The organism is Plantibacter sp. ME-Dv--P-095 (genome assembly GCF_030209365.1).
Lineage (GTDB): Bacteria > Actinomycetota > Actinomycetes > Actinomycetales > Microbacteriaceae > Plantibacter.
Genome location: NZ_JARVSB010000011.1, coordinates 1 through 55,454, shown reverse-complemented (window position 1 = coordinate 55,454; position 55,454 = coordinate 1). Strand labels below are relative to the sequence as shown.

The window sequence follows — 55,454 nt, the reverse complement described above, 5'->3', positions numbered from 1 at the left end:
ACGTGAACGCCGACATCGTCTCGATCTACAGCACCTTCGACCCGCACGTCCCGTCGAGCAGCGTGCTGCCCGGGGCGACGAACGTGCTCCTGCCCGTCCCCGGCCACTTCGTCATCCTGAGCACGAAGGAGCTCCGGGAGGCGGTGGAGCTGGCGGTCGACGGGTTCGCCGAACGGCGACGCCCACGCGCCGACTCGGACGGCGAGGTGACCCGATGAGCGACCTGACCGGCGGCGGGCGAGGACCGCTCGCCGACATCCTCGTGTCCGCCGTCGCGATCGTCCGGGACCGACGGGTGCTCATGGTCACGGCCCGGGGGCGCGACGTCCTCTACATGCCGGGCGGGAAGATCGACGCGGGCGAGACGCCGGCCGAGGCCGCCGTGCGCGAAGCCCGCGAGGAGATCGCGATCGACCTCGACCCGGCAGGCGTGACGCCGCTGTTCACCGTCCTCACGCAAGCCCACGGTGAGCCGGACGGCCGACTCGTCCGGATGCACGTCTTCGCGGCGGAGACGGATGCGGTCCCACAGCCCTCGGCCGAGGTGAGCGCGGTGCACTGGGTGGGGACGGAGTCGCTCGACCGCTGCCCGCCCGCCGGACGTGAGGTGCTCGAGCGCCTGGCAACCTTGGGGCGCATCGACTGAGGCCCTTCGACAGGCTCAGGGACCGGGTGGGTTCAGGGACCGGGTGGGCTCAGGGACCCGGCGGGCTCAGTGCACGTATTCGAGGAGGTCCTGGCCGAGGGTGCGGACGGCGTCGACGACGCCGAGTCGCGTTCCGAGCTCGGTGTCGTCGTAGCTCGTGCACACCGCGTAGCTCACGGCGCCGTTCGGGCCGCGCAGGATGCCCGCCTCGGCGCGCACTCCCACGCCGGAACCGGTCTTGTTGAAGAGCTGGATGCCGTGGTCGGGTTCGCGGTGGGCCAGCGGGTCGAGGCCGAACCCTGAGGCGACGAGGGAGAGGTCGGTGTTGAGTGACAACCACGCGAGCACGCGCCGGCTCGTGGTCGCGTCGACGATCTCGCCCGTCGCGAGGGCCTGGAACAGCCAGGCGAGCTCGCGGGCGGACCCGACGGAGAGCTGGGGTGCGTGGTCGGGACCCCGGTGGTCGCGCACGATGTCGAGCAGCGCCGTCCGCTTGAGTCCGATCTCCTCGGCGCGGTGCCGGACGGCCTCGAGGCCGATGTGACGCAGGAGGACGTTCGTGGCGAGGTTGTCGCTCGTGGCACCCACGAGCGCCGCCAGGTCTGCGACGGGCAGGGACGGCGCCTGCAGGTGCTGCCAGATTCCGGAGTCGGCGACCGCGTCGAGCGGTTCGCGGTCAAGGATGGTGAGCCCGCTGAAGTCGGCGTCACCGAGTCGTGCTGCGACCTCGATGAGGAGCAGGACCTTGCCGATCGAGGCGGTGGGGACGACCACGTGGTCGTCGGCCGACATGAGCATCTCGCCGGTCGTGATGTCGTTGATCCGGAGGCTGACCTGCGCACCCGAGGCGGCGAGCTCGCCGAGGGCGCTGAACCCTCTGGTGAACGGTTCGATCGGTGCTGCGGCCCGGTGGCGCCCTCGACGCGCATCGCGCGATCGGCGACGCTCGGACACTTGCACTCGTGAAGCCACGGCTGACCGAACTCCTCTGCTCCAGATGGTGATCCCGACGATGATGCAGGGTGTGGACCTGCCCCGGTCAGCCCACTCGACTGCCGTCCGACGACCCGCTCAGCGGGCCTCCGGATGTGCCGTCCACGGTATCGTAAGCGTCCTTCGGGCTGGCTGCGAATCCTCGCGCAGGAACCGTTCCCCGGGCGCGTCGACCCGACGACTGTCGCTTTCGGCGCGGCGGAATCGGCCGTGCCGATCGACCGGCGATGACCACCGGATCCGTGTGGATCAGCCGCGGGCGCGAGCCGGGAACTGGGTCGCGAACTTCCCGCCGCTGACGTCGATCAACGCTCCGGTGACGTAGCCGGCCTGGTCGCTCGCGAGGAAGCGGACGACGTTCGCCACGTCCTCCGGCTCCTCCCACCGGCGCAGCGACAGGGTGTCGAGCAAGGCGTCCTGCCGATCGGCGGGCAAGTCGGCGAAGCCGTTCATCGCGGTCGGCACCATGCCTGGCGCATAGGCGTTCACCGTGATCCCCCACGGGCCCAGTTCGCTGGCGAGGACCTTCGTCAGCTGCACCACCGCCGACTTCGACGCCGCGTACGCCGCGCTGCCGACACTCGGGATGATCGCCGCGAAGCTGGCCGCGTTGATGATCCGGCCCGACCCCTGTTCCTTCAGATAGGGGATGACGGCCTTCGACATCCGGAAGACCCCACCGACGTTCACGTCGAAGCACGCCGTCCAGGCGTCGTCACTCGTCTCCTCGAGCAACGCCTCGACGTTGACGCCGGCGTTGTTGACGAGGACGTCGATCCCACCGAGGCGAGCAGCGGCCTCCGTGACCGCCTCCGTCACCGAGGTCTCGGACCGCACGTTGCACGGGATGGCGGCGAGCGCGTCGCCCCATGCGCCGATGAGATCGTCGAGCGGGGTGACGTCGAGGTCGAGGACCGCGACATGCGCCCCCTCGGCGAGGAACGTCTCCGCGAGCGCCCGACCGATCCCGCGTGCTCCCCCGGTCACGATGACCCGGCGGTCCGTCAGATCCAGCAACATCGTCGTCTCCGTTCCTCTGCGGCATGGACCACGGCAGCGCCGTCCACGTCAGGCGATTAAAACATACGAATGGTCGACCGTGCCTACACTGGAGCCATGACGGATCGAGTGCTGTGGGTGACCGGTGGCGGAAGCGGGATGGGACGGGCCGTCGCGCTGGCCGCGGCCCGCTCCGGGCGCCGGGTGGCGGTGACCGGCCGCCGGGCGGAGGCGCTCGACGAGACGGTGGCGGAGATCGCCGCAGCGGGCGGAACGGCCCTCGCAGCAGCAGCCGACGCGACCGACCCCGCGGCACTCGCACGCGCCCACGAGCGCATCGTCGCCGAGTTCGGAACGGTCGACGACCTCGTCACGGCCGCGGGATCGAACGCACCGCGTCGGCGTTGGGACGACCAGTCGATGGCCGAGTTCGCGACGATCGTCGACACGAACCTCACCTCCGTGGCGCGCGCGATCGACCTCGCACTGCCCGGCATCCGTGCGGCACAGGGCCGCGTCGTCGTCATCTCCTCCTTCGCCGGTTGGCGCTTCTCCACGAAGGGCGGCGTCGCCTACAGCGCGAGCAAGACCGCACTGTCGTCCCTCTGCGCCACGCTGAACGAGGAGGAGGGGATCAACGGTGTCGGCGCGACGCACCTCTGCCCCGGCGACGTCGACACCCCCTTCCTCTCGATGCGACCACAGGTGCCGGACGCCGCAGCGCGGGAGACGATGTTGACCCCGGAGGACATCGCGCGCGCGGTCACCTTCGTCCTCGACGGCCCGGCCCACGTCCGGATCGACGAGTTGGTCATCTCCCCCACCCGCCCGGCCGTCGCCCGGTGACCGCCACCGACCGACCGGGTACCTCGGCGTTCGAACGCACGCTCGACCGCATCGGCTCCGACATCGTCGAGGGACGACTGGCGTCCGGCGCCGTGTGCACGGTCGAAGGACTGACCGCTCGGACCGGGCACTCGCGGTCCGTCGTCCGCGAGGCGACCCGCGTCCTCGGCGGGCTCGGCCTCCTCGAGGGGAAGGCCCACGTCGGACACACGGTCCTGCCGTCGGAGCGGTGGGACTGGCTGCAGCCACGCGTGCTCCGCTGGTCGCTCGCGAGCGGACGACGCGACGCGACGCTGCTGGCGATCCGTGAGCTCCGGACCGCCACCGAACCCGAGTGCGCCCGGCTGGCGGCGGAGCGACGCAGTGGTGCGGCCGGGCTCGAGCTGCGGGCGATCGGCGACGCGCTCCTCGATGCCGCGGCAGCCCAGGACGTCGCAGCCTTCCTCGACGCCGACCTCCGGTTGCACCGACTCCTGCGGCAGGCTGCCGCGAACCCGCTCCTCGACCGCGTCGGAGACGCCATCGACGCAGCCCTCCGGGATCGGGTCGACCGCCTTCCGGCCGGTGCGATCGATCTCGACGACGCGGCGTTGCACCGGGACCTGGCGAGCGCCGTCGAGCGACGCGATGGCGACGCGGCCGCGGCGGCGATGCGCGCGATCATCGTCCGCACCGCCTGAGCGCCTCGCTGGGAGGCCGCTCGCGCGGCCCCGCACACCCCTGTCCGCTCACGGTTCTCGCAGCTTCGTGAAACACGTCCGTCACGCAGGTAACGACCGTGTTGCAGTGCTGGAAAATATTTGCAAGCTCCCTGTACTTATTGAATACTGTTTCCACACCCACTGAAAACAGCAGGGATCGACCCCACGGTCATCACGGATCCCGGGCCAACGACGGCTCGGACTCCCGATCCCAGAATCGAGGAGCAGCACCATGCGCAAGCGCACCCTTCCGCTGGCCGTCCTCGCCACCGCGGCACTCGGCCTCACCGCCTGTGCCGGTGGCGGATCCGGCTCAGGCGACGTCTCGGCCGACGGCCAGACGCTCACCGTCTGGATCATGCAGGGCACCAACCCCGACTCCGAGGCCTTCTTCAAGGAGGTCGGCTCGGCCTTCAAGAAGGAGACCGGCGCCACCCTGAAGGTCGAATACGTGCAGTGGGCCGATGCCCACGACCGCTTCGTCACCTCCATCGCCGGCAACACCACGCCGGACGTCGCCGAGACCGGCACCACCTGGACGGCCGAGTTCGCCGACGCCGGCGCGCTCGCCCCGATCGGCGACTACGTCGACAAGGCCGGCCTGAAGGACGACCTCGTCAAGGGTCTCGCCGACTCCGGCACCTACGACGGCGAGCTCTACGGCATGCCCTGGTACGCCGGCGTCCGTTCGATCGTCTACCGCACCGACGTCTTCGAGGAGCTCGGCCTCAAGGCGCCGACCACCTGGCAGGAGATCATCGACGCCGGAACCGCGATCAAGGCCGCGAAGCCCGACATGATCCCGTTCCCCGTCCCCGGTGACGCCGAGTTCACGGCCTACCCGTGGGTCTGGGGCGCCGGCGGCGAGGTCTCCGAGCTCGACGGCGACACCTGGAAGTCCCAGCTCGCGAGCGACGACTCGCGCAAGGGCATCCAGTTCTGGACCGACCTGGCCACGAAGTACGACCTCTCCTCCTCGGGTGCGACCACCTGGAAGGAGACCGACGTCCTCGACAACTTCGTGCAGGACAAGGTCGCCATGGCGATCATGGGCTCCTGGACCCCGGCCACCATCGTGCAGAAGAACCCGGAGCTCGAGGGCAAGTTCGCCGCCATCCCGATCCCGGGTGAGGACGGCGGCATGTCGCCCTCCGTGCTCGGCGGCTCGCACCTCAGCATGTTCAACACCTCGAAGAACAAGGACCTCGCGTTCCAGTTCATCGAGATGATGACGACCGGCAAGTACGCCTCCGAGTGGGCCGAGCAGACCGGGTACTTCCCCGGCCAGACCTCGCTGCTCAGCGACGCGACCGAGAGCGACGACCCGCTGGTGAAGCCCTTCGCCGAGCAGTTCGTCGACGGCGGCGCTTCCCTCCCCGTGACCCCGAAGTTCGGTGCGGTGCAGGCGAAGAAGACCACCAACGCGATGATCCAGGCCATCCTCTCCGGGAGCAAGTCGGTCGACCAGGCGACGACCGACGCCGCCACCGAGATGGACGACATCATGAACGGCAAGTAGCCGATCGTGTCGACCCTCACCCCGCCCACGGTCACCCGCGAAGCCCCCGCTTCGCGGGTGGCCGGGGGCCCCTCCCCCAAGCGGCTGCGGCTCCTCATGCGCACCCGCCCCTGGCTGCTGCTCACGCCGGCGCTCCTCATCCTCGCCGTCCTCCTGCTCTGGCCGCTCATCCGGGTCGTGCTGTTCTCCCTGCAGGACTACGGCCTCCGCGAGATCGTCTCCGGCGACACCAACTTCAACGGCGGGGCGAACTACGCCGAGGTCTTCGCAGACCCGACCCTCTGGACCGTCGTCCTCCCGAACACCGTCTTCTTCGCGGCGGCCGCCGTCATCGGCACGGTCGTCCTCGGCACCCTCGTCGCCCTCCTCATGGCGAACCTCGGCTCCTTCTGGCGCACCATCGTCGGCAGCGCCATCATGGTCGCCTGGGCGATGCCCGCCGTCACCGGCACCTACGTGTGGGTCTGGATCTTCGACGCCGACCGCGGCATCGTCAACCAGACGCTCATGGGCGCCGGGCTCATGGACGAGCCCTTCAACTGGTTCACCAACCAGTTCACGTTCTACGGCATCGCGCTGCTGAACGTCATCCACCACGGGTTCCCGTTCGTGGCCATCACCGTGCTGGCCGGCCTGCTCGGCGTCTCCAAGGAGATGCTGGAAGCCGCTGAGATGGACGGGGCCGGCGCGTTCCGCCGCTTCTTCCAGATCACCTTCCCGTCGCTGCGCCAGGTGTTCTCCGTCGTCATCATCCTGTCGACGATCTGGGACTTCAAGGTGTTCGCGCAGATCTACCTCATGCCGGGTGGTTCCGGCTCGAACCGTGAGGTGCTGAACCTCGGCGTGTGGTCCTACGTGGAGTCCTTCGGGCAGAACCGGTACGGCTTCGGCTCGGCCATCGCGGTGCTGCTGACCCTCGTGCTGCTCGGCATCACGATCGTCTACATCCGCGCCCTCATGAAGGAGGACGAACTGTGACAACCCACGCCCCCGCCCCCACCACCGCCCGTCGACAGGCTCAGGGACCGGGAACCGACGGATCCGCCAAGCCGCAGGTCCCCATGCACCGGAAGGCGAGCGGTCGGAAGATCCGCTCCAACACGGTCAAGGCGGTCCTCGTCGCCCTGCTCCTCGTGTTCACGCTGTTCCCGGCGTACTGGATGCTGTCGAGCGCGTTCGACGCGCAGGCGTCGAGCGGCGGCCAGTCCTTCTTCCCGAAGGAGCTGTCGCTGACGAACTTCGAGTCGGTCCTGACCGACGGCGGATTCGCCGTCTTCCTGCGCAACTCCGCGATCGTCGCCGGTGCGACGGTGCTGATCTCCGCCGCCGTCGCGCTCCTCGCCTCGGTCGCGGTCGCCCGCTTCCGGTTCAAGTTCCGCACCGCGGTGCTGCTCATGATCCTCGTCGTGCAGATGGTGCCGCTCGAGGCGCTCGTGATCCCGCTGTTCGTGCAGATCCGCGACCTGCAGCTGCTCAACACGCTGCTCGGGCTCATCATCGTCTACGTGGCCCTCGCCCTGCCGTTCGGCATCTGGATGCTCCGCGGCTTCGTCGCGGCGGTCCCGGTGGAGCTCGAAGAGGCGGCGTTCCTCGACGGCGCCAGCTGGTGGCGCATGTTCCGCTCGATCATGCTCCCGCTCGTGGCCCCCGGCCTCGTCGCGACGAGCGTGTTCAGCTTCATCACCGCGTGGAACGAGTTCATCTTCGCGATGACCCTGCTCGGCGGCTCGACGGAGAACTACACGGTCGCCATCGGCCTCAAGCAGTTCTTCGGGCTGAACTCCAACGACTGGGGCTCGGTCATGGCGGCGTCGACGATCATCACGATCCCGGTCATGATCTTCTTCATCCTCGTGCAGCGACGCCTCTCCGGCGGCCTCGTCTCCGGAGCGGTGAAAGGATGACCGACCCCGACGTCGCCCGGCTGGTCCGTGGCGTCCTCTGGCCGGGGTTCCTCGGCCGGACCGCCCCGGACTGGCTGCTGCGCGAACTCGACGGCGGCCTCGCCGGTGTCGTCTACTTCGGCCAGAACCTCTCGGCCGATCCGGCGCAGGTCGAGGCCCTCTCTGCGACGCTCCGCGCGCACCGGCCGGAGATCCTCATCGGCGTCGACGAGGAGGGCGGCAACGTCTCCCGGCTCGAGGCCCTCACCGGATCGACGTTGCCGGGGCACGCCCAGCTCGGTGCGCTCGACGAGGTCGAGACCACCCGGGCCGTCGGCTCCGAGCTCGCGCGCCGACTCCGCTCGGCCGGGGCGAACGTCGACCTCGGCCCCGTCGCCGATGTGAACACCAACCCGGCGAACCCCGTCATCGGCGTGCGCTCGTTCGGCACCACCGCGGCGCTCGTCTCTCGCCACGTCGCCGCCATGGTCGAGGGTCTGCAGTCGGGCGGGGTCGCCGCGTGCGTGAAGCACTATCCCGGCCACGGCGACACCGCGAGCGACTCCCACCTCGACCTCCCCCGCATCGAGCTGGAGCTGGAGGAGCTCGAGGCCGAGCACCTGCCACCGTTCGAGGCTGCCATCGGGGCCGGGGTCGCAAGCGTCATGACCGCCCACATCGTCGTCCCCGCCTTCGGTGACGCACCGGCGACCCTCAACCCGATCCCGCTCCGCCGACTTCGCGAGAGCGGCTTCGACGGCGTCATCATCTCCGACGCGCTCGACATGGCCGCGATCCGTTCCACCACCGGTTCCGGACGCGGGGCGGTCCTCGCGCTCGAGGCCGGCGTGGACCTGCTCTGCATCGGCAACCCCTCGAACCTCGGACCGAAGCAGGGCGCCACCACCGACGAGGACGACTACCTCGAGGTGTTCGAGGCGGTCTGCGCCGCGATCACCGACGGTGGTCTCGACCGCGCGATCGTCGAGCGTGCGGCCGCCCGCGTCGCGCGGCTCGCTGCGACGGTCGCCCCTTCGACAGGCTCAGGGACCGGCGACCCGGTCCCTGAGGCATCCCCGGTCCCTGAGCCTGTCGAAGGGCGCTTCGCCGACGCCATCCGCCGCGTCGTGCGGGTCCGCGGCGACGTCGCCGTCGACGCCTCGGCGATCACGCTCGTCGACCTCCGCGACCGGCCGACCTTCGCCGTCGCTTCAGCGCACGACCCGTTCGCCGAGTCCCTCGCCGAACGCTTCGAGGTGACGCGGCTCGATGCCGGCCCGAGTCTCCGCACTCCGGATCCCCATGCGGAGGCGTCCCCCTCGGACGAGCTGTCCCTCCTGCTCGAGACGATCCCCGCCGAACACGGCGTCGCCCTCCTGGCGGACCGCCTCGACGACGGCAGCCCGCAGCGGCTCGCCGTGGAGCGCATCGCGGCCATCCGGACCGACGCGGTCGTCGTGAGCGTCGGTCTGCCGCTCGCCGACGACCTCCGGCTCCCACTCCCCGTCATCGACTGCCTCGCAGCCTCACGCGCCTCGGCCGACCGGGTCACGGAGCTGCTCGCCTCGGGGACGACCGCCGCACCATCGCACCACCAGCACCACCGGAACGGATCATGACCCACCTCGCACCACCCGTCCTCGCCATCGATCTCGGGAAGACGTCCTGCCGCGCCCGCATCACGGGCGGTTCCGCCGAGGAGCCGACCGTCCTCGCCGAAGCCCACGGCCACGGCGCGCCCGGCCTCGCCGACCACGAGGGTGCCGAGCTCTCGGCTCGGGCGGTCATGGACACGGTCTCGCAGCTCCCGGCGGCTCTGTTGGCGGAAGTCCGGCACGTCGGGATCGGCGCCGCAGGGGTCGAAGCCGCCCCGCACCAGGTCGCCGCGTTCACCGCGGAGCTCCGCCTGGCGCTTGGTGCCACGATCGCCGTCGTCAACGACGCCCTCGCAGCCCACGCCGGCGCCTTCGCGGGTGGCCCGGGCACCGTGCTCATCGCCGGGACCGGTGCCGTCGTGTTCGACGTCGACGCTGCGGGTGCCGTCAGGCAGATCGACGGCTGGGGGCCCTGGCTCGGCGACGAGGGCAGCGGTCGGTGGATCGGGCAGGAGGGCCTCGAGGCGTGCATGCGCGCGTTCGACGGTCGCGGCCCGGCGACCGCGCTCCTCGCGGACGCCGAGGCACTCGCCGGCACGATCCCGGCGCTTCCGCTCTGGGTCTCCAGCACCGGAGCACCGGCCCGCCAACTCGGCACCTTCGCCCCGACGGTCATCGCCCGGGCAGAGCAGGGCGACCAGGTCGCCGCGGGCATCGTCGACGGCGCCTGTGCACACCTCGCGGCGAGCGCCGCCGCGGCCGGTAGCGGTGCCGTGTGCGTCGTCGGCGGCATCGCCTCCCAGCCCTACTTCGCCGCCCACCTCGCGACGGCCATGCGCGAGGTCGGCGTCGACCTCGTCGGGCCTCGGGGCGACGCCTTGGACGGTGCCAGGCTCGTGGCCCTCGACACGGCGATCTCCTACGCCGGAAGGGTCGTGCGCGACGATGTCCACGCTGTCTGAGGGTTCCTCCGTCAGGGACTCCCTCCGCGCCGAGCTCGCGACGATGTCCACCGAGCAGGTGGGCGAACGCGTCCCCGACCTCGACGCCCTCACCACGCGTGAGCTCGTGGAGGCAATGAACGAGGAGGACCGGTCCGTCCCGAAGGCCGTCGCCGCGGTGGCCCCCGAGATCGCGGCGGCCGTCGATGCGATCGTCGACCGACTCCGGCGCGGTGGTCGGCTCATCTACCTGGGAGCCGGCACGGCGGGCCGTATGGGCATCCTCGATGCGAGCGAGGCCCCACCGACCTTCGGCACCGATCCCGGGCTCATCGTCGGGCTCATCGCGGGTGGCCCCGGCGCCATCCAGCAGGCGGTGGAGAACGCGGAGGACCGTGACGACCTCGGGCGCGCGGATCTGGCGTCGCTGTCGATCACTGCGGACGACGCCGTCGTGGGGGTCTCCGCGTCGGGCCGCACGCCCTACGTCCTGGGCGCCCTCGAGGACGCGCGCTCGGTCGGCGCGATCACGATCGGCCTGTCGTGCAACGCGGGCTCCCCGCTCGGACGGGACGCCGACATCGGCATCGAGGCGGTCGTCGGTCCGGAGCTCCTCACCGGTTCGACGCGGCTGAAGGCGGGGACGGCGCAGAAGCTCGTGCTCAACATGCTGTCGACGATCTCGATGGTGCGACTCGGGAAGACGTACCGGAACCTCATGGTCGACCTGCGTGCGACGAACGAGAAGCTGCGGGCGCGCGCGGAACGGACGGTCATGCTGGCCACCGACGTCGACGCCGCCACGGCCGCTGCGACACTCGCATCCGTCGACGGCTGGGTGAAGGCCGCTATCCTCGTCCTCGTGACCGGCATCGCCGCAGATGAAGCAGTCGCCCGCCTCCGCAGCGGCGACGGCTCCCTCAGCGCGGCCATCGCGGCCCATACGGCCACCCAGTCGACGGGGGCCGCCTCGGATGTCCACTGACGCGCTGCTCGTGCTCCGCCAGGCGATCCCACGCCTGAGCGCCGCCGAGACGCGCGTCGCCGAGACGATCATCGGCACCCCGTCGCTCGTCGTCGAGTTGACCATCACGGAGCTCGCGAAGGCGTGCGGCACCTCGCAGGCGACCGTGGCCCGGTTCTGCCAGACGATCGGGTACACGGGGTACCGGGAGTTCCGGGTGGCCGTCGCGACGTCGACGAGCCGCGAGCAGGCGGAGCGGGACCGGTTCGAGGTCGACGACGCCGACATCGACCCGGACGACTCGGTGGAGACGGTCGTCGCGAAGGTCGCGTACCAGGAGGTGCAGGCGATCGAGCTGACCGCCCGTTCGCTCGACCGCGACGCCCTGGACGCGGTCGTAGACGCGCTGCTCCTCGCGCCGCGGATCGACATCATCGGCTTCGGCTCCTCGAACCTCACCGCGCAGGACCTCCACCAGAAGCTCTACCGGATCGGCATGCCGGCCAACACCTTCGTCGACGCCCACCTGGCGTTGCCGTCGGCCGCCCTCCTCGGGCCGGGCGGGGTCGCCATCGGCATCTCGCACTCGGGTCTCACGGTCGAGACCGAGCAGGCGATGCAACTCGCCCGTGCCGCGGGGGCGACGACGGTGTGCATCACGAACTTCCCCGACTCCCCCATCGCGAGCCGCTGCGACCTCGTCCTCGTGACGCAGGCGAGGGAGAGCCGCTACCGTTCCGGGGCGATGTCCTCGCGCATCGCGCAACTCGCGCTCGTCGACCTGTTGTTCATCCGTGTCGCCCAGCGTCGCTACGACGTCGCAGCGGAGTCGCTCCGCGTCACCTACGAATCCATCCAGGACCACCGCATCGACACCTGAGCGTGGCTGTCGGAGACGTCAGCCACTGAGCCCGATCATGGTCCGACGTGGGACGATCGACCATGGCTTCCATGGATGACGCACCACGGATCGGGGACCTCGAGGTCGATGGCGGTGCACTCACCGGCGACGGCACGACACTCCCGGCGCTGGCGGACGAACTGGCTTGCGGCATCGATGAGACCACCGCCGTTGAGGCACCGTCGGATGGTTGGCGGGTGCTCCGCCGGATGGAGAGCAGTGCGGTGTACCTCGGTTCGCCGGTCGACGCGGACCACCGGACCTGGCGCGTGGCGCAGGTGCATCCGAGCGAGCAGCTTCCGCTGGTGCGCGTCCACCCGAACACCATGGACCTTCGACCGAGCCGAGCCGAGCGGCGACAGGGCTTGGAGCTGCGGTGGCCGTCGTTCGTCGCGGAGATCGCCGATCCGAGCGACCTCGTCATCGACATCGTGAACGCGGGTACCACCAGATGGACGCCGGAGAGCGAGGGGTTCCGAGCGGTCGGGGCCCTCACCGCGCCCGGCGAGACCGGATTCTCCTTCGGATGGATGGGTTCCGCGGCGGACCGCGCCGTCCCGCTCGACCCCGGCGAGGTCACCCGTGTCCCGGTGCAGCTCCAGCCGCAGTCGGGCGGCAACTCGCTGGAGCCCCGCCCCTACGACCTCCACGTCGTGGTCGTCGAACTCGGGCTACGCCTCGCCGAACCGCTCCGCGTCGAGCTGACGGCCGAGATGGTCGGTCGTCAGCTCGCCAAGCAGAATCACCACCGGGCCGACCCCGCGACCGAGCGCCGAGCCTACGACCGACAGATCGAGGCGGAGCGGCTGCGAGCCGCCGCTCGTCAGTCCTGGCCCGCGATCGCCGAGGTGATCGGGAGCGCGGTGTCGGACGACGAGGCGCTCGCCCGCATCGCAGCCGTTCTGGACTGCGAGCCGGAGCAAGCCAGGTCCGTCTACGACACCTCGCTTCGTGGGCTGGTCAGGGCGGACGCCGACCGTCGTGACGAGCAACTCCAGGAACTCATCCGCCGCCGTGACGCCCTGGGCTGACGCTTCGCCCGCGGGACCGAGCCGCCTAGACTCCCGCGCATGGGCTATGTCGGAAGCGATCTCTGGGAGCTGCGGCAGCTCGTCGGGCATCGGCTCCTCGCGCTCCCGGGTGCGCAGGTGCTCGTCCTCGACGACGACGGGAACGCCCTCTTCCAGCGCAGGGTGGACACCGGGCTGTGGGAGATCCCGGCTGGCAGCTGCGAACCGGGGAATGGGTTCGCGGCGACTGCGGTCACGGAGCTCGCCGAGGAGACCGGCCTGATCGCGGACGAGCGCGACCTCGAGCCGTTCGCCTGTCTCTCAGCCGCCAAGGACCACGTCCTCGATTACCCGAACGGAGACCGGGTCCACGCGTTCGCGATGTGCTTCGTCGCGCGCAGCTGGACCGGTTCACTGCGCGCTGAGGTGGGCGAGGTCCTCGAGTTCCGGTGGGCTCCGCTCACCGAGCCGCCGGCTCCGCTGCACGGTCCCACGGTGGAGGTCCTACGACTGTTCGCCGCGTACACGGCGTCGGGCAGGTTCCAGGCGGGCTGACCTCGGACTCGCCCTCGGCGCGGACGGCAGCCAACCCGGCCGAGACGGAGGACGACTGAGACCTCCGCGGCGAGCACGGTGACAGAAGAGGCCCCGACTCACCCCGTGCGCGGCGATGAGCCGCGCCGGTGCAGTCGGGGCAGGAACAGCGCGAGACCGAGGAAGACGACGCCGAGCACCGGAGCGACGGCACGGATCGCAGGGACCACCGGACCATCGACGTACCAGGGCAGCGGGAACCCGAGATTGGTGTTCCCCGCGGCATGCAGGGCGGCGAAGTCGAAGAGGACCACCCACTGCTGCGGGCTCGTCGACCCGTCCCGGTAGGACGGTGCGATCGCGAGGATCGAGCGGTCGTCGGTGGTGACCGATCCGCCGTCCGCACCCACCTCACCCCGGTTGATCTGCTGGTCGGTGTACTCCGGCAGGCCGTCCTCGACCGGGACGTACATGCGCCATTCGTCCCGGAGCCGGACCTCGCCGGCGGAGGGGTCCTCCTCCCCGTGAGGCGCACTCACCCTGGCGACGAATCGAACCGGCAGCTCATCGGAGCCGATGATGTCGGCCGGTTCGACGATCGGCACGCGGTCGACGACGCGTGAACGGGTGTCGACGTCCAGCAGCGTGAAGGTCCGGCCGTTGCGCGCATACGAGCCGAAGCGGGTCGTCGCCCCCTGGAACCGCTCGAGCTCGACCTCGGTTCCGTCGGCCGCCGTCACCGTGATCCGATCGGGCGCGCTGAACGCCGGCCCGTCAGCGGGGACCACCGGCATGGTGAGCCCCGCGGCGGTCGTGAACGCGAGGACCGCGATGACCCCGGAGAGCACCTGCAGCACGGAGCGCTGGTGCCGCCGCTGGCTCGTCCGTTCCGCCGACTCGCCCGCCCCGGTCTCGCTCCGCACCCGCTGATCGTCCATGCCTGTTCCCCGTTCCCCGCCGGCCACCCTAGCGGGAACACCGGTCGATCACCGGTCGAGGCGCAGCGCTACGCCTTGCTGCCCGTCAACGCGATCGTGCCACCGAGGCCGATCATCATCACGCCACCGCCCGCGGTCAGCTTCGAGAGACGCTTCGGGCTCCGCGCAAACCAGGCCCGCGCCGTCCCCGCCGAGAGCGCCCAGACGCTGTCGCTCACGAGCGCTATCGCGAAGAAGACGAGTCCGAGGATGGCCATCTGCACCGGGATCCCCCCGGAGTCGTACGCGACGAACTGCGGGAGGACGGCGACGAAGAACACGATCGTCTTCGGGTTCGTCACGCCAACGAGGAAGCCCTCGCCCAGGAGCCGTCGCGAGGACGGGCGGGCTTTCGTCGTCTCCGCGGTGCCGGTGTGGGCGTTGCGATGACGGATCGCCTGCACACCGAGGAACACGAGGTACGCGGCTCCGACGAGCTTGATGACGGTGAACACGACGACCGATTCGGCGACGATCGACCCGACGCCGAGGGAGACGAGCGCCACCGCCGGCAGCATGCCGAGGGCGTTGCCGACCACGCTGAGGACACCCGCCTTCCGCCCCAGCGCGAGCGAGCGGCCGATGACGAAGAGGATGCTCGGCCCCGGGATGACGATCAGCGCGAGCGACGCCAGGGCGAACGCCCACAGGTTGGTCGGGGGAAGCATGCGGACTCCGATGATCGGCTCGGGTGGTGAGTCGAATGTAGACGACCGACGACCGCTCGCGCGCGCTCAGCTCGGCCGGATACGCTGGCGGACGGGGCGAGTCGACCGCTCGACCGACGAGGGGGATGCCGGATGCTGACTGATGCGCTCACCATCGTGCTGGCGATCGTCTCCGCGCTCCTCCTCGGATTCGCCGCCCGTCGCGTGCTCGATGCCCCGGTCGGCTGGCCGCGCAGCATCGTCGTCGGCCTGGTGGTGTTCGTCACCGGTCCCCCGTTCGCGAGCTGGCTCGTCCAGCAGACCGGCCTCCTCCAGGACGGCCAGGCCGACGACGCCCGAGCCGCGTTCGCCGCGATCGCCGTCGCCCTCCTCGCGATCGGCTGGATCTTCGCCCTGGGTCTCGGTGTCCTCGTCGCCATCGAGGTGATCATCCCCACCCGCCCGTTGATGAACCCCATCGACGTGGTTCGCTCGGCGATCCGTCGGCGCCGCCGCACCCGCCGCTACCTGCAGATCCTCACGATCGCCTCGCGACACGGCGCCGGCTGGCTCGTGCACGGCCGATCCCGCGTGCAGCTGGAACTCACCACGAGCGAGCAGCGCGCCAACGCGATCATCGCGACGATCAACGACTCCGGCGTCACCTTCGTGAAGCTCGGGCAGGTGCTGTCCACACGCCGTGACCTCGTGCCGGAGCCGTACCTCAGCGCCCTCGCCTCCCTGCAGTCGGAGGCGACGACGCTGCCGTGGCACGAGGTCGAGGTCGTCATCGAGACCGAACTCGGCGCCCCGATCGACACGGTGTTCGCGTCCATCGACTCCGAACCGCTCGCCGCCGCCTCGGTCGCGCAGGTGCACACCGCTGAACTCCTCGACGGCACGCCCGTGGTCGTGAAGGTCCAACGTCCCGCCGCTCGGGTGCAGGTGGAAGCCGACGCCGACATCGTCGTCCGTCTGGCCGAGCGCGCCGAGACCCACACGAAGTTCGGGCAGGACCTCCGCCTCGCCTCCGTCGCCCGAGCGTTCACCTCGACCCTGCTCGAGGAGCTCGACTACCGGATCGAAGCCCGCAACGTGGAGATGATCCGCAGCACCCTGAAGCGGCGCGACGAGCACGACGACGGCGTCCGGATCACCGTCCCGCGCGTCTACCCGGCGGCGTCCGGCGCCCGCCTGCTCACCATGGACCTCGTCGACGGGCTCCCCCTCAGCCGCGCTCGCGAGCGCATCGCGACCATCCCGTTGGAGGAACGGCAGGCACTCGCGACGGGCCTCATGGAGGTCGTGCTCGAACAGATCCTCGTGCACGGTGTCTTCCACGCCGACCTGCACCCGGGGAACGTCATCCTCCGCGAGGACGGCTCGCTCGGCCTCATCGACTTCGGCGCCGTCGGTGTCATCGAGCGCAGCCAACGTCAGCGGCTCACCGCGGTGATGCTCGCGACCGTCAGCGAGGACGATATCGCCGCGACCGACGCGCTCCTCCTCATCGTGGACCTGCCGGAGGACGCCGACCTCGACGCCCTCCGCCACGACGTGGGCATCGTCATCACCACCGAACGACACCGCCCGGGCGGCGACGGTTCGATCTTCAGCCGTCTCCTGGACGTCATCCGCCAGCACCACATCGCCCTGCCCGGCGACCTCGCGGCCGCGTTCCGCAGCTTCGCGACCCTGGAGGGCTGCCTCAAGGCGCTGGACCCGGACTTCGACATGTTCGAGCAGGCGCTGCCCATGGTGCCGCGACTGCTCCGGCGTGCCCGATCGATCCGCCAGACGGCCGTGACGTTGCAGGCCCAGGCCGCGGTGTCGGCCGCGTTGGCCCGCAACTTGCCGCGCCGACTCGACGCGCTGCTCTCCGGGCTCGAGCAGGGCACGGTGGGGGTGACCTTGAAGGGCCTCGCCGACGAACCCGCGAAGGGACTCGTCCAGGGGGTGACGGCGGAGATCGTCGGCACGTTGATCTCGATCGCCGCCATGGTGATCGCCGTGGTCCTCGTCGTGACGGGTGCGGGCCCGACCCTGCCGGGCGGACTCCGCATCTTCGACCTCATCGCCGCGTTCATCGGCTTCCTCGGATTCCTCGGCCTGCTGCGCGTCCTGCGGCAGACGGTCATCCGGCGAGGCCAGTGATCGACGCGTTCTCCACGCAGACCCTGGTGTTCACCAGACCCCGCTAGCGTGATCGGGTGAGCGCCCCCGGACTGCAGCGACGACTCGGCACCAGCGCCGCCGTGTTCATCGGCCTCGGTTCGATGATGGGCGCCGGCGTGTTCGCGGTGTTCCAGCCGGCCGCCCAGGTGGCGGGTGCCGGCCTGCTCATCGGACTCCTGATCGCCGCGGTCGTCGCGTGCTGCAACGCGATGTCGTCGGCGCAACTCGCGGCCCAGCTGCCATCGGCCGGCGGCAGCTACGTCTACGGTCGTGAACTCATCGGGCCGTGGTGGGGGTTCGCCGCCGGGTGGAGCTTCGTCGTCGGGAAGACGGCGAGCGCCGCGGCGATGGCCGTCGCCTTCGCCGCCTACGCCGCGCCCGCCGAGTGGAGTCGGCCGGTCGCGGCGGTCGCGGTCGCCGTAGTGGTCGTGACCAACTGCCTGGGCGTGACCCGCACGGCGACGGCGACTCGCGTGATCGTCGTGGGTGTCCTGCTCGTGCTCGCCGTGGTCGTCGCCTCCGGGGCGTTCGGGCCGGCTGCTGGGGTGACCGGTTTCGACTCGCTCGGGTTCGATGCCGGGCCGCTCGCCGTGCTGCAGTCCGCCGGCCTGCTGTTCTTCGCGTTCGCAGGATACGCGCGCATCGCGACGCTCGGCGAGGAGGTCCGTGACCCGGCCCGGACGATCCCGCGGGCCATCGGGATCGCCTTCGCCGTGGCGGTGGTGGTCTACGCCAGCGTCGCCGTGGTGGCGTTGCTCACCCTCGGTGCCGACGGTCTGGCCCAGGCGTCACGACCACTTGCGGCCGTGGTGGAGGCGAACGGGTGGCCGTGGGCGACGACGTTCGTGCGGGTCGGGGCGGCGGCCGCCTGTCTGGGTGCACTGCTCGCCGTGTTCGCCGGCGTGGGTCGGACCGCGTTCGCGATGGCGAGGACCGGCGACCTCCCGCGGTGGCTCGACGCCGTACACCCCCGCTTCGCGACCCCGTACCGCGCAGAACTGCTCGCGGGCGCCGTCGTCATCGTGCTCGTGCTGCTCGTCGACCTCCGGAGCGCGATCGGCTTCTCATCGTTCGGCGTCCTGTTGTACTACGTGGTCGCGAACGTCGCGGCGCTGCGGCAGACGAGTGGACACCGACGGTATCCGCGGGCGGTCAGCGTGGTGGGTACGGCCGGGTGCGTGCTGCTGATGGGCACGCTGCCCCCGACGTCCGTCGCCGTCGGGAGCGCGGTGGTGTTGCTCGGGTTCGCCGGGCGGGCGATCGTGACGCCTCGACGGGCTCGGTGACCGGATCCGGTCCCTGGTCCCTGAGCGTGTCGAAGGGCCTCGCCCCGGTCCCTGAGACTGCCCCGGTCCCTGAGCCTGTCGAAGGGCGGCCCGCTACAGCTGGGCGGACAGGCGGAAGATGTTCTCGACCGCGAGCTCGGCGGCGATCGCGTCGCCGGCCTCGACCGCCTTGCGGAGCTCCGGGTAGCCCTGTCCCTTCGCGGCCCAGTCGGTCGTCTCCTCCGTGCGGGTCGCGGACGAGCGGTAGGTGAGGCCGTCGATGATGTCCTTCGTCGCCGCGACGAGGGTGGCGTTCGGGCACGCGGTGATGAAGGCGTCGAAGAGCTCCCAGCTGAGACGCCCGTGCTCGGCCATGTCGCGCTGCTCGACGACGACGATCACCTGGTTGATCGAGCGGACGAGTGCCTTCTTCTGCGTCGCGCCCAGCCCGGGGACGGTGACGCGGACGATGCCGCCGAGCATCGCGCCGAGGGTCTGCATGACCTCGGTGCGCTGGGCGGGGTCGGGCAGGGCGACGCGGGTGTAGCGCTGAGCGGCCATCTCGATGAGGCCGACGCGGGCGAGGTCGTTGAGTGCTTCGCGGATGGGGGTGCGGGAGATGCCGAGCCAGGACTGGAGTTCGCCGTCGTTGAGGTGCTCGCCGGGCTCCAGCGTGCCGTCGAAGATGGCGGTGCGGATGCGCTCGACCGCGACCTCGCGGAGGGACCGACGCTCGACGGGCGGGTTGGCTGAGGGCACGGGCATGCGGGTTCTCCTTCGTCGGCGAATGCTACGGCATCAGCGTACCGAATATCAGCGGAACCGGACCCCGTCAGTCGGTCCGATCCGAGCTCGCTGCGGTCCAGATCAGGATTGGTCCAGAAAATATGACTACGTAACCTCGACAGTCGACACGCTTCGCTCTAGCGTGGATCCCACGACGGGTCCGGTTGCGACGGGACCCCTCACGGACCACCACGAAGGAGTGACATGTCCCACCAGAACCCCCACGACCAGATCGAACTCGACTCGAGACAACAGCGCCGAAGGGCGGTGATCGGCAGCTCCGTCGGAACCGTCATCGAGTGGTACGACTTCACGCTCTACGGCCTCGCGACGGCGCTCGTGTTCGCCCCGCTGTTCTTCCCCGGCGGTGGTCAGCTGGCCGGCGTCCTCGGCGCCTTCGCCACCTTCGCCGTCGGCTTCGGAGCACGCCCCATCGGCGGCCTGATCTTCGCCCACTTCGGCGACCGCGTCGGCCGGAAGACCACCCTGCTCGTCACGCTGCTCATGATGGGCACGGCCACGACGCTCATCGGCCTGCTGCCGACGGCGGAGACCATCGGTGCCTGGGCGCCCATCATCCTCATCATTCTGCGCATCTTCCAGGGTGCCGGCGCCGGTGCCGAGTTCGCCGGGGCGATGACCATGGCCAGCGAGTCCTCGGATGTGAAGAACCGGGCGTTCACCGCAGGGTTCCCCGGCGCAGCGGTGTACGTCGGGATGGCGCTCGCCACCGGGGCGTTCGCGCTCCTCACCATGCTCCCGGTCGAGCAGTTCCAGGCCTGGGGATGGCGCATCCCGTTCATCGCGAGCGTCGTCATCGTCGCGTTCGCCCTGTACTTCCGCCTCCGCGTGAAGGAGACCGCGGCGTTCGAAGCGGTCGAGCGCGACGGGGAGATCCGTCGGGCTCCGCTTGTCCAGGCCGTGCGCGGACACTGGCGGGTGCTGCTCTCCGGAATGGCGATCTTCGTCTTCGCCCTGCCGTGGACGTACGTCGTCGGTACGTTCTCGGTCTCCTACGTCACCGGCACGCTCACGGTCGCACCGACCGTCGCACTCACCGGCCTCATCATCGCGCAGCTCATCACCGTGCCCGCCGTGCTGCTCTTCGGCAAGCTCGCCGACCGCATCGGCCGGAAGCCGGTCCTCATCGCGACGGCGATCTTCGGGATCGTCTACGCGTTCCCGATGTTCCTCCTCTTCCAGACGGAGAGTTCCGTGCTGGTCGGCATCGCCCTCATCCTCGGCCTCGCCATCGTGCAAGGCGCGACGATCGGGGTCTCGGCGGCGATGCTCGCCGAGCTCTTCCCGACCTCCATGCGGTGGAGCGGTATCGCGATCTCGCGGGAGATCCCGGTCGCGATCGTCGGCGGAACGGCGCCACTGGTCGCGACGGCCCTCGTCGCGGCGAGCGGCGGCGCCCCCTGGCTCGTCGCGCTCTACCTCATCGTCCTCAGCGTGATCGGGTTGATCGGCATCATCGCCCTCCCGGAGACGCTGCACCGCGAGATCCCCTCGGCGGACGCGACGACGGGCACGCGGACGAAGAGCGCGACCGAGGCGTGAGATCCGTCGGGTGGGTGGCGCGAGCCGCCCACCCGGCGGTGGCTCGCCCAGCCGTGTCCTCAGGGGATCAGCAACATCTTGATCGCCGGGGAGCGACGCCCGACCAGGTCGTCGAACGCAGCGACGGCGTCATCGAGCGGCCGTCGGTCGAACAGGAGGCCGAGCGACGCCGCGTCGGTCGGCAGCAGCCCCTCGGCGAGGAGCCGGAGGGCCGCTTCGAAGTCGGTCCGCGAGTACATGTGGGATCCGAGGATCGTCCGCTCCTGGCGCTGCAACAGCATCCCGTCGAACGACAGCTCCGGTGCGGCCACCCCCACGAGCACCAGGGAACCGCCCGCGGCGACCAGGCCGAGCAATCGTTCCGACAGAGCGCCGCCGACGCAGTCGAAGACGACGTCGAACTCGGCCGCGGCCGGGCCGTCGTCCGGCGTTGCGTCGACGACCGGAATCCCGAAGTGGGTGACGATCTCCTGCCGCGAGGTGACGGGTTCGACGAGGGTGACCGAGCGAGCACCGTCGGCGCGGATGCACAGCGCGACGAGGAGCCCGATCGGCCCTCCGCCGACGACGAGCACCTCGGCGTCTGCCACGTCGACGCGCGAGACGGCGTGCCTGGCGACGGCGAGCGGTTCGACGATCGGGGCAATCGAGGCCGGGACGTCCTCCGGCACGATCACGAGCGACGCCGCCGGGACGGTCACCTCGTCGGCCGCTCCCCCGTCGACCTGCCCGCCGATCAGTCGCATGTCGGCACACAGTCGCTGATGGCCGCGTCGACACTGGCGGCAGACGCCGCAGCCGAGCTGCGGGAGGACCGCGACGCGCCGGCCGAGCATCTCGTCCGCGCCGTCACCGACGGCCGACACGATGCCGACGATCTCATGGCCCGGGACGATCGGCGGCCGGATGACCGGGTGGTGGCCCGCGAACATGGTGGCGTCCGATCCGCACAGCCCGCAGCTCTCGACCCGGACGACAGCCTCGCCCGCGCCGGGTTCGACCGGCGCGACCGTCTCGACGACGACGCGCCCGGCGTCCACGATCCGCACCCGCCTCCGTAGGCGCGCCGGCAACGGGGACTCAGGCAAAGGTGATCTCCGGCTTGCGGAGCGCATCGGCCGCCTGCTGCTCCGCGAGCACCCTGGACCGGTCGGCCTCCTCCCACAGCGGAATCGTGCGGTCACGCGGCGCCCGGTCGGACACGCGCTCGACGACCGTCGCGATTCCCTCGGCGTCGAGGCCGTAGTAGCGGTACAGGTGCGTCGGGGGACCGAAGATCGCGAAGTCTTGCAACCCGTGTCGGTACACGGGCACGCCGACGTCGAGGTCCGCGAGCGCGGTGAGGACGCTGGTGCCCAGGCCACCGTCGACCACGTGGTCCTCGACGACGACGACCGCGTCGTGCTGCGCGGCGAGGTCCGCGACCGCCTGCGCCGGGAACGGCCGGATCGTGTGGAGGTCGACGACGGTGACCTCCAGACGGCCGTCCGCGCGGAGGGCGTCCGCCGCGTCGCGTGCCGCGTGGACCGTGATCCCGCTGGCGACGACGAGGACGCCGGAGCCGCGCCGGACGACGGTCGGCTCCCCGAACACCACCTCGGACGTCGCCTCGTAGACGTCCGGTCCGCTCGCGCCGCGCCCCAGTCGGAAGTAGACCGGTCCTGGCAGGTCGACCGTGCCTCGGATGAGCGCCTCGGTCGCCACGAGGTCGGCCGGCGAGACGACCGTGAGGTTCGGGATCGAACGGAGCGCCCCGATGTCCTCGATCGCATGGTGGGAGGAGCCGAAGTACCCCATCGAGATGCCCGTGTGGGTGCCGATGGTCCGGACCGGGAGGTTGGTGTACGCGTGGTCGTTCCGGATCACGTCGAGACTCTGCATGCTCGCGAACGCCGAGAACGTCGACATGTAGGGGACCGCGCCACAGGAGGCGAGTCCGGCGGCGATGCCAAGCAGGTTGCGCTCGGCGATGCCCGCCTGGATGAACCGGTCGGGGTGCCTGGCCGGGAAGTCCGCGAGGAACGTCGACCAGGTGAGGTCGGCACTGCCCGCCATGATGCGCGGGTCCTCATCGGCGAGGTCGGCGAGGATCGACCCGATGGAGCGCGTCGGGTATCCGGCGCGTCCTTCGTGATCGTAGGAGCTCGGGTCGGTGAGGACCGTGGTTCGTCTCTCGAGCGGCATGTCAGTGGCCTTCCTCGGTCGCGACCAGACGGGGAGCGGCGTGATCGTCGGTGGGCTCCTCGACACGGGTGCCGAGCTGTTCCAGCGCGGTGGCGAGGTCCGAACCGCCGAGGTACCCGATGTGCCATTCGGCCATGCCCTCGATCGCCGGGATGCCCTTGCCCGCGACGGTGTCGGCGACGAGGACGGTCGGCGCGCCGCCGGCCGCGTGCCGCTCCTCGAAGCGGGCGAGGGCGGCGTCGATCGCGTCGGCGTCGTGCCCGTCGATGCGCTCGACCGCCCAGCCGAAAGCAGCCCACTTGTCGCCGATGGGCTCGTAGTCGAGCACCTCCCGGGTGGTCCCGTCGACGCAGACCGTGTTGACGTCGACGATGGCGACGAGCCCCGACAGCCGGTTGGCGCCCGCGTAGCCTGCGGCCTCCCAGATCTGGCCCTCGTTCAACTCGCCGTCACCGACGATCGCGACCGTGCGGGCGCCGTCACCGCGGAGCCGTGCGTGCACCGCCATGCCGACCGCGATCGACAGCCCGTGCCCGAGCGCGCCGGAGGAGAAGTCGATCCCGGCGACCTTCTTCATGTCGGGGTGATCGCCGTAGGCAGTGCCGAGTCGCGTGTACGTGCGCAGCTCCTCGGCCGGGAAGAAGCCGAGGTCGGCCAGGACGGCGTAGAGCGCGGAGCAGGCGTGTCCCTTGCTCAGCACCAGTCGGTCGCGGTCGAGCCGTCCGGCGTCGCCCGGGTCCACGCGCAGAAAGCCCGAGTAAAGGGCCGCGAGCAGGTCGGTGCAGGACAGACTCGGGCCGTAGTGACCACTGCCCGCGATCTCCGCCTCGAGGAGGACGATCCGCCGGATGTGCGCGGCGAACGCCTCACGCGACCGCGTCGGGCTCGCCCCTCTGGTCGGTCTGGTCGGTGTGTCGATGCTCACGGTGGTCCTCTCTACCTGCCGGTCCAGCGGGGTTCGCGCTTCTCGACGAAGGCGCGCACGCCCTCCTCGGCGTCTGCGGAATGCAACAGTTCGGCGTCGATGGACGCGATGCGGTCCCAGTCGTCCGCCTCGCGCACGGAGCCGTCGTGGTCGACACCCAGGAGCGAGCGCTTGCTGGCGCGCACGGACAACGGGGAGTTCCGGTTGATCAGGGCGGCGAGTTCCAGGGCCGCATCGAGGACCTCGCCGTCGGCGACGACCCGGTTGACGAGGCCGAGTTCGAGCGCCCGGTCCGCGCTGATCGGTGCGGCCGTGTACAGGAGCTCGGCGGCGAGTTTCGGCGGGATCTCCCGGCCGATGCGGAACGCGCCCCCGGCTGCCGCCATCTTCCCGACGCGGGCCTCGGGGAACCCGAAGACGGCCGAGGAGGCGGCGATCGCGAGGTCGCAGTGGAGCACGATCTCGAAGCCGCCGCCGAGGGCGAGGCCGTTGACCGCTGCGATGACGGGTTTGCCGAGGTCGTGCCGCACGAATCCGGCGAAGCCGAGGTGCTCGCGTTTGGGGTCGTGGACGCCCTCACCCCGGAAGACGGCCTTGAGGTCGGCCCCGGCACTGAACGCCCGGTCGCCGGCACCGGTCAGGACGATCGTCCAGACCTCCGGATCCTCCTCGGCACGGGCCATCGCGTCAGCCAGCCCCGCGGCCGCCCGCGCGTCGACGGCGTTCCGCACCTCGGGTCGGTTGATCGTGATGACGGCCGTCCGACCGTCGACCCTGGACAGGACGACCGGTTCGGTCGACGGCGAGCTGGTGGTCGGTTCACCCACGGAGCACCCCCTTGGTGAGCAGCGATTCGATTTCGTCGGGACGCAGCGACCCGAACTCCTCCGCGATGCTCCTGGTGTCCGCACCGAGGAGCGGAGGGGCGTCGAACCGGTCCGTCGTCTGCGACGAGAACGCGATCGGTGGCCCGACGAGGGTGATCTCACCGGCGAGCGGGTGCTGCACGGTCCGGAACATGCCGTTGTGCACCACCTGCGGGTCCTTCGGGACGTCCGCGAAGTCGTTGACGGGTGCGCACCAGACGTCGTGGGTGAGCAGTTCGTCGAGGAGGTCGTCGCGCGTCCATTCGGCGGTCTTGGCGTCGAGGAGTCCCTTGATGCGCTCACGGCCGGTCATGACGTTCTTCGACTCCTCCCCAAGGAGTTCGGGGATGTCGAGCACCTCCGCGAGCAGCTTCACAGGGTTCATCGCGATCGCGATCCAGCCGTCCAGGGTGGGGTAGACGCCGTAGGGGGCGCCGGTGAACGCGTTGCCGGCTCCGTCACCCGGCCTCGTCGGCGGTTCCGCGCTGGCCAGGGTGGCGACGAACTCCTGCGTCTGGACGGCGATGATGCTGTTGAGGAGCGAGACGTCGACCCGTTGGCCAAGCCCGGTGCGCGAGCGCTCCACGACGGCGGCGAGGGCGCCGTAGACGATGTGGAGGCTGGCCGAGACGTCGGCGATGCTGATGCCGACGGGGACGGGTGGGTCGTCGATGTTCCCCTGCAGGTTCGGCAGTCCGGCGACCGACTGGGCGAGGAGGTCCTGGCCCGGCCGTTTCGCATACGGTCCGTCGACGCCGAAGCCGCAGGACGCCACGTAGACCAGACCGGGGTTGTCGACCTTCGACGCCTCGTAGCCGATGCCGAGGCGGTCCATGACACCCGGCCGGAAGTTCTCGACGACGATGTCGGCCCGCGCAATGATCCGGCGGGCGAGCTCCAGGCCTTCCGGCGACTTCAGGTCGATCGCGATCGACTCCTTGTTGCGGTTGAACGCCAGGTAGCTGATCGACTCCCCACCCGGGTAGGCGTTGAGCATCGCGTAGGAGCGGGTCCAGTCGCCGCCGAGCGGTTCGATCTTGATCACGCGGGCACCGAGGTCGGCCATCGCCTGGGTGGCGAAGGGCCCCTGGAGCAGTTGCGAGAAGTCGGCGATGACGAGGCCGTCGAGGGGCCCGCTCACTGTGCTGGTCCGAGGGTGCGCATCGTGTCTCCATTGCTGCATCGAAATGGTGGTCCTAAAATGGTTACGTATTCATGACGCCCTGTCAAGCCACGCCGACCGCCACGCCGCGACTCGCCCGACCCGCGGCCGTGGAGCACGCGCGGGCGACGACCGGCGACTCCGTGCTGGCCGACGGACGAGCCGGTCGCCTACGATGAACACCGGGCGCGAGGGAGCACAGACATGCCGAAAGGGTCTCGTGGAGTCACGAGCATCGACGTCGCGAAGGCTGCCGGCGTGTCGCAGACGACCGTGTCGCGGGTGCTCAACGGCCACCCGAGCGTGTCGCCCAAGATGCACACGCAGGTGCAGGACGCGATCGCGCGACTCGGCTACCGGCCCAACCTGAGCGCGCGAAGCCTCGTCACGAGTCGCACGCAGACGGTCGGCGTCGTCCTCGGCGACCCGACGAACAGCTACTACGCGGAGCTCCTGCAGACCGTCAGCGAGGAGTTGCGTCGGGCCGGCTACCGCACCCTCATGCTCAGCGACCGCCTCGGTGGCGTCGAGGACCTGGCGACGATCCTGTGGGAGAGCGACGTCGACGGCGTCATCGTGACGACCACGCTCCTGTCGCCTGAGGACGAGGCCAGGCTCGTGTCCCTCGACGTGCCCGCCGTCACGATGGGACCGGACGCCCTGCCGGACGCCGACTCGATCTCACCCGACAACCTCACGGGCGGACGCATCGCGGCGGCCCACCTCCTCGACCTCGGGCACGAGCGCATCGGCGTGATCGCGGGCCCGCTGGACGCCGCCTCGGTGCGCGACCGCCACGCGGGCTTCCTCGCCGAGCTCGACGCGCGAGGCATCGGACTCGACGCATCGCTCCTCGACGTCGGCGACCTGGAGTACGACCGCGCCTACACGGCCGCGACGAGCATGCTCCGACGCGAGGACGCCCCGACAGCCGTGTTCTGCCACAACGACCTGCTCGCCTTCGCCTCACTGAACGCGGCTGCGGCGCTCGGTTTGTCCGTGCCCGGCGACGTCTCCGTCCTCGGATTCGACGACGTCCGGATGGCCGCCTGGGAGTCGTTCCGACTCACGACGATCCGGCAGCCGATCCGGGAGATGGCGGTCGGCGCGGTCGAGTCCCTGCTCGCGCGGTTCCGGCAGCCGGAGCAGGACGTCTCACGCATCACCCTGCCGTGCCTGCTGGTCGAACGCGCGACCACCGGCGCCCCGCGATCGCCCTCGAACTGAGTCGCCGGGACGCACGCGGATCTGCCGCGGGGTCAGTCCTTCGGGATGAGGGGGATGATGTCGCGGCTCGGCGGCACGACCTCGCCGCTCTTGCTCCCCCCGATGACCTTGCCCTCCCGACGGTCGTAGACGAGGTCGAATTCCGTCTCATCGGTCCGCACCCACGCGCCGATCCAACCCGTGGCCGTCTCGCCGGCGGGCGTCGCCTGCAGCTGCGTGTAGCCCGCGGTCGACATCGGCTTCTTCAGCTCTTCAGGGGTTCCGAGGCCGAGCGTCACGGCGTCGAGGTTGACCGCGCGGGTGGTGACGGAGACGCGATACGGGAAGACGCTGCCACCGTACTCGTCGCCGGCCTCGAGGCGGACCTGGACGAGGAGCGGCCGCAGCCCGGAGCTGGTGCCCTCCGGCACTGGGAAGTCGTCCACGATCGCGAGGGCGGTCACGGTGGTGCCGTCGACCTCGTCGGTGAGCGTGCGCTCCTGGAGCGGGGTGCTCGGCGGCTGCGACACGGACGGCGTCGCCGAAGCCGAGACAGGCCGATCCTCTGCCGAGGGAGCGCCGGCGGAGCAGCCGCCGAGGGCGAGGGCGGTGACCGCGAGAGCCGCAGCCAGGGTCGTTCGGCGAGAACTGATGTGCATGACTCAATGCTGTCAGACGAGTGTCGCGAGGTGATCGGGGCAGCCCCCGATCACCCCCAGGAGCCCGCCGCTTCGGACTGGCGGCACGAGTACCTCCGCCGGCCGGACCTCACACGGCACCGCCGAAGTACACCTCGACCTCGCGCACGGCACCGTCGACCACACGGGTCGCCTCCACGTTCCGGAAGGTCGTGGCGTCGACGAGGTACTCGTACCGGTGGAGGACGATGCCGTCGGTCTCGACGATCTGCAGTGTGACGCTCGGGGCGTCGAAGTGGCCGGCGCTCGGGAAGCAGCGCTCGAACCAGGCGGCACGGTCGAGGTGATCGTCCTGCGGGCTGGTGAAGACGAAGTCCTCGTGGATGAGCGCCTCGGCTGCGGCTCGGTCCTGCTCGTGGAAGGCCCGCATGAGCGCGAGAACCGTGTCGATCGCCGATGAACGCATGCGGGGAGTGTACGCCCGGGCACGGCACCAGCCGAAGGGCGTTCCCGGCCTCGTTCCCCGTCCAAGCGCGACTCCGGTCCCTGAGCTTGTCGAAGGGCGATCCCTGGGCCCGTCGATGCACCCATGACCAGACCCCATCTGTCGGATAAATACCCAGATCAGAAGAACATTCCTCACCCGCGCCAGTGTCAGTGGTCCGTGTTTGGATGGAACCATGACCAGCACCGCACCGAACCCCCTCGCCGCCGCCGCGGCCGGGTTCGATGCCGTGTGGCACGGCGCGCTCGACGCGATCCGTGCCGGGACGGGTACTGCGGAGCAGCTCGAGAACATGAACGGCGAGGCCCTGTTCCGGGTCCTCGACGAACTCGGGGCCGTGCAGCACGCAGTCGAGGTGCTCGCCGCACGGGTCACCGGAGCGATCGCCCTCCGGCCGTCGCCCACGGGCCGCGACGGGTCACTCGTCCGCGCCGCCGGTTACGCCAACCCTGGCGTGATGGTGTCCGAGCGGTGGCGGGTCTCCCGCGCCCGCGGTTCGGTCATCGCGGAGGTCGGCGCGGCGATCACGCAGCCGCGTGGGCTCCTCGGCGAGCTGGAGGAGTGCCCCTTCCCAGACATCGCCGCGGCCCTCGACGCGCCGAGCTGCCTCGCCGACCCGTCGGCCGCGGTCGACGTCGCGACCGCCGACACGCCTTCCGGCCAAACGCCCGGCACACCGCCCGCCCCGCTCAGCGTCGACGGCGCCTCCGTCATCGTCCGGGAGCTTCGGAACGCCGGCCGCATCTGCGCCACCGCCGAACTTCAGGCGGCGTCAGTCATCGCCATCGAGCACGCCGCCAACGCACCCCTGCAGGACGTCGTCCGCATCGCGAAACTCGTCCGCACCCGCCTCGACCAGGACGGCCGCGAACCCCGCGACGAACTCCTCCGCCGAGCCGAACGCGCCACCCTCCGAGAACTGCCCTCCGGCATGACCCTCCTCCGCGCCGAACTCGCCCCAGAAAGCGCCGCCTTCGTCCGCGCCGGCCTCGACGCCCTCATCAGCGCCGGACTGCGCCGACCGTCCTTCGTGGACACCGACACCGCCGGCGATCAGCCCGACGGATCCGGCACCCCCATGCCGGAGGGCCCGTCGGTGATCCCCACCGACCGACGCCGCGCCATCGCCCTCACCGAGATCTTCCGCCAGGCGGCCGGATGCTCCGGCGCCGCAACCGAGCTCGCACCCGTGTCCGTCGTCATCCGCGTCGACCACGACACCCTTGAAACCGGCGTCGGCTCAGCCAGCATCGACGGCATCGAAGAACCCATCGGTGCCGGCGCCCTCCGCCGCCTCGCCGCGGACGCGAAACTCATCCCCATGGTCCTCGGCGGGCCGTCCCAGGTCCTCGACCTCGGCATGGGCGCCCGCCTGTTCTCCCGAGCCCAGAAAGTCGCCCTCGCCGAACGCGACGGCGGCTGCGCCTGGACCGGCTGCACCCACCCACCATCCTTCACCGAAGCCCACCACCTCGACTGGTGGTCAACCGGCGGCCCCACCAACCTCGACAACGGCATCCTCCTCTGCCCCTTCCACCACCACCGCATCCACGACGACCACTGGAACATCCAGGTGCGCGACGGCATCCCCTGGTTCATCCCACCAGGCACCATCGACCGACACCGCACCCCCATCCGCGGCGGACGCATCCGCCTCGCCGCCTGACACACAGTGCGTGGCACCCGCCTGCCCACAGGCAACCACGCCGCCCTTCGACAAGCTCAGGGACCAGGGACGACCAGTCGGGGGCGGTGCCGTCCTGGGGCCGGTATCGAACTCGGGAACCGGGGACGCTTGCCGGGGAACGGAGCCGCTCTCCGAAACCGGACCACCCGGTCCCTGAGCCTGTCGAAGGGCACACGGAGGACATCCCGCCCTTCGACAAGCTCAGGGACCAGGTTGCGCTCAAGGACCGGCGCTGCACTCAAGGACCAGCGCTGCACTCAGGGACCAGGGTTGCGCCCAGGGACCAGCGGTGGTCGCCGTCAGCCCTCAGCGCGCGACGCCCACCTCGGCGGTCGACGCACGCACCACGAGCCGCGGCACCGAACGCACCGTGCCGACGGAGTCGGCCTCGGTCAGCACCTCCAGCAGTGTCGACATGATCGTCCGGCCGAGCTCGGGGAAGTCCTGCCGCATCGTCGTCAACGGTGGCGCGAAATGCTCCGCCTCGGGAATGTCGTCGAACCCCACGACACTCACGTCGTCCGGCACCCGGAGCCCGCGCTCGGTCAGCGCGTGGATCACGCCGAGCGCCATCTGGTCGTTCGCCGCGAACACCGCCGTGAACGACGACCCCGCACCGGTCGGACCGTCGCCGGCGCCCCGACTCGCGACGAGCTCCCGCCCCAACCGGAATCCACTCGCCGGCGTCCAGTCCCCGAGGAGCGGTTCGCGAGCCACAAGGCCGTGCTGCGACAGCGCATCCCGCCACCCGCGCACCCGCTCGAGGGCGTCCACCGAATCCGCCGGTCCGGCGAGATGCGCGATCCGCCGGTGCCCGAGCCCGACGAGATGGTCGACCAGGATCCGTGCCCCCTGGTACTGGTCGATGGAGACACTGTGGAACCCGTCGTGGCGACTCGATTCGACCGCGACGAGTGGCACCCCCAGGTCGATGCCACGCACCGCGTCGAGCGCTTCGCGATGTGCGGCGATGAGCACGATGGCTTCCACGTTCTGCCGCAACAACAACTCGACCGCTTGCCGCAGCGACGCCGGATCCGACTCGAGCATGCTCGCCATGCTCACCGCATACCGGGCGTCCCGCGCGGCCTCGTTGAAGCCGAGCGCCGTACTCGACGGCCCGTAGTCCGGCCCGCCGGTCGTGATGAGCCCGATCGTCCGCGATCGACGGGTGACGAGGGAACGCGCCGCCTGCGACGGCGTGTACCGCAGCTGCGAGATCGCCTGCTCGACCCGCAGCCGCGTCGCAGGACGCACGTTCGGGAGGTCGTTGAGCACGCGCGACACCGTCTGATGTGAGACACCGGCGAGCCGCGCGACGTCGAAGATGGTCGCGACCCGTGCCTTCTCGTCGTCGTTACCCACCAGTGCTGCCGGCTCCCACCTGACGACGTCCGTCCGCCGCTCTCTCAGAGCAGCGTATCCGGCGATCGCGGGCGTGATCGCGCGATCAGCGCCGTCCACAGCGGTTCAGCGGCTCAGCAGCTCAGCGGCCAACGCGCATGGGCAGGGCTCCCCATCGCCCAGGGGCGGAGCCGACGGTAGCGTGAACGACGTCGCGGACGGCCGCCGCGCCATCCGAACCCGGCGTCGCCCCCTCAAGAGGAGCTCACATGATCATCTGGACCCGCTGGGGCATCGTCGTCTTCCTCATCTTCGGCCTCTCCGTCGGCGCCGGATTCCTCATCAAGGCGATCACGGTGCCGAACCTCGACGACAGCGCACCGCAGACGGGCGTCTTCGTCGGCATCGGATTCCTCCTCGGTGCCATCGCATGCTGGGCCTTCGGGAAGTACGCGCTGGCCAAGCTGGACGCCCCGCGCCCGGTCGTCGTCTGGCAGCAGCTCGCGCAGCCGTACGTCAACGAGCACGGCCTGACGGTGAAGCAGGAGGCCGTGCCGGTGCTCCACCCGCAGACCGGCGAACAGCTCTACAGTCGCCCGAGCTCGACCCTGTTCTTCATCCCGGTGCGCTTCTGGGCGTTCATCATCGCGGCGATCGGTGTGGTCGCGATCGTCGTGGGGTTCGTCTCCAGCTGAGCGAGCGGTTCGTCTCCAGCTGAGCGAGCGGGCGGTCAGCCCTGGCGGCCCTTCCAACGCGGGTTCAGCTTGTTGATCACGAAGACCCGCCCGCGGCGTCGGACGATCTGTGAGCCCGGCTTGTCCTTCAGTGACTTGAGTGATGCGCGGACCTTCATGGTGGCCTCCCGTGGTGATGATGCGTGCTAACTTGTTGAGAACGATTCTCAACAAAAGCCACCGTAGCACCACTGTTCAGGAGAGCCAGCCGTGACCCGCACCAGCGCCCCGTTGTTGACCGTGACCCTCGTCCTCGGCACCTGCCCACCGGAACGCCGCACCGTCGCCCGCCAGATCACCGGCTCCTCGTCCGCCCTCGTCTCGATCGAACGGTCCGACCTCGGCGAGAGCGCCCACGCCGAGGTCGACGACGCGATCGAGGCGATCGTGCGGCACCCGCTCGCGCCGCGACATCTCGTCCTCGACTGCGGGAGCACGGTCCGTCCCGTCGACGCGGTCTCCGCGGTCCTCGGGCATCAGGACGAGGCGTTCCTCGACGCGGTGGTGACGGTCGTCGACGCCGCACACCTCCTGCGCGACCTGCACGACGACGAGTACGTGACCCACGAAGACGACGACGGCGACACCGTTTACACCGCCCGGTCCATGATCACCGTCGAGCACATCGAGTACGCCGACACCATCGCCGTCGCCGGGCGGCGCGGCGTCACCCACGCACAGCTCGCCGTGCTGCTCGCCCTGCTCAGCCACCTGAACCCGACGGCGCTCACCCGACTGGTGGAACCCGTCGCGACCCGCCCTCGGGCGACCCCCGGGGTCTCGGCGACGGCAGGGAGCCGCCAGCCGCTCGCGCGCTACCGCGACTCGCCGTTCGACCTCGAGCGCTTCACCACCTCACCCGGATGGATCGCGATGCTGAACGGCGAGCACCGCCCGTGGGTCGACCACGAGCGCGTGACCACCCTCCGGTTCGAGAGCCCTCGGCCGATGCACCCGGAGCGCCTGCTCGCCTGCTTCGACGGCCCCATCGAGTCCGGGGACCTCGGGCAGGTGATCCGCACGGCGGGCTTCCTCGCCCTCGCGACCCGGGCGTCGCGGGTCGGCGTCTTCCAGCACGTCGGTTCGATGATCGACCTGGAACCGACCTCGTTCGAGACGAGCGATCCGGGGGCTCCGCTCGGGCAGGAGCTCGTCATCACCGGGATCGACCTCGACGAAGCTGCGATCACCGCCGCCCTGCACGGATGCACGCTCACGGACGCGGAGCTGCTCGCCGGTCCGGCGGCTTGGGCCCGCTACCCCGACGCCTTCACGCCGTGGAGCTCGACGCACGAGCACTGAGCCCCGCCGCTCACGGGCGACCGATCCGCGCGCTCTCCCATTCCTCGCGGACGAACCGCACGAACTGTTCGACGGCCGGCGACACGGCTCGGACGCGGCTGGTCGCGACGCCGATCACCCGGACCGCCTCGTCGTCGAGCGGGACGAGCACGACACCCTCGATGCTCGTCGAATCGGGAAGCACGGCGATGCCGACCCCGGACCGCACGAGCCCGCGGAGCGTCGACAGTTCCGACACCTCCATCGACACCCGCGGCACGATCCCGTGGCGGGCGAAGTACGCGTCCGCGATCTGCCGCAGACCGGAGTCGGTGGTCATCGCGAGGAACTCCGTCTGCTCGAGATCGCCGGCGGCGAGCGACGTCCGTTCGGCGAGCGCATGCCCCGCCGGCACCCCGAGCGCGAGCCGCTCGGAGGTGAGCGGACGCCATTCGATCTCCGGATCACGCGGCTCCGGGCTGAGGAAGGCGACGTCGGCCGAGCCGGAGCGGAGCGCGTCGAGCACGCTGTCGGCTTTGCCGCCGTCGAGGACGAACCGGATCTCCGGCAGCAGCGTGCGGTATTCGCTCACGATCCGCGGGATGAGCCAGCCGCCCAGCGAGGACACGTAGGCGATCGAGACGAGACCGGCCGAGGGGTCGCGGAGTTCGTCGATGCGGGACTGCGCGTTGTCGAGTTCCGTCTGCGCCCGGAGCGCGTGCACGAGGAGGATCTCGCCGTAGCGGTTGAGCTCCAGGCGGTTCTTGTGGCGGTCGAACAACTCGACCCCGGCGTCCGCCTCGAGCCGGCCGATCGCCCTCGTGAGGGTCGACTGGGAGATGCCCAGCGCCTCGGCCGCGTACGGGACGTGCCCGTCTTCGGCGAGCGCACGGAGGTACGCGAGTTCGTCGATCCTCATGCCCTCATGATGCCGCACTCCCGGGTCGGCCGTGCGACGCCTTCGGCGGTGGAGTGACTGGTCAGGAAGCGGCGAAGCGGGCGTGCACACGGGCGGCCACCGTGATGTCCTCGGGCTTCAGATCGAGACCGCCGTCACCTGCCGGTGCCGCCGCCCCGCGCATCATGGGGGCGGCGTTCTGGGTGCTCGTCGAGCGCGTCTCGTCGCCGAGCATCCCGGGCTCCGCAAGCGCGATGGGTCGCACGCTACCGAGCCCGAGGCTCCTGGCGTAGCTCGTCGCGCGGTCGACCGCGTCGCGCACCGCGCTGTGCTGCGCCTCGGCCGTGATGCGGTGCTTGGTCGCCTCGGTGAGGGCCCAGGTCACGCCCCCCACCGTCACGCCGTCCTGGCTCGCGATCTCCTCGACCCAGCGCGCCAACGTCTGCAGCTCGGCGAACTTCACCTCGAGCACGACGGAGGCATGGTGCACGAGCGGCAACTGTTTCCCGTCCTTGTTCCAGGGTCGCTCGCTCCAGACGCGCAGACGGTCGGCGGACCACCAGGTGACCGCCGACTGCGCGCGGAGACCCTGCGCGGCCTGGGTGAGCGCGTTGTGGACGGCGGTGGTCCGGGCGACGACGGACTCCCGGGCCGGCCCCTCGAACCCTGCGGAGAGACGGACGGTCCCACGCTCGGCCGGGTGGTGGTAGTCGAAGCGGCCCTCGACGGTGATGATCGTTTCGGTCATACCGGGCACTCTATCCCCGCGCCCCGTGGGACCGCCCGGCCGCCACCCGGCCCGTCGGCTAGCATCTCGACCATGACGGACGGCGGAACCTGGGCGGATCGACGGCGCGCGCGCCACGACGATGCACGACGGGGGTTCGACCGCGCCCAGCGTCGTGGCCTGGAACCGGGCGACGTCGAGACCGTCGCGAAGTACCTCAAGGAACGGGTCTACGCGACGTTCACCGGCCTCGCGATCGTGCTCGTGCTCGCGGCCAACGTCGAGCATCACGACGCGGCGGACGCCCTCTTCTCCCTCGTGATCGGCGTCGTCGGGATCACGCTCGCGGGGCTCGTCGCCGAGATGATCGCGCATCTCACCGCGCACGGTGCCTTCCCCGATCAGGGCGGATGGCGCACGATGCTCCGGATCGCGTGGGGTTCGCTGCTCACGGTGGCGACGCCGACCATCCTCCTCGTGCTCGCCGTCGTCGGGGTCATGGAGGTGGCGACCTCGCTGCGCGTCTCGGCGATCGTGTACCTGATCACGCTCGGGCTGAGCGGATGGTTCGCGGTCCGTCGGGCACGGCTGACGATCTGGCAGCAGCTCATCGCCCTGGCGGCCCTCGTCCTCCTCGGTGTGCTCGTGATCGGCGTGCAGGTCCTGGCCCACGGCTGAGGCTCGTGGATCGGTTCCGCGGCGACCGGGACGGGCTCCGGAAATGCGGGGGCGGTCGGCGACGTTGAGTCCCGTGTGAGCACTCCGGAGACCGTCGACGTCGTGGTCGTCGGTGCGGGTCAGGCCGGCCTGTCCGCCGCGTACCACCTCCACCGTCGCGGGTTCGTGCCGCTCGACGCAGTGCCGCTCGACGCAGCCGGGGGCCGAGCGACCGACGACGACACCCGCACCTTCGTCGTGCTCGACGCCGACGACGCCCCGGGTGGCGCCTGGCAGCATCGCTGGCGCTCGCTCACGATGTCGACGGTCAACGGCATCTACGACCTCCCCGGCATGCCGAAGCCCGAGCTCGACCCCGCGTCCCCGAGCGTCGACGTCATCCCGCCGTACTTCGCGGCGTTCGAGGAACGCTTCGCGCTGGCCGTGCGTCGCCCGGTCCACGTGCGCGCCGTCCGACGGGAGGACGACGACCCGCACGGTCACCTCCTCGTCGAGACCGCGGCGAGCGCCGGTCAGCCGCCGACGGTGTTCCGCGCTCGTGCAGTCGTGAACGCCACGGGCACCTGGACGAAGCCGTTCTGGCCCGCCTATCCGGGCCGCGAGCGATTCGCCGGGCGTCAGCTGCACGTGGCCGACTACGTCTCAGCCGAGGAGTTCCGCGGCCAGCGCGTGGTCGTGGTGGGTGCCGGCGTGTCCGCCATCCAGCTCCTCGACGAGATCTCCCGCGTCGCCGAGACGGTGTGGATGACGCGTCGCGAGCCGGAGTGGGTGGAGGACGAATTCGACACCGCGGCACGGGTCGCGGCGATCGCAGGTGTCGAGGAGCGTGTCCGTCAGGGCCTCCCGCCGGGCAGTGTGATCTCGGTGACGGGCATGCACTGGACGCCGTGGGCGCGGTCGGCCGAGGCGCGAGGGGTGCTCGTGCGGCATCCGATGTTCCGGCGCATCGAGGAGGACGGCGTGATCCTCGACGACGGCTCCTTCCTGCACGTCGACGCGATCCTCTGGGCCACCGGGTTCCGCGCGGCGCTCGACCACCTCGCACCGCTCGGGATCCGCCTCCCCGGCGGCGGGATCCGGATCGACGGCACCCGGGCCGCCGACGAACCACGGCTGCACCTCATCGGCTACGGCCCGTCCGCGTCGACGGTGGGCGCCAACCGGGCTGGTCGGGCAGCGGTCGCGGCGATCCTCGCCGATCTCGACGCGGTACCGGCCTCAGTCGGCTGAGCCCGGTACTGCGCCGCCGGTCACTGCACGGGGACGGGGATCGGCACGGCCGGAGCGCGCTCGGAGCGCACGAAACCGATGCCGAGCAGGATGCACACCCCGCCGAGGAGCTGCGCGAGCGACAACTGCTCCCCGAGGAGGACCCAGGCGAAGCCGGTCGCCGCGACCACCTCGAGGAGTCCGGCGAAGGACGCGAGCCGGGACCCGAGCATCTGACTCGCCGTGATGCTCGACGCGTACGCCACGGCCGTCGACACCACGCCGACGAACAGGAGGGGCACCCACCAGGCCACCGCGGTCCCGAGGACGGTGACGTCGCTGTCCGACGTCGTGAACGGCACCCCGACGAGCCCGGCGAGCCACAGGCTGAGCGCACCGATGAGCAGGCCGATGGACGCGAAGGCGACGGGCGGGAGCCCCTTGGCCGGACGAGCCGAGATGACGTAGTACGCCGCGCACCCGACCATCGCGAGGATCGCGAAGACGAGCCCAGCAGGGTCGAGGGTCGCGCCGCCACTCGGAGCGACGACGAGCACGAGCCCCACGAGCGACACGACGGAACCGACGAGCACGACGGTCGCCGGGCGATGCCTGGTCAGCACCCAGGCGACCGCGACGAGCAGGAGCGGCGCCATGTACTCGACGAGGATCGCCGTGCCGACGGCGATGGTCTGCAGTGCGGCGAAGTAGACGAGCTGCGTCGCCGCCACACCGATGAGGCCCATGCCGAGGAGCCGCCAGCGACCTCGCCACACCGCATCCCAGCGTCCACGGAGCGCGAGGAGGGCGAACGGCGCGAGCACCACACCGCCGATCAGCGCCCGGACGGTGACCGCTGCGGCCGGACTCCACCCGGAGGCGAGCACCGGTTTGATGAAGGCACCCGAGGTGCCGAACGCGACCGCGGCGAGCACGGCGACGAGCAGACCGACCGTGGTCGAGGATGTGGACTTCATGCGAGCCTCCGACTGCCGCGAGTGGGGCCGGCGGAAGGGTGGACGCCCGGCTGAGATGAAGCTATCGTCGGAGTGAGTAAGGAGTCAACTTGCATTTTGCCCCTGACACTGAGGACGCGTTGCTGTTCGCCGCGCTGCTCGTGAACACCCGCGCCGGAGCGTCGAGGAGCGGCGAGGACGAGCTCGCGACACCGGCCCGACTCGTCGAGCTCCTCCGCGTCAGCCGCTACTCCGGGAGGGTCGACGGCGACGAGGCCGAGCGCGCCGCGGTGGCAGCGCTCCGGGAACGGGTCCATGCCCTGTGGCGGACCGACGCCGACGGCCCCGACACCCGCGACCAGGCCGTCACGGAGATCAACGCGATGCTCCGCGAGTCGGCTGCACTCCCCCAGTTGCGCCGCCACGACGGCTTCGACTGGCACCTCCACGCCACCGAGTTCGACGCCCCGCTCGTCGACCGGATCCAGACCGAGATCGCCATGGCTCTCGTCGACGTCGTGCGGTCCGACGCCTGGGACCGCCTCCGACTGTGCGCCGCCGACGACTGCGACGGCCTCCTCGTCGACCTGTCGCGCAACGGTTCCAAACGGTACTGCTCCGTGCGCTGCAGCAATCGCGTCAACACGATCGCGTTCCGCGCGAGGGCGCAGGAACCGCTCGACGACGGCTCAGATGCGGCTACGCCTCCGCCCGCGTCACGTCCCACAGGTGGTGGATCGGATCGTGGATGAAGTAGCGGCCGAGGGTCTCCGTCGTGAAGCGCGCTCCGTCGCTCCGGCGGGCGGTCCGGCCCAGCGCATCGTCGGGGACCCCTTCGAATGCAGCCGCCAGCGTCGCCGCCGCCTCGGTCAACTCCGCTGAGACGACCCGCGGGTCCTGCTCGCCGTAGCGCTCCTCGACGGCCGTCGCGTCCTGGTCCCAGTTCGCGAACGTCGGGTCGTCCTCGTCCAGGACGAGCCGCAGTCGGACGTCGAAGATGCGGAAGACGTCGCGCACGTGGGCCGCGTACTCGAGCGGCGACCAGGTCCGCGGGTCGGGCCGCGTCCGGACGTCGGCACGCTCCAGGACCGCCGGCCACGCGGCGGCGACCTCCCGGATCGCGTCGGGCAGCGCGCGGAACGCGACCTGGGCCGTGTCGAGCCCGCAGTCCGGGCAGGGGCGTTCGAGGACCCAGGTCCAGCTCTTCGTCTCCGGGACGATCCCGGTCTCGTCGGGGGTGTGTGTCGTCATGGCTTCACCCTAGGAAGCGGAGTCGCTCAGCGGCCCCCGGAAACCGTCATCGTGCCACGATCCAGCGCCACGCTGCGGCCTCGGAGACCGCGCGCACTACCCGGCAGGGGCGACGGGCGGCGCGCAGACCATCGCCGAGGCGGCGAGCTGTTCGGCCATCTGCTGCTCCGACCACGGGAGCGCGATCTCCGGAGCCTTCTGCCCGCTCGCCGGCGCCGCCTTGGCACCGATGGACGCGAGTTCCATCGCCAGCGCCTGCACGAAGCCGGCACCGAGCGTCGAGTTGTTGAGCATCACGACGACCGTGAGGCCGGAGGTCGGGTCTGCGAAGGCCGCGGAGAGCGACCCGGGCATGGATCCGGCCTGACCGCGGAGCGGCCCGAGCTGCACGCCACCGACACCGAACGTCTTCCACGTCGGCTGGTCGTCGCCGAGGGCGACCGGGTCCTTCCACTGCTTCTTGTAGGTGCTGTCGTTCAGCAGCGAACCCGAGGCGAAGGACTGGGTGAACTTGCGCAGGTCGTCGACCGAGGAGACGACGCCGCCCGCGGTCCACACCATCGACGGGGAGAGTTCGGTCTCGTCCGTCGGGGTGTCGCACTGGAAGGTGCCGTCGGCGATGCGCGGCGTCAGGTACCCCTTCGGGTGCGAACCGGGAAGGGTGACCGTGGCGGCGTCGGGGAAGCTGGACTTCGACATGCCGAGCGGCGAGAAGACGTAGTGGTCGTAGAGGGACTGCCACGACTGCCCGGTGAGTTCTTCGAGCGCCATCCCGAGCAGGATGTAGCCGGTGTCGCTCGAGCCGAAGAGCGCGCCGGGGGCCGTGCGCGAACCGCTCGCCAGACCGTTGGCGAGGATCTCGGCCATCGACCAGTTGCGGGTCGGGTTCGTGACGAACTGGGCGTTGAGGGCGGGCGTGTACGTGCCGAGCCCCGAGGTCCCCTGGCAGAGCTGCTGGAAGGTGATGCCGTCGATGCCCTGGATCTGCGGAAGGGTCTTGTTCACCTCGTCGGTGAGCTTGATCTTGCCCTCGTCGACCAGCTCGAGGAGCACCGTGCAGGTCATGGGACGCGTCGTGTCTGCGATGCGGTAGACCATGGACGGGTCCATCTTGGTCTTGCCGCCCGGCTCCGTCGTGCCGACGCCCGCCGTGTAGCTGCCGGCCCAGGGAGCCCAGACGCCGACGATGGCTCCGGAGGAACCGGACTGGGCGACGGCGGATTCGACCGCGGCCGTGATGGCGTCGGTCGTGTCGCCGGCCAGGGCACCGCTCACCTGATCGGGGAAGTCGGTGTCGGACACCGAGGGTCCCGAGCAGCCGACGAGCACCGTCGCGAGCGTCGCCGCCGTGAAGAAGGCGGCGAGGCGTCTGCGCCTCGAAGCTGTTGCAGTCAAGTCATCCCCCTGATGAGCGGTCTGCCGGACTGCAGACTGCTCCCGATTGTAACCGGGGTCGGCTGGGAGCAGCGGTCGCGCGCCGCGCGCCGGGCACCTCGCCCACGGCCCTGGTGCGCCGACCGATGATGGTGTTCCCTGGAGAGGTGACCTCGAACCCGTTCCCGCAGTCCACCGTCGACGCCGTCCTGGCGCACATGAACGGTGACCACCCCGACGACAACCTGCTCATCGTGCGGGCGTTCCTCGAACCCGCCGCCGAGGCCGCCACGATGATCTCGTTCGACGAGACGGGCGGCGAGTGGACGTGGACGGTCGACGGCACCGCTGCCGGTGGACGGGTGCCCTGGCCGGCGGGCACGATCTCCGGGCGCGGTGAGATCCGCCGCGAGGTCGTGGCCCTCTACGACACCGCCTGCGAGCGCCTCGGCGTGGAGCCCCGCCCGCACGACTGAGCGGCGGCGTCGACCAAACCGTCGGGTGTCCGACCTCCGAACTCCTCCATGCCCCGGGAAGCACCCGCGGCCCGACGGACCCCAGGAGGCTCCCATGCGTCACTCACCCAACCGGCTCTTCGCCACCGTCTTCGGCGCGGTCTACGTGGTGGTCGGACTCCTCGGCGGCATCGTCGCCGGCGGCCTGCCGTTCCTCACCACCGAGGGTGGACTCCTCCTCGGGATCTTCGAGGTCAACCCGCTGCACAACATCGCACACGTGCTCATCGGTGCCGCCCTGCTCATCGCGGGCCTGTCCAGCGCGGTCGCAGCCAAGACCGTCAACACGGTCATCGGAGCGTTCTACCTGCTGCTCGGCGTCGTCGGGTTCTTCATCGTCGGATCGGCGCTGAACATCCTCGCGCTGAACACCGCCGACCACTTCCTCCACCTCGCGAGCGCGGTGGTCCTGCTCGGCGCCGGACTCGCGGCCGACAAGCGCGTGTCGCGGGTGGCGACGGCCTGACATGTCCACGTCGACCGCACGCGTGACCGCCCGGGCGGACGACGACGTCATGACCCGCTCCGGGACGACCTCGATCGCGAACAGCCTGTTGGCGATGGCCGCCCTCGGCGCCGGTCTCGTGTTGGTCGCGACCGGCGCCGGGTCCTCGCCCGTCGGCGCGGTCCCGCTCGTGGCACTCGGGGTCGGCGCGCTGCTGTGGGCTGCCGTGGTCCTCGTCCGGGACCGCGTGCCGGGGCTCCGTGCGTCGTTCGTCGGCGCCGTGGGTGCAGTCGTGGTGTGGGTGGTCTTGTACGGGCTGGCATCCGTGGGCGTCACGACCGTCCCTCCGTTCCTCCCGACGTTGTCGTCGACGGTCCTCCTGCTGACGGTGGCCGGCGTGCTCGCACGGCGGCTCCGGAGGCTCACGCTCGCCGCGACGGCACCGGAGGAACTCGAGCTGGACGAGCTGGTGGCCCACCGGAGCCGTCGCCCGCGTCCGGCACCGAGCACCGGGCGCTACGTCCTCACCCTGCTCGCAGGAGCCGCGGTGGTGGCGGCACTCACGACGCCGGCGCTCGCGCAGACCCGAGCCGGCGCGTTCGCGGTTCCGCACGGTTCCCTGCACAGCAGCCACTGATCAGCTCCACCCCCGCCGAATCACCCTCCCCTCCGAGAGCGCAGACGGCTACACTTAGGCAACCCTTACCGACAACGCCGACGTGGAGTCCGACATGAGCACTGTGATCCCCTTCTCCCAGGCACTGCGCGAGCGCACCTCCGCCGGACACGCCTCCAGCGAGGGCGCGGACTTCATGGGCGACCTCATGACCGGGAAGGGGTCGAAGGCGGACTACGTCGCCCTGGTGGCCCAGCACTTCTTCATCTACGAAGCCCTGGAGGCCGCGGCCGACCGCATGCGCGCCGACGCCGTCGCCGCACCGTTCATCAGCGACAAGCTCACGCGACTCCCCGCGATCGTGCAGGACCTCGAGTTCCTCATCGGGCCGGACTGGCGCGAGCAGATCACCCCGCTCCCGACCACCGCCCGCTACGTGGCTCGCATCAACGAGGTCGGCGCGATCTGGCCGGGCGGCTTCGTCGCCCACCACTACACCCGCTACCTCGGCGACCTCTCCGGCGGGCAGATCATCCGCACCCTCATGCAGCGTCAGTTCGGCTTCGACACCAACGGCGTCGGTTTCTACCTCTTCGGCGACATCGCGAAGCCGCGCGAGTTCAAGGACACCTACCGCGAGCAACTCGACGCCGTGCCGTGGGACGACGACGAGCAGGTGCGCGTGATCGAGGAGGTCATGGTGGCCTACCGCTTCAACACCGACCTCTTCCGCGACCTCGCGACCGCGAAGGCGACCGCCGTCGCCTGAGCCGCGAGCTCCCGTCCGACTACATCGTCAGTGAGAGCGCCAGGACGCCGAACATGGCGACGAACACGAGGGCGAGCACCGCGTACACGGCGATCTGCGCGCCGCGTCCCTTGATGACCGCTTGGCCGCGCGGCGCGAGTGATCCCGAGACCCACTGCTGCGCCGGCGCGATGTAGTCGAGCGTCGGCGCCTCGCCGGGGTGCAGCAGGTAGTCGGCATGGCCGAACTCCCACAGCCAGGCCATCGAGCACGCCACGTGCACGGGCCGATCGGCGGGCACCGTGAACTGCGACGGCCCCCAGTTCGGACGGTGCTCGAAGCCGTCGATGCGGACGACGAGCGGGATGAACCCCCAGTACCCGGCGAACGGCGGCTTGCTGGTGTGCAGCTCGAGCGTGCGCCAGGCGGTGATCGGACCGGGCTGCGGCTGGCCCTGTGGCATCGGATGCGTCATAACCGATAATCGTAGGGTTACCGGCCCCGTTCGTTCGCCCCTTGTCGGGCGACCGAGCGCCGATTCGCCCAGAAACGGGCGAGCGAACGCTACTGCCCCGACATGAACCGCTTCACGTCGGTGTCGACGATGATGTCGCTCGGACGCAGCGGACGCGAGAGGTAAAGGCCGTCCAGTGTGGAGATCCGGCTGAGCGCGACGTAGCTCTGCCCGGGGCTGAACGCACGGCTCCCGAGGTCGACGATGGCTCGGTCGTAGGTCTTGCCCTGGGACTTGTGGATCGTGACCGCCCACGCGAGCCGCAGTGGGAACTGCGTGAACTCCGCCACGATGTCGCGTTTCAGCTGCTTCGTCACCGCGGAGTAGGAGTACTTGTACTTCTCCCACGTCGCCGGCTCGACCTCGAACTGCTCGCCGTCGACCTCGACCCACACGGTGGAGTCGATCTTCACGACCGTCCCGAGCGTGCCGTTCACCCAGCGACGTTCGCTGTCGTTGCGGAGGAACATGACCTGCGCACCGACCTTGAGGTCGAGGGCCTCGTCGGCCGGGAACGCGCGGCCCCCGAAGTCACCCGAGACCTCGGCGTTGGCGGTGAGCGGCTTGCCGTCCAGCTTCGCGAGCGCCGCCTTGTTGATGCGGTCGACGGTGTCGTTGCGGCTCGCGAGCGTGATGACGCCGTCCTCCGGTGGGGTGCGCGCCCCCATACCGTTCAGGCGCCCGGCCATCTCAGCGGTGACCTGCCCGTGACGGACCCCGTTCAGCAGGTACTTGAACTCGGCCTCGTGCTGACGGTGGATCTCCGTCAACTCGACGAGCTGCAGCGGGGTCTCGGACCACACCTTCGCGTCGAAGAACCAGAACGAGCGGTACGTGTCGGCGATGTAGGCCCGCTCCTCGAGGCTGCCCGGCACCGGCGCGAGCTGGTACGGGTCGCCGAAGAGGACGATCTGCACCCCGCCGAAGGGCTCGCGCGGGCGCTGCCGGGCCTGACGGAGACTCCGGTCCATGGCGTCCATCAGGTCGGCGCTCACCATGGAGACCTCGTCGACGACGAGCGTGTCGATCGCGTTGAGCAGCTTCCGCGTCTGGTCGTTCTGATCGATCGTGTGGTCGGCGATGAGCCCGATCGGCAACCGGAACAGCGAGTGGATGGTCTGGCCGCCCACGTTCAGGGCGGCGACGCCCGTCGGTGCGCAGATGGCCAACTGCTTCGAGGTGTTCCACGCGAGGTGGTTGAGCAGCGTCGACTTACCGGTGCCCGCTCGGCCCGTGACGAACAGGTGCTCGCGGGTGCTCTCGATGCGGTCGAAGACGGCTTGCTGCTCGGCGGAGAGGGCTACGCTCATGGTGCTTCGGTTCCCTCCCGTTTTCGCCCTCCAATCCTACGGGAGGCGCCCGCCTAGGATGTGGGGATGAGCCATGTCGCGACGCGTGGGGAGCTGCGACGCCCGGGGGCGGTGCGCGGTGCACTCGTGCGCGCCGTCGTGCTGTGGCTCTGCATCGCCGCGCTGCTCGTCGCCGCCATCCTCTCCGCCTGGTCGGCCGTCGCCCGTGACGTCTACGGCGCGGGATCGTTCGCGAGAAGCTACCTCCAAGCACTCGCCACCGACGACGCGGCCGCGGCACTCGCGCTCCCCGGGGTCGCGCTGAGCTCCGCCGAACTCGAGGAGGCCGGGCTCCCCGCCGACAGCTCGGACGCCCTCCTCCGCAGCGAAGCGCTCGGCACGATCGAGAACGTCCGGCTCGTGTCCGACGTCACGACCGCCGCCGGAACCCACGAGGTGACCTTCTCCTACCGGCTCGCCGGCCAGCCGCACCGCACCGCCTTCTCGATCATGAGCGGCGAACGCACCTTCGGCCTCTTCCCGTCCTGGCGGTTCGAGACGAGCCCCCTGAGTGTCGTCCGGCTGACCGTCGCGCACACCACCGGATTCCTGGCCAACGGCTTCGAGCTCGACAGCCGCCGCGTGGCTGCAGGTTCCGAGGGCGCCTTCACCTCCACCGTCCCGCTCCTCACCTTCACCCCGGGCAGTGTGGACTTCTCCGTCGACACCCCGTACCTGACGGCGTCCGTGGACACGGCCACGACCACCGAGGTCGCGAGTGTCGTCGACGCCGAGGTGACGGCGAACGCCACCCCCGGGTTCGTCTTGGAGGTGCAGACGCAGGTCAACGAGTACCTCGACGGCTGCGCCGCCCAACAGGTGCTCCAACCCACGGGGTGCCCGTTCGGCATGCTGATCCGCGACCGCGTCGACGACCTCCCCGTCTGGTCCATCGCGAGCTACCCCGTCGTCGACGTCCAGCCGGGCGACATCGGCTGGCAGATGCCCGCGACGGGCGGCGCCGCCCATATCGTCGTCGCGGTGAAGTCACTCTTCGACGGGACCGTCTCGACCCTGGACGAGGACGTGCCGTTCACGCTGTCGGCGTTCGTCACCATCCGGAACGACGGCTCCCTCTACATCGACCTCCGCTGAGGCCCGCCCGCTAGGAGCGGGTGTCGTTCGCGGCCATCCGGGCGAGACGCTCGTTGTACTCGTTGAGTTCGGCGTCGTTCGTCCGGTCGGCGTTGCGGTCGAGGCGTTTCTGGTCCTTCGCGTCGCTCTTGCTCCACGAGATCGCGACGGCCACGGCGAGCGCGAGGGTCGGGATCTCGCCCACACTCCAGGCGATGCCGCCGCCCGTCTGCTGGTCGAGCAACGGGACCTGCCCCCAGGTACGACCCATCGCCCCGAACCAGTCGGCGAGGAAGAGTCCGGTGGAGGAGATGATGGCGAGACCGAAGAAGGCGTGGAACGCCATCGTCGCGAAGAGCAGGAGCAGCCGCATCGGGTACGGCAGTCGGTACGGGACCGGGTCGATGCCGATGAGCGACTGGACGAAGAGGTACCCGGTGATGAGGAAGTGCACCACCATCCACTCGTGGCCGATGTGGTCCTCCATGGACCAGCGGAACAACGGCGTGTAGTAGAACACCCACAGCGACCCGGCGAACAGCACCGCGGTGACGATGGGGTTCGAGATCACGCCCGCGAACTTCGAGTGCACGGCGAGCAGCACCCATTCGCGACCGCCACGGGAGTCGTCCTGGCGTTTGCGGACGGCCCGCGCGAGCAGGGTCACGGGGGCGCCCGGGACGAGCAGGACCGGTACGAGCATGGTCAGGCCCATGTGGCCGAGCATGTGCACACTGAAGAGGTAGGGCTGGTAGACGTTGATGCCGCCGCAGGTCAGGTAGAAGAGCACGAGCAGCCCGAGCACCCAGCTCACGGTCCGCAGGACCGGCCAGGAGTCGCCGCGGCGATGGAGGCGGACGACACCGGCGATGTAGAAGAAGATGCCGAACGCGCAGGCCAGCAGCCAGAGGAGGTCGATGTTCCACTCGGTGAAGTAGCGGGCGAAGGTCAGCTCGGGTGGCAGCTCCTCACCCGTGAGCAGGACGGCCGGGGTGGGTGTGCTCGGGATCGCCTGGTCGACGGGCGGAGCGGTCTTCGCCAGGGCCGCTGCGGCACCGGACGCGATGCCCATGAAGCCGAGTTCGAGGGCGACGAGCCACCAGAACGTGCCGGTACGGGTGGTGGCGGTGGTCGCGCGCTCGGCTGCGGACCGCTCGATACGCCCGATGAGCACCCGACGCTGCAGCGCACCGAAGAGGCCGAGCGCCAGGAGCGCGAACACCTTGACCAGGACGAGGATGCCGTAGGGCGTGCCGAGGCGGTCGAGCGAGCCGATGCGCAACTCGGCACTCACATACCCGGACACAGCGACGACGACGAACGACACCAGGGCGACCGTCGAGTACCGCAGGAGCACGGGCGCGAGTCGGCCGTCTTCGAGGGTCTTGCGGATGAACACGAGCGTGAGCAGCCCGCCGAGCCAGATGGCGGCGAACACGAGGTGCAGACCGAGCGCGGTGACGGCCGCGTTGTGCCCGCTGGCCTCGGCCGAGTGCCCCTGCTGGGCCATGGGCAGGAGCGAGACGAGCGACAGCCCGAAGACGAACACGACCACCGTGTGGTTGCGGACGGCGAAGCAGAGCACCGTGACGGCCGCGGCGATGAGCGTGGTCTGGAGCCAGGCCTGACCGGACTCGATGCTCGTGAAGAACAGGCTGAGTTTGGCGCCGAACGCGTCGTCGAAGGTGAGCGGCACCTGCGTGACGTTGAGGAAGGTGAAGAACCCGGTCACGCCGGCGGCGACGGTGAAGACCGCTGCGCCCGCTGCCGCGACGTCGAGCGCCGCACCGTATTCACGACGATCCGGGCTGAGCGCCCAGCAGGACATGAGCAGCGCGCCGATGGTCACGGCCGCGCTGAGGTTCACGAGCAGCTGCGCGACGGGCAGGCCCCAGCGGACCACCGCACCGGGATCGCCCAGCAGCTGGGCATCGGCACCGCCACCGAAGGCGAGACCCGCGAGGAGGGTCGCCACCGCCACGAGGAGCAGCAGGGCGGGACCTGCGAGGCGGACGGCACGATTCACGGTGCAAGCCTACGCGGCGCTGCTGGGAACCCGGACCGCAGTGTGACGCCGTTCACGCCCGGACGAGGAGGGTGGACGAGCCGTCCTCCAGCCGACGGACCTCGATCCGCTCGCCGATGCGCTGCTTCATCTCCTCGACGTGACTGACGACACCGACGACCCGGCCACCCGCCGAGAGACGGCCGAGTTCGGCCATCACCGTGTCGAGGGTCTCGGGGTCGAGACTGCCGAAGCCCTCGTCGACGAAGAGCGTGCCGAGTTCGACGCCACCGGCCTCACCGGTGACGACGTCGGCGAGCCCGAGTGCGAGGCAGAGCGAGGCGTAGAAGGTCTCGCCGCCGGAGAGCGACTTCGGGTCGCGTCGGCGATCGGTCCGGTGATCGTGGACGGTGAGCGACAGGCCGACCTTTTGGCTGCGGGAGGGGCCCTCCTTGAGGTCGCTTCTGACGAGCTCGTAGCGGCCACCCGACATCGATTCGAGGCGGGCGTTCGCCGCCGCGACGACATCCTCGAAGCGGCGCAGCAGGACGTAGGTGCCGAGTGTCACCCGGGTGGCGTTCTCGCTGCCGGAGGCGGACACCACGTCGGCGAGGCGCACCACGGCCGCGGCCTCTCGGATGGCCTCGGCGTTCTCCTCCGCCGCCGCTTCGAGCGCGGCACCGGCCGTCGCCGCATTGCTGGCGCGTCGTGCCGACACCGCGGCCGCGGCCGTCGCCGTCCCAGCCGCCGCCTCGGCCTCCGCCAGGCGTTGGGCCGTCGCGACGACGTCCGGAGCCTCGGCGTCCGCCGCCTCGACGATGCTCGGGCTCGCGAGGGCCTGGGCGTTCGCCGTCGTGTGGCGCAGATGGTCGGCGACCCGCGCCTCGGCGTTCGCGCGCTCCACGCCGCCCATCGCCGCCGCCTCCGCTGCCGCCCGGTCCGGGAAGCCGGCGCGCTCGAGCGCCGCCTCCAGCTCGACGGTCCGTTCCGCGTCGCGCTGACGCCGCTCGGCGAGGGACGTGCGCGCGCCGGCGAGCTCGGCGAGCGCGGCGAGTTCGGAGGCGAGCAGGGCATCCAGCTCGGCCAGCGACGGGGCCCGGTCGTCCAGGACCCTGAGCACCTCGACACGGGCCTGCTCGTGCGCGCGTTCAGCCGACGCGGACCGCTCGATCAGGGTCGCGCGCTCGGCGACGAGCTGCGCCTCCGCGACCACACCGGCGAGGTGTTCCTCGGCGAGCCGACCAGCCTCCGCGAGCTCGGCCTGGGCGTGTTCCGCAGCGGAGGCCGCCTCCGAGCGCTGCCGCTCGGCAGCGTCGACCGCGGCGTCGACCTCGCTCCTGGCCGCCGCGGGGTCGAAGCCGGCCGTCGCGGCCACCGGCTCGGTATCGCGGTCGTGCTCGGATCCCAAGTCCGCAGCCTCGGCCTCGGTTCCGGCGAGGTCCTCACCGCTGTCGACGGCGAGCGTCAGGACCGTCTCCACGAGGCGTCGGCGCTCGGCGAGCGCGAGGTCACGGGCCTGCTGTGCCGCGTGCAGGGCGGTCTCGGCCTCGTCGCGCGCGGCGGCGGCCGCCTCGACCGCGTCAGCGTCGGGGTGATCGCCCGCGAGCGCGGCGGGAGCCGGGTGGCTGAGCGAACCGCAGACACTGCACGGCTCACCGTCGACCAGGCCTGCCGCGAGCTCGCCCGCCATCCCGTCGATCCGGCGAAGCCGCAGAGCGGTCTCGGCTTCGACCGCGGTCTTCGCCGCTGCCGCCGCGCTGGTGAACCGTGCGGTGAGTCCGGAGAGGCGCGCATCCGCGGCGTCCACCTGGTCGAGCGCCGTCCGGCGTTCGGCGGCTCGCGCCACCAAAGCCCTCGCGCGCTCCAAGGTGGCGGCGGCGTCCGCAGCGCGCTGCGGTGCTTCCTCGAGGGCAGCTCGACGGGCGTCCCGTCGGGTCTGTTCCTCGGCCAGTTCCGCGAGCCGGTCGTCGAGCTGGGCGAGTTCGGCGCGGAGGCCGTCGAGCACGAGCTGGCGTGCCGCGGTGCCGGCCTCGAGCGCGAGCACGGCGGTCAGGCCTGCGCGCTCGACGGTGATCGCCTCGCGACGCGACGCGAGGCCCGTGTCGTCCAGGGCGACGATCCGTTCGTCCGTCTGCCGCTCCACCTCGGCGAGGGCCTCGCTCGCGGCGTCGAGCGCGGTGGCAGCCGCCGTGGCTCCGGCCATCGCGGATGCGACCGTCTCGGCTCGCGCGGCCGCCGCGACCCGTTCGGTGAGGGCGGCGACGGGCTCGTCGTCGATCGCGAGCAATTCGCGCTCCCGCAGCAGCTCGGCGCGTCGGTCGAGCGCGGCGAGCAGCGTCGTCGCAGCGACGTGTTCGGACCGAGCCTGATCGAGCGCCTGCCGTGCCTCGGTGGCGGCGGCGGCATCTGTCACGGCGAGCCGTTCGAGGACGGCGACCACGCGTTCGGCGTTCGCGAGGAGGTCCGGCGAATCGGCTTCGAGCGGAACGGCGAGGGCGGCCAGCTCGGCCTCGGTGCTCGTACCGGGATCAGGCACCGCGAGCTCGAGCGCAGTGGGGTCCACTCCACCTGAGCGGTCCGACCCCGCAGCATCCACGAGCGCTCGGGCGTCGTCGAGTTCCGCGGCCCCGGCGAACCGGGCGATCGCTCGTCCGAGCGCCTCCTTCGCCCCTTCGATGTCGCGCTGCGCCTGCCGCCGTTGCTCCACGAGGTGCCTCGCGAGCCGCTCGTAGTGCTCCGTCCCGAAGAGCGAGCGCAACAGTTCGCTGCGTTCCTCACCACCCGCGGCGAGGAACTTCGCGAACTCCCCCTGCGGCAGGACGATGGTCTGCACGAACTGCTCGCGGGTGAGTCCGACGATGCGGCTGATCTCGGGACCGATCTCCTGGGCGCGCGTCGACAGGGTCTCCCCGGTGGCGGCGTCCGGATCCGTCAGCCGGACGAGGGTGGCGCTCGCCTGCTGCGGCGTGAAGCCGGTACCTCGCTGCTTGGGCCGCTGATACGCCGGCGTCCGGCGCACGCGGTACACGCCGGATCCGGTCTCGAACACGAGCTCCACGAACGGTTCCGTGCCGGGGAGCGCGTGGTGCGAGTGCAGTCGATCCTTGCTGGCGCCGGTGCCGGCGAGCTCGCCGTACAGGCCGAAGACGATGGCGTCGATGATCGTGGACTTCCCGGCCCCGGTCGGCCCCTCGAGCAGGAACAGTCCTGCTCGGCCGAGCTCGACGAAGTCGATGGTGTGTTCACCGGCGTAGGGGCCGATGGCTTGGAGGGTGAGTCGGTGCAGTCGCATCAGGCGCTGCCCTCCATGGCGAGGGCGGCTTCGTTGGCCGCCGCGATGAGCTCGCGCTCCCGCGGTGTCGCCGACGCGCCCGTCGCGTATTCGATGAACTCCGCGGTGACCTCCACCGGGTCGGAGACCGCCGTGACCGCTGCGGCCCGTGCGTCCTCCGATCGGTTCGCGGGCGCGTGCGACCAGACGAGCAGGTGGGGGAACCGTCGACTCAACGCGGCGTAGAGCTCCGGCGGACGGACGTCGTCGGTGACCGTGGCACGCACCCATGCGTCGACCGCCGCATCGCCGAGCGGGCCCTCCAGCTCGGCGAGGGTGCCGGTCACGTCGACGAGGCGGCGCGGGACGGGCGCCGGCAGCAGCTGCAGCTCGACGGAACCGTCGGCTCCGAGATCGACCAGCACACTGGACTTCACCTGATTCCGCTCCGAGAAGGAGTAGGCGAGCGGCGACCCCGAGTAGCGCATGCGCTCGACTCCCGAAGCAGCGCCCACACGCTGGGCGCCGTGCAGGTGGCCGAGGGCGACGTAGTCGAAGCCGTCGAAGAGCTGAGCCGGGACCGCGTCGACCCCGCCGATCCGGATGTCGCGTTCGCTGTCGCTCGCGAGCCCACCGATGACGAAGGCGTGCGCGGCGACGACCGATCGCACCGGCTGCTGCTCCCGGCGTGCGGCGAGGTCGGCTCGCACGCGGTCGAGGGCGGCGCCCATCACGGCGGCATGCGAACGGGCGAGCGGCGCGTCGGTCGGTCCGAGGACGCCCCTCGCGGTGTCGGGGTCGAGGTAGGGCAGGGGGTAGAAGGCGACGGGGCCGTGCTCGTCGTCGACGACGACCGGTTCGCCGACGCGCGTGAGGTCGGCTCGGATGTCGATGCCCTCCCGCAGCATGGCCGCTCCGAAGCCCAGACGGATGGCGGAGTCATGGTTGCCCGGGGCGAGGATGACGCGAGTGCGGGCCGCCAGGCGCCCGAGCGACTCCGACAGGAGCGTCACGGCCTCGACGGGCGGGATCGCGCGATCGTAGATGTCGCCGGCCACGAGGAGGACGTCGACCGAGTGTTCCTCGACGAGCTGCTCGAGGTGCTCCAGGACGGTGCGCTGGTACGGGAGCAGATCCACGCCGTGCAGTGACCGCCCGAGGTGCCAGTCCGAGGTGTGGAGGATCCGCATGGAAGCAATGCTAGGCGGATGCGCCGACACCGCAGTGTCCGCGGATGGCCGGATGCCCGACCCGTCGCTGCCCGCGAGACGTCCTCCTCCACGAACGACAGCAGGGCGTCGCTCTCGCGACGCCCTGCTGTCGTGGGCTGGTACGGAACCGTGTGGTCCGGGCCGAGCCGTCGCGGACCGTGGTCCGCGAGGAGTTACTTGACGGAAGCCTTGAGCTTCGAGCCGGCGGTCACCTTGACGCGCTTGCCGGCCGGGATCTGGATCTCGGCGCCGGTCTGCGGGTTGCGGCCCGTGCGAGCGGCGGTGTCGGTCTGCTCGAAGGCGATCCAACCCGGGATCGAAACCTTGCCGCCCTTGGCGACGGTCTCAGCGACGGTGGTGAACAGCGCGTCGACAACGCTGCCGACGGTCGCCTGGCTCTGGCCGGTCGATGCGGCGATGGCGGCGACGAGTTCGGTCTTGTTCAAATTTGCCATTGTGAGGGTCCTCCTCGGACGTTGCTGCAACGTACAGCTGACTGGTTGGTAGCGAAGGTGTCGCTGATACGGCACCAACTGGTCGGTGTGACCGCCTCGAATGTAGCAGCAATCCGCGAGAAATCAGGGATGTATCCGCTGTTCGCGGACAAACGGACCTGCGTGTCGGTTGTTTCCCAGCTGGGAGCGGCCCGGACGTCGACCCTCATCGCACGCCGATCACGCTGTGCCCGGCAGCGCGCGAGAGCAGCCATGCCTCGATGGTCGGGAACAGCGTGAGCACGGCGATCCCGATGAAGGCGAACTGGTAGGGCAGGAGGAGACCTCCACCGGAACCGGCCTCGAGCGAGAACCCTGTGGACAGGAGGATCGCTCCCACCGCGACGCCGAACCCGCTCGCCGCCTGTTGCAGGGTCGAGTTCAGGGTGTTCGCCCGCGACATGTCCGCTGGTTCGACGTCGGCGAAGGTGATCGTGTTGTACGCCGTGAAGCCGACCGAGCGCGCGACACCGCTCAGGAACAGGAGGAGCGCCATGACGACGATGGAGGTGTCGGCCGTCAGGAACGCCATGGCGACCATGCACAGCACCCCGATGACGTTCGACGAGACGAGTACGAGTCGGAACCCGAACCGTCGGAGCATCCACGTGGTCGCCGGCTTGATGGCCAGGTTCCCGGCGAACAGGAACAGCACCATCGATCCGGCTTCCACCGGCGTCCATCCGAACGCGTCCTGGAACAGCAGTGGGAGGAGGAACGGAACGGCGCTGATGGTCAGGCGGTAGACGCTGCCGCCGGCGTTCGCCAATCGGAACGTCTCGACGCGCAGGGAGCGGAGGTCGACGAAGGGATGGGTGGCACGCAGGAGGTGTCGGACGGCCAGGCCGAGCAGGGTCAGGCCGACGGCGAGGGACACGGCGAACCAGAGCGGTTCGAATCCGAGGCCGGAGACGAGGGATGCGGCGATGAGCAGCGAGGCCAGGCCGAGGCAGCTGAGCGACAGCCCCAGCCAGTCGAGCGGCGGCACGTCGTCCGCGGCGAAATCGGGGACGATGCGGAGGGCGACGATGAAGGCTGCGACACCGAGGGGCACGTTGATGAGGAAGATCCAGTGCCAGGAGGCGAACTGCGTGATGACGCCGCCGAGGAACGGCGCGATGATCGGTGCGGCCAGCGCCGGCCAGGTGAGGAGGGCGATGGCCTGGATGAGCCGGTCTTTGGGGGTCACGCGGAGGACGGCCAACCGTCCCACGGGCACCATCAGTGCGCCTCCCACGCCCTGGAGGACCCGGAACCCGACGAGCATCGGCAGCGTCGAGCTCAGGGCGCAGAGGATGGACGCGATCGTGAACAGCGCGATGGCGGTGGCGAAGACGCGCTTCGCGCCGAAGCGGTCCGTCAACCAGCCGCTGACGGGGATGAGGACGGCGACGGTGAGGAGGAACGCGGTGACGGCGAGGCCGACGGCGGTCGACGAGGTGCCGAGGTCGCGCGCGATGCTCGGGGCGGCGGTCGTGAGGATGGTGCCGTCGAGGTTCTCCATGAAGAAGCAGCCGGCGACGAGGAGTGCGATCGCTCGTTGCGTCCGGACGTCCAAGAGCGCCTCCTCGTCGGTGTGGGATCGCCTCCGATCCTTGCAGCTGTGGCCGGAGACGCGAACAGGCCGCCCGCGATGCGGACGGCCTGTTGGGTGTTGCGATGCTGCGTCAGCGGAACACGTGTTCCGGCTGCGTGGCTGTTACCAGCTCGACTTGCGGACGCCGGGCAGTTCGCCCTTGTGCGCCATGTCGCGGAAGCGCACGCGGCTGATGCCGAACTTCGAGAGGTTGCCCCGGGGGCGACCGTCGATGGCGTCGCGGTTGCGGAGGCGAACCGGCGAAGCGTTGCGAGGAAGCTTCTGCAGGCCCACGCGAGCGGCTTCACGCGACTCGTCGGTGCCGGCGGGGTCGACCAGGGCCTTCTTCAGTTCGGCGCGCTTCGTGGCGTAGCGGTCGACGATAACCTTGCGCTGCTCGTTACGGGCGATCTTGCTCTTCTTAGCCATCGTTAGCGCTCCTCTCGGAATTCAACGTGCTTGCGCACTACGGGGTCGTACTTCTTGAGCACGAGACGGTCGGGGTTGTTGCGACGGTTCTTCTTGGTCACGTACGTGTAACCGGTACCAGCCGTCGAACGGAGTTTGATGATCGGACGGACGTCCTGCTGCTTAGCCATTAGATCTTCACCCCACGAGCGAGAATGTCCTTGACGACGGATTCGATGCCACGAGCGTCGATCACCTTGATGCCCTTGGCGGACACCTTGAGGGTGACGTTACGACGCAGCGAGGGCACGTAGTAGGTCTTCTTCTGCACGTTCGGGTCGAAGCGGCGCTTCGTGCGACGGTGCGAGTGCGAGATGTTGTGACCGAAGCCTGGAACGGCTCCTGTCACCTGGCACACTGCTGCCATAGTAGTTTCTCCTTCATTACCGCAGGACGAGTGTCCTGCCCAAGATCTCTTGTCGGCGTCGCGGTCCTCGAGCCGGAGCTCTGGGACCGTGATCACGATGGGGACATGGAGCGTCCACACCAAAGATCGAGCCTACGCCATGTAGACCCGACAAGCAACTGCATTCTGTTGTGCTTCGTTAACGCAAAATGGCCACCCAAGAACCTTGGGTGGCCATTTCAACGAAGAAGT

Annotated in this window: 56 protein-coding genes and 1 pseudogene (1 of these 57 running past the window's edge); 28 read left to right on the top strand and 29 right to left on the bottom strand. The window is 70.4% G+C overall.

Annotated elements, in window-relative coordinates; genetic code table 11:
- Both QRN26_RS16135 and QRN26_RS16130 read left to right on the top strand, forming a co-directional pair.
- Positions 1-218: the end of a lipase family alpha/beta hydrolase gene (locus QRN26_RS16135; protein WP_285037541.1), read on the top strand. It extends 583 nt beyond the left edge of the window; 218 of the gene's 801 nt are visible here — the last part of the coding sequence; its start codon lies off the left edge, out of view; its stop codon occupies positions 216-218.
- Positions 215-646, top strand: a complete 432-nt coding sequence (locus tag QRN26_RS16130; RefSeq protein ID WP_285037540.1) for an NUDIX hydrolase — start codon at positions 215-217, stop codon at positions 644-646. The genes QRN26_RS16135 and QRN26_RS16130 overlap by 4 nt, the downstream gene beginning before the upstream one ends.
- 66 nt (positions 647-712) lie before the next feature.
- On the opposite strand, the gene QRN26_RS16125 is transcribed toward QRN26_RS16130, so the two are convergent.
- Together QRN26_RS16125 and QRN26_RS16120 are read right to left on the bottom strand one after the other, a co-directional pair.
- Entirely contained in the window at positions 713-1,618 is a 906-nt protein-coding gene (locus QRN26_RS16125) for a serine hydrolase (protein ID WP_285037539.1), read from the bottom strand.
- 270 nt (positions 1,619-1,888) lie between these two features.
- On the bottom strand, positions 1,889-2,659 hold the full coding sequence (locus QRN26_RS16120; RefSeq protein WP_285037538.1) for an SDR family NAD(P)-dependent oxidoreductase: 771 nt from the start codon (positions 2,657-2,659) through the stop codon (positions 1,889-1,891).
- A 96-nt stretch (positions 2,660-2,755) separates the two neighbouring features.
- On the opposite strand from QRN26_RS16120, the gene QRN26_RS16115 reads away from it, so the two are divergent.
- The 11 genes from QRN26_RS16115 to QRN26_RS16065 all read left to right on the top strand — a co-directional run bounded on the left by QRN26_RS16115 (position 2,756) and on the right by QRN26_RS16065 (position 13,553).
- Positions 2,756-3,484 (top strand): SDR family oxidoreductase, encoded by a 729-nt coding sequence (locus tag QRN26_RS16115; RefSeq protein WP_285037537.1) that lies wholly within the window; start codon positions 2,756-2,758, stop codon positions 3,482-3,484.
- Positions 3,481-4,164, top strand: coding sequence for a FadR/GntR family transcriptional regulator (locus tag QRN26_RS16110; protein ID WP_285037536.1), 684 nt, complete (start codon positions 3,481-3,483; stop codon positions 4,162-4,164). The genes QRN26_RS16115 and QRN26_RS16110 overlap by 4 nt, the downstream gene beginning before the upstream one ends.
- Before the next feature lie 253 nt (positions 4,165-4,417).
- Positions 4,418-5,704: a sugar ABC transporter substrate-binding protein gene (locus tag QRN26_RS16105; protein WP_056010615.1), complete on the top strand. Its 1,287-nt coding sequence runs from the start codon at positions 4,418-4,420 to the stop codon at positions 5,702-5,704.
- A gap of 6 nt (positions 5,705-5,710) precedes the next feature.
- Positions 5,711-6,682, top strand: coding sequence for a carbohydrate ABC transporter permease (locus QRN26_RS16100; RefSeq protein ID WP_369796463.1), 972 nt, complete (start codon positions 5,711-5,713; stop codon positions 6,680-6,682).
- A gap of 83 nt (positions 6,683-6,765) precedes the next feature.
- On the top strand, positions 6,766-7,608 hold the full coding sequence (locus tag QRN26_RS16095) for a carbohydrate ABC transporter permease (RefSeq protein WP_285037683.1): 843 nt from the start codon (positions 6,766-6,768) through the stop codon (positions 7,606-7,608).
- Positions 7,605-9,206: a glycoside hydrolase family 3 N-terminal domain-containing protein gene (locus tag QRN26_RS16090; protein ID WP_285037535.1), complete on the top strand. Its 1,602-nt coding sequence runs from the start codon at positions 7,605-7,607 to the stop codon at positions 9,204-9,206. The genes QRN26_RS16095 and QRN26_RS16090 overlap by 4 nt, the downstream gene beginning before the upstream one ends.
- Positions 9,203-10,144 (top strand): N-acetylglucosamine kinase, encoded by a 942-nt coding sequence (locus tag QRN26_RS16085; RefSeq protein WP_056782268.1) that lies wholly within the window; start codon positions 9,203-9,205, stop codon positions 10,142-10,144. Before QRN26_RS16090 ends, QRN26_RS16085 begins: the two co-directional genes overlap by 4 nt.
- Complete coding sequence (gene murQ, locus QRN26_RS16080) at positions 10,128-11,108, top strand: N-acetylmuramic acid 6-phosphate etherase (RefSeq protein WP_285037534.1); 981 nt, start codon at positions 10,128-10,130, stop codon at positions 11,106-11,108. Before QRN26_RS16085 ends, murQ begins: the two co-directional genes overlap by 17 nt.
- The gene (locus QRN26_RS16075; RefSeq protein WP_056010603.1) at positions 11,098-11,967 is read left to right on the top strand and encodes a MurR/RpiR family transcriptional regulator; all 870 of its coding nucleotides are present in this window, start codon (positions 11,098-11,100) and stop codon (positions 11,965-11,967) included. The genes murQ and QRN26_RS16075 overlap by 11 nt, the downstream gene beginning before the upstream one ends.
- Before the next feature lie 71 nt (positions 11,968-12,038).
- Positions 12,039-13,019 (top strand): hypothetical protein, encoded by a 981-nt coding sequence (locus QRN26_RS16070; RefSeq protein ID WP_285037533.1) that lies wholly within the window; start codon positions 12,039-12,041, stop codon positions 13,017-13,019.
- Between the two features lie 39 nt (positions 13,020-13,058).
- Positions 13,059-13,553, top strand: a complete 495-nt coding sequence (locus tag QRN26_RS16065) for an NUDIX domain-containing protein (protein ID WP_285037532.1) — start codon at positions 13,059-13,061, stop codon at positions 13,551-13,553.
- A 98-nt stretch (positions 13,554-13,651) separates the two neighbouring features.
- Here the strand turns inward: QRN26_RS16065 and QRN26_RS16060 are convergent, their stop codons facing one another.
- Together QRN26_RS16060 and QRN26_RS16055 are read right to left on the bottom strand one after the other, a co-directional pair.
- Positions 13,652-14,470 carry a hypothetical protein gene (locus tag QRN26_RS16060; protein WP_285037531.1) on the bottom strand — a complete coding sequence of 273 codons (819 nt, stop codon included), beginning with the start codon at positions 14,468-14,470 and terminating at the stop codon, positions 13,652-13,654.
- 68 nt (positions 14,471-14,538) lie between these two features.
- Complete coding sequence (locus QRN26_RS16055; RefSeq protein ID WP_285037530.1) at positions 14,539-15,177, bottom strand: LysE family translocator; 639 nt, start codon at positions 15,175-15,177, stop codon at positions 14,539-14,541.
- Positions 15,178-15,309: 132 nt separating this feature from the next.
- Here QRN26_RS16055 and QRN26_RS16050 point away from each other — a divergent pair, with 132 nt between their 5' ends.
- On the top strand, positions 15,310-17,310 hold the full coding sequence (locus tag QRN26_RS16050) for an ABC1 kinase family protein (RefSeq protein ID WP_285037529.1): 2,001 nt from the start codon (positions 15,310-15,312) through the stop codon (positions 17,308-17,310).
- A gap of 56 nt (positions 17,311-17,366) precedes the next feature.
- Complete coding sequence (locus QRN26_RS16045; RefSeq protein WP_285037527.1) at positions 17,367-18,617, top strand: APC family permease; 1,251 nt, start codon at positions 17,367-17,369, stop codon at positions 18,615-18,617.
- 93 nt (positions 18,618-18,710) lie between these two features.
- On the opposite strand, the gene QRN26_RS16040 is transcribed toward QRN26_RS16045, so the two are convergent.
- Positions 18,711-19,361, bottom strand: coding sequence for a GntR family transcriptional regulator (locus QRN26_RS16040; RefSeq protein ID WP_285037526.1), 651 nt, complete (start codon positions 19,359-19,361; stop codon positions 18,711-18,713).
- A 225-nt stretch (positions 19,362-19,586) separates the two neighbouring features.
- On the opposite strand from QRN26_RS16040, the gene QRN26_RS16035 reads away from it, so the two are divergent.
- Positions 19,587-20,945, top strand: a complete 1,359-nt coding sequence (locus QRN26_RS16035; RefSeq protein WP_285037525.1) for an MFS transporter — start codon at positions 19,587-19,589, stop codon at positions 20,943-20,945.
- 59 nt (positions 20,946-21,004) lie between these two features.
- Here QRN26_RS16035 and QRN26_RS16030 read toward each other — a convergent pair whose 3' ends face one another.
- Genes QRN26_RS16030 through QRN26_RS16010 form a run of 5 tightly spaced genes read right to left on the bottom strand, consistent with a single transcriptional unit; the run spans position 21,005 to position 26,061 of the window.
- The gene (locus QRN26_RS16030) at positions 21,005-21,994 is read right to left on the bottom strand and encodes a zinc-dependent alcohol dehydrogenase (protein WP_285037524.1); all 990 of its coding nucleotides are present in this window, start codon (positions 21,992-21,994) and stop codon (positions 21,005-21,007) included.
- A gap of 31 nt (positions 21,995-22,025) precedes the next feature.
- Entirely contained in the window at positions 22,026-23,129 is a 1,104-nt protein-coding gene (locus QRN26_RS16025) for a transketolase family protein (RefSeq protein ID WP_285037523.1), read from the bottom strand.
- 1 nt (position 23,130) lies between these two features.
- Positions 23,131-24,054: a transketolase gene (locus QRN26_RS16020; protein WP_285037522.1), complete on the bottom strand. Its 924-nt coding sequence runs from the start codon at positions 24,052-24,054 to the stop codon at positions 23,131-23,133.
- An 11-nt stretch (positions 24,055-24,065) separates the two neighbouring features.
- The gene (locus QRN26_RS16015; protein ID WP_285037521.1) at positions 24,066-24,881 is read right to left on the bottom strand and encodes an enoyl-CoA hydratase-related protein; all 816 of its coding nucleotides are present in this window, start codon (positions 24,879-24,881) and stop codon (positions 24,066-24,068) included.
- The gene (locus QRN26_RS16010) at positions 24,874-26,061 is read right to left on the bottom strand and encodes a CaiB/BaiF CoA transferase family protein (RefSeq protein WP_285037520.1); all 1,188 of its coding nucleotides are present in this window, start codon (positions 26,059-26,061) and stop codon (positions 24,874-24,876) included. The genes QRN26_RS16015 and QRN26_RS16010 overlap by 8 nt, the downstream gene beginning before the upstream one ends.
- A gap of 225 nt (positions 26,062-26,286) precedes the next feature.
- Here QRN26_RS16010 and QRN26_RS16005 point away from each other — a divergent pair, with 225 nt between their 5' ends.
- Complete coding sequence (locus QRN26_RS16005) at positions 26,287-27,309, top strand: LacI family DNA-binding transcriptional regulator (protein WP_285037519.1); 1,023 nt, start codon at positions 26,287-26,289, stop codon at positions 27,307-27,309.
- Positions 27,310-27,341: 32 nt separating this feature from the next.
- Here the strand turns inward: QRN26_RS16005 and QRN26_RS16000 are convergent, their stop codons facing one another.
- Together QRN26_RS16000 and QRN26_RS15995 are read right to left on the bottom strand one after the other, a co-directional pair.
- Positions 27,342-27,947, bottom strand: a complete 606-nt coding sequence (locus QRN26_RS16000) for a hypothetical protein (RefSeq protein WP_285037518.1) — start codon at positions 27,945-27,947, stop codon at positions 27,342-27,344.
- A 109-nt stretch (positions 27,948-28,056) separates the two neighbouring features.
- Positions 28,057-28,392, bottom strand: coding sequence for a nuclear transport factor 2 family protein (locus tag QRN26_RS15995; RefSeq protein WP_285037517.1), 336 nt, complete (start codon positions 28,390-28,392; stop codon positions 28,057-28,059).
- A 214-nt stretch (positions 28,393-28,606) separates the two neighbouring features.
- Between QRN26_RS15995 and QRN26_RS15990 the strand changes: the two genes are divergently transcribed.
- Positions 28,607-30,097 carry an HNH endonuclease signature motif containing protein gene (locus QRN26_RS15990; protein ID WP_285037516.1) on the top strand — a complete coding sequence of 497 codons (1,491 nt, stop codon included), beginning with the start codon at positions 28,607-28,609 and terminating at the stop codon, positions 30,095-30,097.
- Positions 30,098-30,424: 327 nt separating this feature from the next.
- Here QRN26_RS15990 and QRN26_RS15985 read toward each other — a convergent pair whose 3' ends face one another.
- Positions 30,425-31,483, bottom strand: coding sequence for a LacI family DNA-binding transcriptional regulator (locus QRN26_RS15985; RefSeq protein WP_285037515.1), 1,059 nt, complete (start codon positions 31,481-31,483; stop codon positions 30,425-30,427).
- Positions 31,484-31,731: 248 nt separating this feature from the next.
- Between QRN26_RS15985 and QRN26_RS15980 the strand changes: the two genes are divergently transcribed.
- Positions 31,732-32,157 carry a hypothetical protein gene (locus tag QRN26_RS15980; protein WP_285037514.1) on the top strand — a complete coding sequence of 142 codons (426 nt, stop codon included), beginning with the start codon at positions 31,732-31,734 and terminating at the stop codon, positions 32,155-32,157.
- Positions 32,158-32,192: 35 nt separating this feature from the next.
- On the opposite strand, the gene ykgO is transcribed toward QRN26_RS15980, so the two are convergent.
- Positions 32,193-32,315, bottom strand: coding sequence for a type B 50S ribosomal protein L36 (ykgO, locus tag QRN26_RS15975; RefSeq protein ID WP_056010578.1), 123 nt, complete (start codon positions 32,313-32,315; stop codon positions 32,193-32,195).
- Positions 32,316-32,406: 91 nt separating this feature from the next.
- Here ykgO and QRN26_RS15970 point away from each other — a divergent pair, with 91 nt between their 5' ends.
- Positions 32,407-33,498, top strand: coding sequence for a GTP-binding protein (locus QRN26_RS15970; protein ID WP_285037513.1), 1,092 nt, complete (start codon positions 32,407-32,409; stop codon positions 33,496-33,498).
- 10 nt (positions 33,499-33,508) lie between these two features.
- Here the strand turns inward: QRN26_RS15970 and QRN26_RS15965 are convergent, their stop codons facing one another.
- The gene (locus QRN26_RS15965; protein ID WP_056010573.1) at positions 33,509-34,396 is read right to left on the bottom strand and encodes a LysR family transcriptional regulator; all 888 of its coding nucleotides are present in this window, start codon (positions 34,394-34,396) and stop codon (positions 33,509-33,511) included.
- A 61-nt stretch (positions 34,397-34,457) separates the two neighbouring features.
- Positions 34,458-35,123 carry an SIMPL domain-containing protein gene (locus QRN26_RS15960; protein ID WP_285037512.1) on the bottom strand — a complete coding sequence of 222 codons (666 nt, stop codon included), beginning with the start codon at positions 35,121-35,123 and terminating at the stop codon, positions 34,458-34,460.
- A 72-nt stretch (positions 35,124-35,195) separates the two neighbouring features.
- Here QRN26_RS15960 and QRN26_RS15955 point away from each other — a divergent pair, with 72 nt between their 5' ends.
- Together QRN26_RS15955 and QRN26_RS15950 are read left to right on the top strand one after the other, a co-directional pair.
- Positions 35,196-35,780 (top strand): hypothetical protein, encoded by a 585-nt coding sequence (locus QRN26_RS15955; protein ID WP_056010567.1) that lies wholly within the window; start codon positions 35,196-35,198, stop codon positions 35,778-35,780.
- A gap of 75 nt (positions 35,781-35,855) precedes the next feature.
- Complete coding sequence (locus tag QRN26_RS15950; protein WP_285037511.1) at positions 35,856-37,010, top strand: FAD-dependent oxidoreductase; 1,155 nt, start codon at positions 35,856-35,858, stop codon at positions 37,008-37,010.
- Between the two features lie 20 nt (positions 37,011-37,030).
- On the opposite strand, the gene QRN26_RS15945 is transcribed toward QRN26_RS15950, so the two are convergent.
- Positions 37,031-37,966, bottom strand: coding sequence for an EamA family transporter (locus QRN26_RS15945; protein ID WP_285037510.1), 936 nt, complete (start codon positions 37,964-37,966; stop codon positions 37,031-37,033).
- An 89-nt stretch (positions 37,967-38,055) separates the two neighbouring features.
- Between QRN26_RS15945 and QRN26_RS15940 the strand changes: the two genes are divergently transcribed.
- The gene (locus QRN26_RS15940) at positions 38,056-38,697 is read left to right on the top strand and encodes a CGNR zinc finger domain-containing protein (protein WP_082456219.1); all 642 of its coding nucleotides are present in this window, start codon (positions 38,056-38,058) and stop codon (positions 38,695-38,697) included.
- Here QRN26_RS15940 and QRN26_RS15935 read toward each other — a convergent pair.
- Positions 38,645-39,196 carry a DinB family protein gene (locus tag QRN26_RS15935; RefSeq protein WP_056782292.1) on the bottom strand — a complete coding sequence of 184 codons (552 nt, stop codon included), beginning with the start codon at positions 39,194-39,196 and terminating at the stop codon, positions 38,645-38,647. The two genes, QRN26_RS15940 and QRN26_RS15935, sit on opposite strands and share 53 nt — an antisense overlap.
- A gap of 96 nt (positions 39,197-39,292) precedes the next feature.
- Positions 39,293-40,591: a serine hydrolase domain-containing protein gene (locus tag QRN26_RS15930; RefSeq protein WP_162235766.1), complete on the bottom strand. Its 1,299-nt coding sequence runs from the start codon at positions 40,589-40,591 to the stop codon at positions 39,293-39,295.
- Positions 40,592-40,737: 146 nt separating this feature from the next.
- On the opposite strand from QRN26_RS15930, the gene QRN26_RS15925 reads away from it, so the two are divergent.
- The 4 genes from QRN26_RS15925 to QRN26_RS15910 all read left to right on the top strand — a co-directional run bounded on the left by QRN26_RS15925 (position 40,738) and on the right by QRN26_RS15910 (position 42,915).
- Positions 40,738-41,046 carry a DUF2470 domain-containing protein gene (locus tag QRN26_RS15925; RefSeq protein ID WP_350223930.1) on the top strand — a complete coding sequence of 103 codons (309 nt, stop codon included), beginning with the start codon at positions 40,738-40,740 and terminating at the stop codon, positions 41,044-41,046.
- 94 nt (positions 41,047-41,140) lie between these two features.
- Entirely contained in the window at positions 41,141-41,551 is a 411-nt protein-coding gene (locus QRN26_RS15920) for a DUF4383 domain-containing protein (RefSeq protein WP_285037509.1), read from the top strand.
- Position 41,552: 1 nt separating this feature from the next.
- A complete protein-coding gene (locus QRN26_RS15915) occupies positions 41,553-42,167 on the top strand; it encodes a hypothetical protein (protein WP_285037508.1) in 615 nt (204 codons plus the stop codon).
- A gap of 94 nt (positions 42,168-42,261) precedes the next feature.
- Entirely contained in the window at positions 42,262-42,915 is a 654-nt protein-coding gene (locus QRN26_RS15910; RefSeq protein WP_285037507.1) for a biliverdin-producing heme oxygenase, read from the top strand.
- Between the two features lie 19 nt (positions 42,916-42,934).
- On the opposite strand, the gene QRN26_RS15905 is transcribed toward QRN26_RS15910, so the two are convergent.
- Positions 42,935-43,369 (bottom strand): hypothetical protein, encoded by a 435-nt coding sequence (locus QRN26_RS15905; RefSeq protein ID WP_056010543.1) that lies wholly within the window; start codon positions 43,367-43,369, stop codon positions 42,935-42,937.
- Between the two features lie 89 nt (positions 43,370-43,458).
- Positions 43,459-44,718, bottom strand: coding sequence for an ATP-dependent DNA helicase (locus QRN26_RS15900; protein WP_056010540.1), 1,260 nt, complete (start codon positions 44,716-44,718; stop codon positions 43,459-43,461).
- 66 nt (positions 44,719-44,784) lie between these two features.
- Here QRN26_RS15900 and QRN26_RS15895 point away from each other — a divergent pair, with 66 nt between their 5' ends.
- Complete coding sequence (locus tag QRN26_RS15895; protein ID WP_285037506.1) at positions 44,785-45,852, top strand: hypothetical protein; 1,068 nt, start codon at positions 44,785-44,787, stop codon at positions 45,850-45,852.
- A gap of 10 nt (positions 45,853-45,862) precedes the next feature.
- Here QRN26_RS15895 and QRN26_RS15890 read toward each other — a convergent pair whose 3' ends face one another.
- The 8 genes and pseudogenes from QRN26_RS15890 to rpmB all read right to left on the bottom strand — a co-directional run bounded on the left by QRN26_RS15890 (position 45,863) and on the right by rpmB (position 55,223).
- Complete coding sequence (locus QRN26_RS15890; protein WP_285037505.1) at positions 45,863-47,857, bottom strand: bifunctional copper resistance protein CopD/cytochrome c oxidase assembly protein; 1,995 nt, start codon at positions 47,855-47,857, stop codon at positions 45,863-45,865.
- Positions 47,858-47,909: 52 nt separating this feature from the next.
- Complete coding sequence (locus tag QRN26_RS15885; RefSeq protein WP_285037504.1) at positions 47,910-51,128, bottom strand: AAA family ATPase; 3,219 nt, start codon at positions 51,126-51,128, stop codon at positions 47,910-47,912.
- On the bottom strand, positions 51,128-52,297 hold the full coding sequence (locus tag QRN26_RS15880; protein ID WP_285037503.1) for an exonuclease SbcCD subunit D: 1,170 nt from the start codon (positions 52,295-52,297) through the stop codon (positions 51,128-51,130). Before QRN26_RS15880 ends, QRN26_RS15885 begins: the two co-directional genes overlap by 1 nt.
- A gap of 194 nt (positions 52,298-52,491) precedes the next feature.
- Entirely contained in the window at positions 52,492-52,773 is a 282-nt protein-coding gene (locus QRN26_RS15875) for an HU family DNA-binding protein (RefSeq protein WP_056010531.1), read from the bottom strand.
- Positions 52,774-52,978: 205 nt separating this feature from the next.
- Positions 52,979-54,391 (bottom strand): annotated as a pseudogene (locus QRN26_RS15870) (MFS transporter); the annotation flags it as partial.
- 120 nt (positions 54,392-54,511) lie between these two features.
- Positions 54,512-54,817, bottom strand: a complete 306-nt coding sequence (rpsN, locus tag QRN26_RS15865; protein ID WP_056010528.1) for a 30S ribosomal protein S14 — start codon at positions 54,815-54,817, stop codon at positions 54,512-54,514.
- 2 nt (positions 54,818-54,819) lie between these two features.
- Positions 54,820-54,987 (bottom strand): 50S ribosomal protein L33, encoded by a 168-nt coding sequence (rpmG, locus tag QRN26_RS15860; RefSeq protein WP_056010525.1) that lies wholly within the window; start codon positions 54,985-54,987, stop codon positions 54,820-54,822.
- Positions 54,987-55,223, bottom strand: coding sequence for a 50S ribosomal protein L28 (rpmB, locus tag QRN26_RS15855; RefSeq protein ID WP_056010522.1), 237 nt, complete (start codon positions 55,221-55,223; stop codon positions 54,987-54,989). The genes rpmG and rpmB overlap by 1 nt, the downstream gene beginning before the upstream one ends.
- Positions 55,224-55,454: the final 231 nt, after the last annotated feature.

Bases quoted from the DNA above. Each gene is read 5' to 3' on its own strand.
- QRN26_RS16130 (WP_285037540.1), top strand. From the start codon at position 215: ATGAGCGACCTGACCGGCGGCGGGCGAGGACCGCTCGCCGACATCCTC.
- QRN26_RS16120 (WP_285037538.1), bottom strand. From the start codon at position 2,659: ATGTTGCTGGATCTGACGGACCGCCGGGTCATCGTGACCGGGGGAGCA.
- QRN26_RS16115 (WP_285037537.1), top strand. From the start codon at position 2,756: ATGACGGATCGAGTGCTGTGGGTGACCGGTGGCGGAAGCGGGATGGGA.
- QRN26_RS16105 (WP_056010615.1), top strand. From the start codon at position 4,418: ATGCGCAAGCGCACCCTTCCGCTGGCCGTCCTCGCCACCGCGGCACTC.
- QRN26_RS16095 (WP_285037683.1), top strand. From the start codon at position 6,766: ATGCACCGGAAGGCGAGCGGTCGGAAGATCCGCTCCAACACGGTCAAG.
- QRN26_RS16090 (WP_285037535.1), top strand. From the start codon at position 7,605: ATGACCGACCCCGACGTCGCCCGGCTGGTCCGTGGCGTCCTCTGGCCG.
- QRN26_RS16085 (WP_056782268.1), top strand. From the start codon at position 9,203: ATGACCCACCTCGCACCACCCGTCCTCGCCATCGATCTCGGGAAGACG.
- murQ (WP_285037534.1), top strand. From the start codon at position 10,128: ATGTCCACGCTGTCTGAGGGTTCCTCCGTCAGGGACTCCCTCCGCGCC.
- QRN26_RS16075 (WP_056010603.1), top strand. From the start codon at position 11,098: ATGTCCACTGACGCGCTGCTCGTGCTCCGCCAGGCGATCCCACGCCTG.
- QRN26_RS16070 (WP_285037533.1), top strand. From the start codon at position 12,039: ATGGATGACGCACCACGGATCGGGGACCTCGAGGTCGATGGCGGTGCA.
- QRN26_RS16065 (WP_285037532.1), top strand. From the start codon at position 13,059: ATGGGCTATGTCGGAAGCGATCTCTGGGAGCTGCGGCAGCTCGTCGGG.
- QRN26_RS16060 (WP_285037531.1), bottom strand. From the start codon at position 14,470: ATGGACGATCAGCGGGTGCGGAGCGAGACCGGGGCGGGCGAGTCGGCG.
- QRN26_RS16055 (WP_285037530.1), bottom strand. From the start codon at position 15,177: ATGCTTCCCCCGACCAACCTGTGGGCGTTCGCCCTGGCGTCGCTCGCG.
- QRN26_RS16050 (WP_285037529.1), top strand. From the start codon at position 15,310: ATGCTGACTGATGCGCTCACCATCGTGCTGGCGATCGTCTCCGCGCTC.
- QRN26_RS16040 (WP_285037526.1), bottom strand. From the start codon at position 19,361: ATGCCCGTGCCCTCAGCCAACCCGCCCGTCGAGCGTCGGTCCCTCCGC.
- QRN26_RS16035 (WP_285037525.1), top strand. From the start codon at position 19,587: ATGTCCCACCAGAACCCCCACGACCAGATCGAACTCGACTCGAGACAA.
- QRN26_RS16025 (WP_285037523.1), bottom strand. From the start codon at position 23,129: ATGCCGCTCGAGAGACGAACCACGGTCCTCACCGACCCGAGCTCCTAC.
- QRN26_RS16005 (WP_285037519.1), top strand. From the start codon at position 26,287: ATGCCGAAAGGGTCTCGTGGAGTCACGAGCATCGACGTCGCGAAGGCT.
- QRN26_RS16000 (WP_285037518.1), bottom strand. From the start codon at position 27,947: ATGCACATCAGTTCTCGCCGAACGACCCTGGCTGCGGCTCTCGCGGTC.
- QRN26_RS15995 (WP_285037517.1), bottom strand. From the start codon at position 28,392: ATGCGTTCATCGGCGATCGACACGGTTCTCGCGCTCATGCGGGCCTTC.
- QRN26_RS15990 (WP_285037516.1), top strand. From the start codon at position 28,607: ATGACCAGCACCGCACCGAACCCCCTCGCCGCCGCCGCGGCCGGGTTC.
- QRN26_RS15980 (WP_285037514.1), top strand. From the start codon at position 31,732: ATGATCATCTGGACCCGCTGGGGCATCGTCGTCTTCCTCATCTTCGGC.
- ykgO (WP_056010578.1), bottom strand. From the start codon at position 32,315: ATGAAGGTCCGCGCATCACTCAAGTCACTGAAGGACAAGCCGGGCTCA.
- QRN26_RS15965 (WP_056010573.1), bottom strand. From the start codon at position 34,396: ATGAGGATCGACGAACTCGCGTACCTCCGTGCGCTCGCCGAAGACGGG.
- QRN26_RS15960 (WP_285037512.1), bottom strand. From the start codon at position 35,123: ATGACCGAAACGATCATCACCGTCGAGGGCCGCTTCGACTACCACCAC.
- QRN26_RS15955 (WP_056010567.1), top strand. From the start codon at position 35,196: ATGACGGACGGCGGAACCTGGGCGGATCGACGGCGCGCGCGCCACGAC.
- QRN26_RS15945 (WP_285037510.1), bottom strand. From the start codon at position 37,966: ATGAAGTCCACATCCTCGACCACGGTCGGTCTGCTCGTCGCCGTGCTC.
- QRN26_RS15935 (WP_056782292.1), bottom strand. From the start codon at position 39,196: ATGACGACACACACCCCCGACGAGACCGGGATCGTCCCGGAGACGAAG.
- QRN26_RS15920 (WP_285037509.1), top strand. From the start codon at position 41,141: ATGCGTCACTCACCCAACCGGCTCTTCGCCACCGTCTTCGGCGCGGTC.
- QRN26_RS15915 (WP_285037508.1), top strand. From the start codon at position 41,553: ATGTCCACGTCGACCGCACGCGTGACCGCCCGGGCGGACGACGACGTC.
- QRN26_RS15910 (WP_285037507.1), top strand. From the start codon at position 42,262: ATGAGCACTGTGATCCCCTTCTCCCAGGCACTGCGCGAGCGCACCTCC.
- QRN26_RS15905 (WP_056010543.1), bottom strand. From the start codon at position 43,369: ATGACGCATCCGATGCCACAGGGCCAGCCGCAGCCCGGTCCGATCACC.
- QRN26_RS15900 (WP_056010540.1), bottom strand. From the start codon at position 44,718: ATGAGCGTAGCCCTCTCCGCCGAGCAGCAAGCCGTCTTCGACCGCATC.
- QRN26_RS15895 (WP_285037506.1), top strand. From the start codon at position 44,785: ATGAGCCATGTCGCGACGCGTGGGGAGCTGCGACGCCCGGGGGCGGTG.
- QRN26_RS15885 (WP_285037504.1), bottom strand. From the start codon at position 51,128: ATGCGACTGCACCGACTCACCCTCCAAGCCATCGGCCCCTACGCCGGT.
- QRN26_RS15880 (WP_285037503.1), bottom strand. From the start codon at position 52,297: ATGCGGATCCTCCACACCTCGGACTGGCACCTCGGGCGGTCACTGCAC.
- QRN26_RS15875 (WP_056010531.1), bottom strand. From the start codon at position 52,773: ATGGCAAATTTGAACAAGACCGAACTCGTCGCCGCCATCGCCGCATCG.
- rpsN (WP_056010528.1), bottom strand. From the start codon at position 54,817: ATGGCTAAGAAGAGCAAGATCGCCCGTAACGAGCAGCGCAAGGTTATC.
- rpmG (WP_056010525.1), bottom strand. From the start codon at position 54,987: ATGGCTAAGCAGCAGGACGTCCGTCCGATCATCAAACTCCGTTCGACG.
- rpmB (WP_056010522.1), bottom strand. From the start codon at position 55,223: ATGGCAGCAGTGTGCCAGGTGACAGGAGCCGTTCCAGGCTTCGGTCAC.